At 67.3% G+C, this 57,671-nt stretch carries 48 protein-coding genes and 1 tRNA gene (2 of these 49 running past the window's edge); 40 read left to right on the forward strand and 9 right to left on the reverse strand.

The genetic code is table 11. From position 1 onward, the window contains the following. On the forward strand, positions 1-1,307 hold the 3' portion of the coding sequence (glgX, locus tag WEB29_11500; GenBank protein ID MEX2137556.1) for a glycogen debranching protein GlgX. 697 nt of this gene lie to the left of the window's left edge; the window shows 1,307 of its 2,004 coding nt (coding positions 698-2,004); the start codon falls outside the window, past its left edge; its stop codon occupies positions 1,305-1,307. Here the strand turns inward: glgX and glgB are convergent. Continuing rightward, a complete protein-coding gene (gene glgB, locus WEB29_11505; GenBank protein ID MEX2137557.1) occupies positions 1,276-3,195 on the reverse strand; it encodes a 1,4-alpha-glucan branching protein GlgB in 1,920 nt (639 codons plus the stop codon). The genes glgX and glgB overlap by 32 nt on opposite strands. A 140-nt stretch (positions 3,196-3,335) precedes the next feature. On the opposite strand from glgB, the gene WEB29_11510 reads away from it, so the two are divergent. From WEB29_11510 to WEB29_11565, 12 genes are all read left to right on the forward strand, one after another. After that, the gene (locus WEB29_11510) at positions 3,336-4,391 is read left to right on the forward strand and encodes a rod shape-determining protein (GenBank protein MEX2137558.1); all 1,056 of its coding nucleotides are present in this window, start codon (positions 3,336-3,338) and stop codon (positions 4,389-4,391) included. A 7-nt stretch (positions 4,392-4,398) separates the two neighbouring features. Beyond that, positions 4,399-5,268 carry a rod shape-determining protein MreC gene (gene mreC / locus WEB29_11515; protein ID MEX2137559.1) on the forward strand — a complete coding sequence of 290 codons (870 nt, stop codon included), beginning with the start codon at positions 4,399-4,401 and terminating at the stop codon, positions 5,266-5,268. 172 nt (positions 5,269-5,440) lie between these two features. Next, the gene (locus WEB29_11520; protein MEX2137560.1) at positions 5,441-7,147 is read left to right on the forward strand and encodes an Ig-like domain-containing protein; all 1,707 of its coding nucleotides are present in this window, start codon (positions 5,441-5,443) and stop codon (positions 7,145-7,147) included. 141 nt (positions 7,148-7,288) lie between these two features. Further along, positions 7,289-10,120, forward strand: a complete 2,832-nt coding sequence (locus WEB29_11525) for a glycosyl hydrolase family 18 protein (protein ID MEX2137561.1) — start codon at positions 7,289-7,291, stop codon at positions 10,118-10,120. An 87-nt stretch (positions 10,121-10,207) separates the two neighbouring features. Next, entirely contained in the window at positions 10,208-10,942 is a 735-nt protein-coding gene (gene rph / locus WEB29_11530; GenBank protein ID MEX2137562.1) for a ribonuclease PH, read from the forward strand. Continuing rightward, complete coding sequence (locus WEB29_11535) at positions 10,939-11,553, forward strand: non-canonical purine NTP pyrophosphatase (GenBank protein ID MEX2137563.1); 615 nt, start codon at positions 10,939-10,941, stop codon at positions 11,551-11,553. The genes rph and WEB29_11535 overlap by 4 nt, the downstream gene beginning before the upstream one ends. 1 nt (position 11,554) lies before the next feature. Further along, positions 11,555-12,370, forward strand: coding sequence for a polyprenol monophosphomannose synthase (locus tag WEB29_11540; protein ID MEX2137564.1), 816 nt, complete (start codon positions 11,555-11,557; stop codon positions 12,368-12,370). A 104-nt stretch (positions 12,371-12,474) separates the two neighbouring features. Next, positions 12,475-14,199, forward strand: a complete 1,725-nt coding sequence (locus WEB29_11545; protein MEX2137565.1) for a peptidylprolyl isomerase — start codon at positions 12,475-12,477, stop codon at positions 14,197-14,199. Positions 14,200-14,212: 13 nt separating this feature from the next. Then, positions 14,213-15,352 carry a nucleoside triphosphate pyrophosphohydrolase gene (gene mazG / locus WEB29_11550; protein ID MEX2137566.1) on the forward strand — a complete coding sequence of 380 codons (1,140 nt, stop codon included), beginning with the start codon at positions 14,213-14,215 and terminating at the stop codon, positions 15,350-15,352. Between the two features lie 53 nt (positions 15,353-15,405). Further along, a tRNA-Pro gene (locus WEB29_11555) sits at positions 15,406-15,482 on the forward strand. 27 nt (positions 15,483-15,509) lie between these two features. After that, a complete protein-coding gene (locus tag WEB29_11560) occupies positions 15,510-16,460 on the forward strand; it encodes an MraY family glycosyltransferase (GenBank protein MEX2137567.1) in 951 nt (316 codons plus the stop codon). A gap of 193 nt (positions 16,461-16,653) precedes the next feature. Then, positions 16,654-18,189: a GGDEF domain-containing protein gene (locus tag WEB29_11565; protein ID MEX2137568.1), complete on the forward strand. Its 1,536-nt coding sequence runs from the start codon at positions 16,654-16,656 to the stop codon at positions 18,187-18,189. Here the strand turns inward: WEB29_11565 and WEB29_11570 are convergent. After that, on the reverse strand, positions 18,186-19,319 hold the full coding sequence (locus WEB29_11570) for a DUF3048 domain-containing protein (GenBank protein MEX2137569.1): 1,134 nt from the start codon (positions 19,317-19,319) through the stop codon (positions 18,186-18,188). The genes WEB29_11565 and WEB29_11570 overlap by 4 nt on opposite strands. Positions 19,320-19,369: 50 nt before the next feature. On the opposite strand from WEB29_11570, the gene WEB29_11575 reads away from it, so the two are divergent. The 5 genes from WEB29_11575 to WEB29_11595 all read left to right on the forward strand — a co-directional run bounded on the left by WEB29_11575 (position 19,370) and on the right by WEB29_11595 (position 25,740). Then, positions 19,370-20,734 carry an LCP family protein gene (locus WEB29_11575; protein ID MEX2137570.1) on the forward strand — a complete coding sequence of 455 codons (1,365 nt, stop codon included), beginning with the start codon at positions 19,370-19,372 and terminating at the stop codon, positions 20,732-20,734. Between the two features lie 24 nt (positions 20,735-20,758). After that, positions 20,759-21,943, forward strand: a complete 1,185-nt coding sequence (locus WEB29_11580) for an aminotransferase class I/II-fold pyridoxal phosphate-dependent enzyme (GenBank protein ID MEX2137571.1) — start codon at positions 20,759-20,761, stop codon at positions 21,941-21,943. Positions 21,944-21,958: 15 nt separating this feature from the next. Continuing rightward, on the forward strand, positions 21,959-23,239 hold the full coding sequence (locus WEB29_11585) for a cytochrome c biogenesis protein ResB (protein ID MEX2137572.1): 1,281 nt from the start codon (positions 21,959-21,961) through the stop codon (positions 23,237-23,239). Next, positions 23,236-24,252 (forward strand): helix-turn-helix domain-containing protein, encoded by a 1,017-nt coding sequence (locus WEB29_11590; protein ID MEX2137573.1) that lies wholly within the window; start codon positions 23,236-23,238, stop codon positions 24,250-24,252. Before WEB29_11585 ends, WEB29_11590 begins: the two co-directional genes overlap by 4 nt. Before the next feature lie 123 nt (positions 24,253-24,375). Then, complete coding sequence (locus WEB29_11595) at positions 24,376-25,740, forward strand: glutamine synthetase family protein (GenBank protein ID MEX2137574.1); 1,365 nt, start codon at positions 24,376-24,378, stop codon at positions 25,738-25,740. Positions 25,741-25,746: 6 nt separating this feature from the next. Here WEB29_11595 and WEB29_11600 read toward each other — a convergent pair whose 3' ends face one another. Next, positions 25,747-27,138, reverse strand: a complete 1,392-nt coding sequence (locus WEB29_11600) for a sugar transferase (GenBank protein MEX2137575.1) — start codon at positions 27,136-27,138, stop codon at positions 25,747-25,749. A 527-nt stretch (positions 27,139-27,665) separates the two neighbouring features. On the opposite strand from WEB29_11600, the gene WEB29_11605 reads away from it, so the two are divergent. The 5 genes from WEB29_11605 to WEB29_11625 all read left to right on the forward strand — a co-directional run bounded on the left by WEB29_11605 (position 27,666) and on the right by WEB29_11625 (position 31,739). Next, positions 27,666-28,427 carry a hypothetical protein gene (locus WEB29_11605; GenBank protein ID MEX2137576.1) on the forward strand — a complete coding sequence of 254 codons (762 nt, stop codon included), beginning with the start codon at positions 27,666-27,668 and terminating at the stop codon, positions 28,425-28,427. Positions 28,428-28,549: 122 nt separating this feature from the next. Then, positions 28,550-29,569 (forward strand): UDP-glucose 4-epimerase GalE, encoded by a 1,020-nt coding sequence (gene galE / locus WEB29_11610; GenBank protein ID MEX2137577.1) that lies wholly within the window; start codon positions 28,550-28,552, stop codon positions 29,567-29,569. 21 nt (positions 29,570-29,590) lie between these two features. Beyond that, a complete protein-coding gene (locus WEB29_11615) occupies positions 29,591-30,784 on the forward strand; it encodes a hypothetical protein (protein MEX2137578.1) in 1,194 nt (397 codons plus the stop codon). After that, positions 30,781-31,245 (forward strand): PssD/Cps14F family polysaccharide biosynthesis glycosyltransferase, encoded by a 465-nt coding sequence (gene pssD, locus WEB29_11620; protein MEX2137579.1) that lies wholly within the window; start codon positions 30,781-30,783, stop codon positions 31,243-31,245. The genes WEB29_11615 and pssD overlap by 4 nt, the downstream gene beginning before the upstream one ends. Positions 31,246-31,277: 32 nt before the next feature. Then, on the forward strand, positions 31,278-31,739 hold the full coding sequence (locus WEB29_11625; protein ID MEX2137580.1) for a glycosyltransferase: 462 nt from the start codon (positions 31,278-31,280) through the stop codon (positions 31,737-31,739). On the opposite strand, the gene WEB29_11630 is transcribed toward WEB29_11625, so the two are convergent. Further along, positions 31,702-33,171, reverse strand: coding sequence for an O-antigen ligase family protein (locus tag WEB29_11630; protein MEX2137581.1), 1,470 nt, complete (start codon positions 33,169-33,171; stop codon positions 31,702-31,704). The two genes, WEB29_11625 and WEB29_11630, sit on opposite strands and share 38 nt — an antisense overlap. A gap of 123 nt (positions 33,172-33,294) precedes the next feature. On the opposite strand from WEB29_11630, the gene WEB29_11635 reads away from it, so the two are divergent. From WEB29_11635 to WEB29_11645, 3 genes are all read left to right on the forward strand, one after another. Beyond that, a complete protein-coding gene (locus WEB29_11635) occupies positions 33,295-34,410 on the forward strand; it encodes a polysaccharide pyruvyl transferase family protein (GenBank protein MEX2137582.1) in 1,116 nt (371 codons plus the stop codon). Continuing rightward, entirely contained in the window at positions 34,407-36,062 is a 1,656-nt protein-coding gene (locus WEB29_11640; protein MEX2137583.1) for an acylneuraminate cytidylyltransferase, read from the forward strand. Before WEB29_11635 ends, WEB29_11640 begins: the two co-directional genes overlap by 4 nt. 98 nt (positions 36,063-36,160) lie before the next feature. Next, a complete protein-coding gene (locus tag WEB29_11645) occupies positions 36,161-37,123 on the forward strand; it encodes an N-acetylneuraminate synthase family protein (protein MEX2137584.1) in 963 nt (320 codons plus the stop codon). Positions 37,124-37,571: 448 nt separating this feature from the next. On the opposite strand, the gene WEB29_11650 is transcribed toward WEB29_11645, so the two are convergent. After that, positions 37,572-39,104, reverse strand: a complete 1,533-nt coding sequence (locus WEB29_11650) for an oligosaccharide flippase family protein (GenBank protein MEX2137585.1) — start codon at positions 39,102-39,104, stop codon at positions 37,572-37,574. A gap of 228 nt (positions 39,105-39,332) precedes the next feature. Between WEB29_11650 and WEB29_11655 the strand changes: the two genes are divergently transcribed. Further along, positions 39,333-40,751, forward strand: a complete 1,419-nt coding sequence (locus WEB29_11655; protein MEX2137586.1) for a hypothetical protein — start codon at positions 39,333-39,335, stop codon at positions 40,749-40,751. A 294-nt stretch (positions 40,752-41,045) separates the two neighbouring features. Here WEB29_11655 and wecB read toward each other — a convergent pair whose 3' ends face one another. Genes wecB through WEB29_11670 form a run of 3 tightly spaced genes read right to left on the reverse strand, consistent with a single transcriptional unit; the run spans position 41,046 to position 44,139 of the window. Beyond that, complete coding sequence (gene wecB, locus WEB29_11660; GenBank protein ID MEX2137587.1) at positions 41,046-42,173, reverse strand: UDP-N-acetylglucosamine 2-epimerase (non-hydrolyzing); 1,128 nt, start codon at positions 42,171-42,173, stop codon at positions 41,046-41,048. After that, positions 42,170-43,378 (reverse strand): UDP-N-acetyl-D-mannosamine dehydrogenase, encoded by a 1,209-nt coding sequence (gene wecC / locus WEB29_11665; GenBank protein MEX2137588.1) that lies wholly within the window; start codon positions 43,376-43,378, stop codon positions 42,170-42,172. The genes wecB and wecC overlap by 4 nt, the downstream gene beginning before the upstream one ends. 17 nt (positions 43,379-43,395) lie before the next feature. Continuing rightward, positions 43,396-44,139 carry a WecB/TagA/CpsF family glycosyltransferase gene (locus WEB29_11670; protein ID MEX2137589.1) on the reverse strand — a complete coding sequence of 248 codons (744 nt, stop codon included), beginning with the start codon at positions 44,137-44,139 and terminating at the stop codon, positions 43,396-43,398. A gap of 43 nt (positions 44,140-44,182) precedes the next feature. On the opposite strand from WEB29_11670, the gene WEB29_11675 reads away from it, so the two are divergent. From WEB29_11675 to WEB29_11730, 12 genes are read left to right on the forward strand one after another with little or no spacing between them, the layout of a single operon-like run. Next, positions 44,183-45,289: a glycosyltransferase gene (locus WEB29_11675; GenBank protein ID MEX2137590.1), complete on the forward strand. Its 1,107-nt coding sequence runs from the start codon at positions 44,183-44,185 to the stop codon at positions 45,287-45,289. Next, positions 45,282-46,721, forward strand: coding sequence for an O-antigen ligase family protein (locus WEB29_11680; GenBank protein ID MEX2137591.1), 1,440 nt, complete (start codon positions 45,282-45,284; stop codon positions 46,719-46,721). Before WEB29_11675 ends, WEB29_11680 begins: the two co-directional genes overlap by 8 nt. Next, entirely contained in the window at positions 46,718-47,740 is a 1,023-nt protein-coding gene (gene gmd / locus WEB29_11685; protein MEX2137592.1) for a GDP-mannose 4,6-dehydratase, read from the forward strand. Before WEB29_11680 ends, gmd begins: the two co-directional genes overlap by 4 nt. Next, positions 47,740-48,702: a GDP-L-fucose synthase gene (locus WEB29_11690; GenBank protein ID MEX2137593.1), complete on the forward strand. Its 963-nt coding sequence runs from the start codon at positions 47,740-47,742 to the stop codon at positions 48,700-48,702. Before gmd ends, WEB29_11690 begins: the two co-directional genes overlap by 1 nt. Before the next feature lie 53 nt (positions 48,703-48,755). Beyond that, positions 48,756-49,931 carry a DegT/DnrJ/EryC1/StrS family aminotransferase gene (locus WEB29_11695; protein MEX2137594.1) on the forward strand — a complete coding sequence of 392 codons (1,176 nt, stop codon included), beginning with the start codon at positions 48,756-48,758 and terminating at the stop codon, positions 49,929-49,931. An 8-nt stretch (positions 49,932-49,939) separates the two neighbouring features. Next, a complete protein-coding gene (locus WEB29_11700; GenBank protein ID MEX2137595.1) occupies positions 49,940-51,421 on the forward strand; it encodes an oligosaccharide flippase family protein in 1,482 nt (493 codons plus the stop codon). Further along, the gene (locus tag WEB29_11705; GenBank protein ID MEX2137596.1) at positions 51,418-52,371 is read left to right on the forward strand and encodes a glycosyltransferase family 2 protein; all 954 of its coding nucleotides are present in this window, start codon (positions 51,418-51,420) and stop codon (positions 52,369-52,371) included. The genes WEB29_11700 and WEB29_11705 overlap by 4 nt, the downstream gene beginning before the upstream one ends. Next, positions 52,368-53,015 carry a cyclase family protein gene (locus tag WEB29_11710; GenBank protein ID MEX2137597.1) on the forward strand — a complete coding sequence of 216 codons (648 nt, stop codon included), beginning with the start codon at positions 52,368-52,370 and terminating at the stop codon, positions 53,013-53,015. The genes WEB29_11705 and WEB29_11710 overlap by 4 nt, the downstream gene beginning before the upstream one ends. After that, positions 53,012-53,689, forward strand: coding sequence for an acylneuraminate cytidylyltransferase family protein (locus tag WEB29_11715; protein MEX2137598.1), 678 nt, complete (start codon positions 53,012-53,014; stop codon positions 53,687-53,689). Before WEB29_11710 ends, WEB29_11715 begins: the two co-directional genes overlap by 4 nt. Continuing rightward, positions 53,682-54,629 carry a phosphoglycerate dehydrogenase gene (locus tag WEB29_11720; protein ID MEX2137599.1) on the forward strand — a complete coding sequence of 316 codons (948 nt, stop codon included), beginning with the start codon at positions 53,682-53,684 and terminating at the stop codon, positions 54,627-54,629. The genes WEB29_11715 and WEB29_11720 overlap by 8 nt, the downstream gene beginning before the upstream one ends. After that, positions 54,626-55,360, forward strand: coding sequence for an SDR family oxidoreductase (locus WEB29_11725; GenBank protein MEX2137600.1), 735 nt, complete (start codon positions 54,626-54,628; stop codon positions 55,358-55,360). The genes WEB29_11720 and WEB29_11725 overlap by 4 nt, the downstream gene beginning before the upstream one ends. A 13-nt stretch (positions 55,361-55,373) precedes the next feature. Then, positions 55,374-56,249: a 6-hydroxymethylpterin diphosphokinase MptE-like protein gene (locus WEB29_11730; protein ID MEX2137601.1), complete on the forward strand. Its 876-nt coding sequence runs from the start codon at positions 55,374-55,376 to the stop codon at positions 56,247-56,249. Here the strand turns inward: WEB29_11730 and WEB29_11735 are convergent. Further along, a complete protein-coding gene (locus WEB29_11735; protein ID MEX2137602.1) occupies positions 56,204-57,040 on the reverse strand; it encodes a glycosyltransferase family 2 protein in 837 nt (278 codons plus the stop codon). The two genes, WEB29_11730 and WEB29_11735, sit on opposite strands and share 46 nt — an antisense overlap. A gap of 201 nt (positions 57,041-57,241) precedes the next feature. On the opposite strand from WEB29_11735, the gene WEB29_11740 reads away from it, so the two are divergent. Next, positions 57,242-57,671, forward strand: partial view of a hypothetical protein gene (locus WEB29_11740; GenBank protein MEX2137603.1) — the 5' portion only. 1,757 nt of this gene lie beyond the right edge of the window; 430 of the gene's 2,187 nt are visible here — the first part of the coding sequence; its start codon is at positions 57,242-57,244; its stop codon lies off the right edge, out of view.

Consider the following 57,671-nt stretch of genomic DNA (forward strand, 5'->3'; position numbering starts at 1 on the left):
CCGATCCGCGACTGGCGGCCACCTCCGATCCGCGGGCGGAGCTGCGCGAGACGATCCAAACGCTCCATGCGGAGGGGATCGAGGTCCTGCTTGACGTGGTCTACAACCACACCGGTGAGGGCGACGAGCTCGGCCCGACGGTCGCCTTCCGCGGCATCGACAACGCCGCCTACTATCGCCTCGACCCGGCTGACGCGAGCAAGTATCGGAATGATTCGGGCACGGGCAACACGCTCGACGCGACGCATCCGGCCGTGGTGCGCCTGGTCCTCGACAGCCTCCACACCTTCGCCTCCGAGTACGGTGCCGATGGCTTCCGCTTCGACCTGGCGACCGTGCTGGGCCGCACGCCGGCGGGGTTCTCGGCCGACGCCCCGCTCTTCGCCGCGATTCAGGCCGACGTGCGCCTCGCCGGCCTCAAGCTGATCGCCGAGCCGTGGGACCTGGGCGTGCTCGGCTACCGGCTGGGGGAGTTTCCCGCGGGCTGGAGCGAGTGGAACGGGCAATACCGCGACGCGGTCCGGCGCTTCTGGGCCGGCATGGAGCATCTCCCGGGGGACCTGGCCCTCCGCATCGGCGGCTCGCCCGACCTCTTCCCGATGGAGGCCCGCGGGCCGGCGGCATCGGTCAACTTCGTGACCTCGCACGACGGCTTCACGCTGCGCGACCTGGTGAGCTACGCCGAGAAGCACAACGAGGCGAACGGCGAGGACAACGAGGATGGCGAGACGACGAACGACTCGCTGAACTTTGGCGTCGAGGGCGACGCGGATGACGAGGGGATCCTGGCCCTGCGCGAGCGCCAGCGGCGCGCCCTGCTGGCGACGCTGCTCTGCTCCCGCGGCGCCGCAATGCTCCTCTCCGGCGACGAGCTGGGCCGCACGCAGCGCGGCAACAACAACGCCTACAGCCAGGACAACGAGGTCAGCTGGCTCGACTGGAGGCCGGCCACCCGTGACGCGGCATTGCTTCCGTTCGTGCGGTCGCTGGTCGCAGTTCGCCAGGCGCACCCCCTCCTCCGGCATGGCGCTGCCTCCGTGGTGGGCACCATGCCGCTGACCCTGCTGATCACGTCCGACGGCCCACAGGAGGGGCCTGATGCTGCGCTCCTGCTTGCCCTGAACCCGACCGATGCACCCTCCGTCGTCCACCTGCCGGCCGAGGAGCCGGGCGGCTGGATCAGGTATCTCGACTCCGCCGATCCGGAGCCGACGCCCCCCGCGGGGCGTCCGCTGCGCCCGGAGCCTGCCACGCTCGCACTTCCCGGTCGCAGTGTCATCCTGCTGGGACGCTCGCCCAAGCCCTAAGGCTCCCCGCCGGCTGGTCCGCCGAGGGGCGCAGGAAGAGGGTGCCTCGCGGGGGGACGATGACCTGTGCCGACGCGGGCTGCCCGCCCCAGGGGTGCGCCTCGGCCCACACGCTTCCACCGTTTCCCACATTGGTGCCGCCGTAAGACTCTGAGTCGGTGTTGAGCAGCTCGTCCCACCGGCCGGAGACGGGAAGCCCCAGGAGGTACCCATGGCGAGAAGTGGCAGCGCCGTTCTGCACCACGACCGTCATCTGCTCCTGCATGCCCGGAAGTGCCCCACGACGCACCCAGGCCACGACCGAAGCATCGGCTGTCCCCTCGCCGTCGATCCATGCGAAGCCTGCGGGGTCGGCGTCCCCTGCCCAGAGCGACGGTGACGAGTGATACAGCGCGGCGAGGTCGTTGAGCAGCCTTGCATAGCCGATCCGCGCGACATCGCCTTCAGCCTCCTTCCACGGAAGCTGGCGATCGTGGTTCCATTCCCGCTCAGGGGCCAGTTCGGTGCCCATGAACAGCAGCTTCTTCCCCGGCTGACCGACCTGGTTGGCGACGAGCGACCGAAGACTCGCAAACTGCCGTTCACCCTTGCCCGGCATCTTCCCAAGCAAGGTGCCCTTGCCGTGGACGACTTCGTCGTGCGAGAGGGGCAGGACCCATCGCTCGTTGTCCAGGTAGAACCCCCGGAAGGTGATCTCGCGACGATGGAGCCGGCGCCTGTCGGGTCGCTTGTGGAAGTAGACCAGCGTGTCGTGCATCCAGCCGAGGTCCCACTTGAGGTCGAAACCGAGGCCGCCGTCGGCCACCGGGCGGCTGACGCCAGTGAAATCGGTCGACTCCTCGGCGATCGTGATCACCCCGGGAAGCCCGATGCGACACCGCGTGTTCAGCTCGCGCAGGAAGGCGATCGCCTCGAGGTTGTGGTTGCCACCCTGGACGTTCGGCGTCCACTGGGCGCGTTTGCGCGCGTAGTCGAGGTAGAGCATCGAGGCGACGGCGTCGACCCGCAGCCCGTCGACGTGGAACTCCTCCAGCCAGTAGCGAGCATTGCCGATCAGGAAGTCGCGGATCTCCGCCCGCCCGAAGTTGAAAACGAGGCTGCCCCATTCGGGGTGCTCCCGTCGCTGCGGGTCGGGATCCTCGTAGAGGTGTGTCCCGTCGAAGCGGGCGAGCCCATACGCATCACGTGCGAAGTGCGCCGGCACCCAGTCGAGGATCACGCCGATCCCAGACTGATGGAGCAGGTCGACCATGCCGCGCAGTTGATCCGGGGTCCCGTAGCGCGCGGTCGGGGCGTGGAACGCCGTCACCTGGTAGCCCCACGATGCATAGAACGGGTGCTCGGCGAGCGGGAGCAGCTCGATGTGGGTGAATCCGTGCCGAATGCAGTGCTCGGCGAGGAGCGGCCCCAGCTCCGCGTAGGTCAGGAACCTGCCTCGTGGTCCGCGTCGCCACGAGCCGAGGTGGACCTCGTAGATCCGCATTGGAGAGCGCTGGAGATCGCGCCGCGACCGCTCCTCCAGCCAGCCGTCGTCCGACCAGGCGTGCGCCGATGGCGTCGCCACGTGGCTCGCGCTTCCGGGCGGAAGGTCCATCGACTGCCCGTAGGGATCGGCCTTGTGCCTGGTTCGGCCATCGGCTCCGCGGACGACGTACCGGTAGCGATCGCCCGCCTTCACGCCGGGGACGAAGCACTCCCAGATGCCAGTGGCGGATGACAAGGTCATGGACACGGCGTCGTCGTGCCAGTTGCAGAACGCTCCGGTCACGCTGACCCGCCGCGCGTTGGGCGCCCACACCGAGAACGCCACCCCATCGGTCCCGCCGACCCTGCGGAGGTGCGAGCCGAGGACCTGCCAGGGTCGTGCGGGCTGTTGCTCGTCGGCCATCGCTCGTCACCTTAGCGAACTCATCGCCGAGGGCGACTTCGCATTGCCCGCGGCTGGCCGATCCGTCACACTTCGCCCATCGCCAGCCGCCCAGCTGGAGTCCCCACCGCGCGTCATTCACCGTCCCAGCTGGAGGCACCTTGGGCATCTTCGACGGCCTGCTCGGGCTCCTCTCGCACGACGTGGGGATCGACCTCGGCACGGCCAATACGCTCGTCACGGTGCGCCATCGCGGAATCGTGATCTCGGAGCCGAGCGTGGTCGCCATGGACACGCGCACGAAGCGGGTGCTCGCGATCGGCGCCGAGGCCAAGCGAATGGTGGGCCGCACGCCGGCCAACATCGTCGCCATCCGCCCCCTCCGCGACGGGGTGATCAGCGACTTCGACGTCACCGAGCAGATGATCCGGTACTTCATCCAGAAAGTGCACGACCGATACGCCCGCATCCCGCGGCCGCGCGTCCTGGTCGGCATCCCGTCAGGCGTGACCGAGGTCGAGAAGCGCGCCGTCCGGGATGCGACGCTGAACGCCGGCGCGCGCTGGGCGCGCCTGATCGAGGAACCGATGGCCGCGGCGATCGGGGCCGGGTTGCCGGTCAGCGAGCCGACGGGGTCGTTGATCGTGGACATCGGGGGCGGTACCACCGAGGTCGCGGTCATCAGCCTGGGTGGGATCGTGGTCAGCCGCTCGATCCGGATCGGCGGAGACGAGATGGACGTGGACATCGTCAGCTTCGCCCGCCGCGAGTACAACCTGCTGATGGGCGAGCGCACCGCCGAGGAGATCAAGATCGCGGTCGGATCGGCCTACCCGATGGACAACCCACGCACGGTCACCTTCCGCGGGCGAGACCTGCTGACCGGTTTGCCGCGCGGCGTCGAGGTGGGGAGCGACCAGATCCGCGAGGCGCTGGAGCCCTCCGTGGCGCAGATCATCGACGCCATCAAGGAGACGATCGAGGAGACGCCGCCCGAGCTGGTGGCGGACATCATGGACCAGGGGATCGTCCTCGCCGGCGGCGGCGCGCTGCTCATCGGCCTCGACAAGCGGGTCGCCGAGGCGACGCAGATGCCGGTCCACGTCGCGGACGACCCGCTGACCTGCGTCGTGCGCGGTACGGGGCGCGTCCTGGAGGAGCTCGACACGCTCGAGCGGGTGATGGTGAGCGAGCAGTTCACCCGCGCCCCGCGCTAGGCACCCCATGCTCGACGGCAGCCCGCACCGTCGGTCGCGTGCCGGCCTCTGGTTTGCGGCCGGCACCGTCGTCTCGTTGCTCCTGCTGCTCACCTCCCGCACGCCTCAGGCGCTGGCGCTGCAAGAGGTCACGGCACATGCGCTGGACCCGCTCCACGGCGCGATCGGCGGCGTGGGGGCGGGGATCTCGGGCTTCTTCACGACCATCGGGGAGATCGACCGGCTGCGATCGGAGAACGACCGCCTGCGGGGGGAGCTGGCGGGTGCCGAGGCACGGCTGGCCGAGCTGCGGGAGGCCGCGGCCGAGAACGCCGAGCTGCGGGGCCTGCTCGGCCTCACCACCTCGATGCAGATGGATCTGCTGCCGGTCCGGATCCTTGGACGGGATCCCAGCAACTTCACCTGGGAGGTCGGGATCGACGCTGGCACGAATGACGGCGTCAGGATCGGGATGCCGGTGGTTGCCGCGGCCGATGGGTCCGGAGCGTTGGCGGGCACTGTGATCGCCACCGGTTCCGACTCAGCAACCGTACGCCTGCTTGTTGACGCGCGTGCCAGCGTGGTGGCGATCGATCAGCAGTCGCGCGCCCTTGGCCTGGTGCGCGGTCAGCTCGGGGGGCAGCTGGTCATGGTCCAGGTGCGCGCCACCGACCTGGCTGCCGTCGGGGACACGATTGCCAGCGCGGGCCTGACCCTGACCGATGCGGGCGGCGCCGCGATCGGGCGCAGCCCGTACCCGCGCGGGCTGTTGATCGGAACGATCCAGGCCCTCGAGCTGGATGCCGACGGCCTCACCCAGACCGCGTTCGTGCGTCCTGCCGTCGACTTCTCGGCCGTCGGGCGCCTCCTGGTGGTGCTCCACTTCGACCAGGACTAGTCGCCGCCCAGGGGTGCCCCTGCCCGGGTTGCCCCCGCGCAACATGGCCCCATCGCCGTGGTTGCAGCGGACGAACGGGGCATGGGCGTGAGCTGCCCCGCTGGGTACGGTGGCAGCAGATAAACGTCTCCGGACACGTGTGCCCGGATCCCATGCCACCCAGGAGATCCCATTGCCGAACCGCGTCAAGGTCGCGCTCATCGCCTCGCTGACCATCATCTCGTCGCTGATGGCAGCTGCGCCCATGGGCGCCGCGGTGACGCCGCAGAAGGTCGTCATCATCGTCGGTCCCACCGGGGCACAGACCGATAACTACCGCTCCAAGGGCGACGCCATCGCCGCCGTTGCGGTGGCCGCTGGTGCGACTGCAGTCAAGGTCTACTCGCCCAACGCGACCTGGGCCAACGTCAAGGCAGCGGTCAATGGGGCGAACATCGTCGTCTATCTGGGCCACGGCAACGGCTTCCCGAACCCGTACGGCAGCACCGAGCTCACCGACCGACACAACGGCTGGGGCCTCAACCGGACGACTACCAATGGCGATGGCGACAACTGGGGCAGCACGATGGTCTACTGCGGCGAGAAGGTTCTCCGCGGGATGCTGACCTCGTCCGACGATTCTGCCCGGCTGACCTATTGCGGCGGCACCGCCAATGACGGCATCACCCCCGCGCCCAACTGGGTGATGATCTTTTCCAATGCCTGCTATGCCCCTGGGGCGAGCGAGGGTTGGGACACGCCGGCCACTGAGTCGGTAGCGTTTCAGCGCGTCCGAAATTACAGCTACCCCGGACTCTCCATCGGCGGCGGGGCCTACTTCGCGACCGACATGCAGAGCGGCGCCCCGCAGCTGGTCGACACCATCCTGCGCAACCCGGGGATGGCCTTCGGTGCAATCGCCGAGAACGCCAACGGGTACGACCTGTACCGCCAGCGGCACTTCGCCCATCCCGATCTTGCGGGCACGCGGATCTGGATCCAGAACAGCGGCGACGCGACGAGCGGCGACTACTTCCTCGCCTACGCCGGCAAGCCCGCGCTCACCCCGTCCGGCACGACCGTCGCGTACACCGAACCGGTGCCGCCCGCCGTGCCGACATTGGCCGCCCGCAACCCCGGAGTGAATGCCACCGGAGTGGCGACCACCGTCCAGCCCTATGTCCGCTTCGACCGGGTCGTGACCGGCGTCAGCACCAGCACCTTCCTCCTGAAGCGGACCGGCAGCGGGAGCCTGGCCGGCACGGTCACCAGTGCGGGTGATGGGATGCAGTACACCTTCCACCCATCCGCGCCGCTGGTCCCGTTGGCGACTTACACCGTTACCCTCAGCACGGCCATCAAGAGCAGCGAGGGGGTGGCGCTGGCGCCCACCACGTGGAACTTCAGTGTGGGGGGAACGCTCACCTTCAAGCAGGGCACCCATACCGGCTACCAGTTCAGCAGCACCGGGGTCATGACCGCGGTCAAGAGCTACACCCTGGGCAAGGACTCGAGCGCCTACACCACCAAGCGCCAGAGCATCAGCAACCAGTCCGGCACCTGGTTCTACGTGAGCAGCGGCGTGTGGGCCGGCTACTGGATGCGGCAGTCGAGTGTCCTGTACCTGACCAGCGCTCCCATCGCGACAGTGTCGATGCCGAACGCCACCTACAGCCCGACCGTGCTCCTGACCTTCCTGAAGGGCACTCACACCGGCTACCGGTTCAGCAGCGGGGTCATGACCGCGCAGAAGAGCTACACCCTCGGCTGGAACTCAAGCGCCTACACCAGCAGACGCCAGACCGTCAGCAACCAGGCCGGCACCTGGTACTACGTCAGCAGCGGGGTGTGGGCCGGCTACTGGCTGCGCGCCTCGGACGTGGTCTACCTCAAGCCCTGAGCGGCAGTCCTTCGTTCGGGCTACGACGCGCAGGCCATCGGTACCATGGTCTGGAGAGGTGCGGTTCCGTAGGGTGAGGACGTAGCGGTCGCCGGTGATCCGTCGGCCGCAGGTCCCGAGCCCGCAGCTGGTCCAATCCAAGTGATCCGACGCATCCTCGCCCTCGTCACCCTCCTCATCGTCCTTGCCGGGTCGGCATCGGCCCCTCCGATGGCACTCGCCGGCGGCCCGCCGATTCCCCCGCTGCGCGCCGACGGGCCTGTCGTCCTGCCCAATGCGCGCGTACTGCCGATGAAGCCTGACTGGGTTCAGGAGTCCTCCGTTCAGGCAGAGATGCTGGCCGAGCACGCCAACGATCGCCTCACCTTCGAGCCGGGGGCCAGGCCCCGCAGGCTCGGGGAGGCAGGCGCGACGTTTGGACTCGCCTCGGGCGGACCATCGTCGATCATCCCGCTCAGCCTGGCCGCCCCCTCGGGTGCCGAGGCCCCCCTCGCAACCACGGCGGCGTTGCCGAACGGGATGCGCAAGGAGATTCTCGGCTTCCTGCCCTACTGGATGCTCGACGCGGGATCGCTGCAATGGATGCAGTACCAGCTGGTCACCACCATCGCCTACTTTGGGGTTGCAGCGCGCGCAGATGGCACCCTGGCCACCAGCAGCGGTGGCTCGCCCACGCCCGGCTGGAGCGGCTGGAACTCGGCCGCCATGACCAACGTGATCAATGCCGCGCATGCCAAGGGCGTGCGGGTGGTCCTGACGGTCACCATGATGGCCTGGGACGGCGGAGCCGCACAGGCGGCTCTGCTCGGCAGCGCCACCGCCCGGGCGGCGCTGGTCAACTCCATCGTGACCACGGTGCGCAACCGCGCCGCGGACGGCGTGAACCTGGACTTCGAGCCGGTCTCGACGACGCTCCGCGACCAGTACACCAGCTTCGTCCGCCAGCTGAAGGCCGGCCTCGTGGCGGCGGGCGTCGGTTCGTACCTGACCGTGTGCACCATGGCAGGCGCGGCTACCTGGTCGACCGGGTACGACCTGGCCGGGCTGACCGCGGCGGGTGCAGCCAACGCGGTCTTCGTCATGGGCTATGACTACAGCTGGTCCGGATCCGCGCGTGCCGGCGGCGTCGCTCCGATGGATTCGCCCTACATCCTCGACGTGCGCGAATCGGTCGATGACTACCTGTCGATCATCCCCGGCGGCAAGATCATCTGGGGCGTTCCGTACTACGGCCGGACGTGGCTGACGACGAGCAACGCACTGAATGCCACTGTGCGGGCCGGCACGTCCGGCTCGTCCAAGGCCTACTTCTACACGGGCGCGCGCAACCTGGCCGCGAAGTACGGACGCCTCTGGGACAACGTGGGCAAGGTGCCCTGGTTCAGGTACTACGACTCCGCCAAGGCCACGTGGGTCGAGGGCTACTACGACGACGCCGTCTCTCTGGCGGCGAAGTACGACATGGTCAACCAGAAGAACCTGGCCGGGACGGGGATGTGGACCCTGCTCATGGACCAGGGCGACAACGCCCTGTGGGCGCTTCTCGCCAACAAGTTCGTCAACGACACCACGCCTCCGGCGGGCGGGATTGCCACCCTGCCGGCACTGTCCAGCACCGTCACGCTCAAGGTGACCTGGAGGGCCACTGACGTGGGGTCGGGCGTGAAGTCCTATTCGGTGCAGGTCCACGACCGCTCGACCTCGACCTGGGTCCCCTGGCTGACCGGAACCACTGCCACCACTGCCTCATACACCGGCGTGCCGGGGCATGCCTACGACTTCCGTGTTGCGGCCGTCGACTACAAGGGCAACACGCAGCCCTGGCTCCCGTCGCTGGCCGCGCCGGGGGCGACGCTCAAGATCGGTGGCTTCGCGCGTGTGGCGGTCGACACGCTGAACGTCCGTTCCGGCGCGGGGACCGGCTTCTCCACGCTGGCTCAGCTCTCGTCGGGTGCGACCGTGGCCGTGCTGGCGGGTCCGATCGCCGCAGGTGGCTACCAGTGGTACCAGGTCCAGTTCGACTACAAGGAGTGGCCATCTGCCGACTACCCGCGAACCGGGTGGGCGGCCTCTGGCAGCGGCGGCACCGCCTACCTCGTCCCCACCAAGCCTCCCAACATGATCACCATCTCTGCCACCGCAGACCCTGCGCCGACATTGGCCGCCCGCAACCCCGGAGTGAATGCCACCGGAGTGGCGACCACCGTCCAGCCCTATGTCCGCTTCGACCGGGTCGTGACCGGCGTCAGCACCAGCACCTTCCTCCTGAAGCGGACCGGCAGCGGCAGCCTGGCCGGCACCGTCACCAGTGCGGGTGATGGGATGCAGTACACCTTCCATCCGTCGCTGCCGTTGGTCGCTGGGGCCACCTATACCGTCACCCTCAGCACGGCCATCAAGAGCTCAGCGGGCGTGGCCCTGGCGCCCACCTCCTGGAACTTCACCGCGGCGTGGCCCTCCGGGGCCGTCACCTTTAGCCCGGCCGTGCTCCTGACGTTCAAGCAGGGCACCCACACCGGCTACAAGTTCAGCAGCGCCGGGGCCATGACCGCGGTCAAGAGCTATACCCTCGGCTGGAACTCGAGCGCCTACACCAGCAAGCGCCAGGGCATCAGCAACCAGTCCGGCACCTGGTTCTACGTGAGCAGCGGCGTGTGGGCCGGTCACTGGATCCGACAGTCGAGCGTGGTGTACCTCGCCAGCGCTCCGGTCGCCGCGGTGTCGATGACGAACGCCACCTTCACCCCGGCAAGGACGCTCGTCTTCAAGGAGGGCACCCATACCGGCTACCGGTTCAGCAGCACTGGCGTCATGACTGCGCAGAAGAGCTACACCCTGGGTGGCGGGTCCAGCGCCAGCACCACCAAACGCCAGAGCATCACCAACCAGTCCGGCACCTGGTTCTACGTGAGCAGCGGCGTATGGGCCGGCTACTGGCTGCGCGCCTCGGACGTGGTCTTCCTCAAGCCCTGAGCGGCCCTGGGTCTGGGCGATGCGGCGCAGCCCCGCTTCTCGACTGCGCCGCGAACGATGCCCCCCGCCCGCGTAGAATCGGCGGCGATGTCAACCATCGCCCCGGCTCGACGCACCGATGGCCGTGCAGCCAACCAGCTGCGGCCGGTCAAGATCGTCCACGACTACCTGAAGTTCGCGGAGGGATCGGTCCTGATCCGGGTCGGCGACACCCGGGTGATCTGTGCGGCGACGATCGAGGATCGCGTCCCGGGCTGGATGCGGGGCAAGGGCGGTGGCTGGATCACCGCCGAGTACTCGATGCTGCCGCGGGCCGGCACCGAACGCAGCCAGCGCGAAGCCAGCACCGGTCGGGTCGGCGGCCGGACCCACGAGATCCAGCGCCTGATCGGCCGATCCCTGCGCGCCTGCATCGACCTGCCGCGTCTCGGGGAGCGCACGATCACGCTGGACTGTGACGTGGTCCAGGCCGACGGCGGCACCCGGACCGCGAGCATCACGGGTGCGTACGTGGCGCTCGCACGGGCGCTCAACAAGTTCGGCATGGCTCACCTGCTGGTGGGCAAGGTCGCCGCAGTCAGCGTTGGCATCGTGGGCGGGCAGACGCTCCTCGACCTGAACTACGCAGAAGACTCGACCGCAGAGGTCGACATGAACATCGTGATGACCGATGACGATCGCCTGATCGAGGTGCAGGGCACGGGCGAGCAACGGTCGTTCTCGCGGGACCAGATGAACCAGATGCTCGATCTCGGGTCGGCCGGGATCCGTCAGCTGTTCGAGGTACAGCGGCTGGCGATCGAAGCTCCCGCGGCCGAGTGAGCGACCTGCTGCTGGCGACCGGCAACCCGGGCAAGCAGCGCGAGTTCTCCCGTCTACTGGAGGGCCTGCCCGGCCGCCTTGTGCTCCCGCAGCAGATTGGGCTGACCCTCGACATCCCGGAGCCGCACCCCACCTACGCCGAGAATGCCGCCGCCAAGGCATCTGCCTACGCCCGCGCGTCCGGGTTGCCCGCGCTGGCCGATGACTCAGGTATCGAAGTGGCGGCGCTCGACTGGGGCCCCGGCGCGCGATCTGCCCGCTACGGTGGCTCGGAGGTTGACGATCGAGCAACCCTGATCCTGGACCTGCTTGGCGATGCGAGCGACCGACGGGCGCGAATGGTCTGCTGGCTCGCGCTGGCAATTCCCGGCGCCGCGCCGGACGGAACGGCGCGCTCGCCGCGCATCGAGCTGTTCAGCGGGGTCATGGAGGGGGAGATCGCGCACGAACGCCGAGGCCACGGGGGTTTCGGCTACGACCCCATCTTCCAGCTTCCCAGCGGGATCACCACCGCCGAGCTGCCAGAGGGCGAGAAAGACCTCGTCTCGCACCGCGGCCGAGCAGTGGCAGCAGCGCTGCCGCGCCTCCGCTCGCTGCTCGGGGCGAGCTGACATGGCCCGCGAAGGCCGCGCCTCGCCGGGTGGCGGATTGGCGTCGGACCCCCCGCAGGCGCCCCGCGTCGGGCTCGCAGCCGGGAAGGGCGTGGTCGTCGTCCTGCCGACGTACAACGAACGCGAGAATCTGGAGCGGATTGCGGAGGCGATCCTGTCGGCATTACCAGAGGCGAATCTGCTGGTGGTCGATGACAGCTCCCCAGATGGGACCGGTACGCTGGCCGACACGATGGCGACGCGCGAACCGCGACTGCACGTCCTGCATCGCGCTGCCAAGGAGGGGTTGGGGGTCGCCTATCGGGACGGATTTCGCTGGGCATTGGCGCGAGCCGAAACCCGCGCGGTGGTCCAGATGGATGCCGACTTCAGCCACGATCCAGGCGACCTGCCAAGGCTGCTCGCGCCGCTCATGACCGGATCGGACCTCGTGCTCGGGACACGCTACATGCCCGGCGGTGGAACGGTCGGATGGCCGATCCACCGCAGGCTGATCAGCCGCGCCGGGACCACCTTCGCTCGGGTGATGCTGTTGCTTCCATACCGGGACCTGACCGGCGGCTTCAAGGCCTGGCGGCGAGAGCTGCTGGAGGCGATCCGCATGCGAGAGGCGAATACCAGCGGATATGGCTTCCAGATCGAGACGACCTGGTGGGCTCATCGGCGCCGGGCGGCCGTCACTCAGATCCCGATCATCTTTCGCGAGCGGGTGGCAGGGAGCTCGAAGATGAGCGGCGGCATCATCGGCGAGGCGCTGGGGCTCGTCCTGCGCCTCCGATTCGAGGCGATCCGCGACGCCTTACGACGGACCCCCTGAGCCCGAACCCGGGTGCTGGCGCGAGCACCACCCATCGGCTAGCATGGCGCCTCGCCCACCGTCGGAGATGTCCCTCTATCGCCCTGCGGAGAATCACGCGCTAGATGTCGTTTCGCAACCGCCCGGTGCTCGACCGGAAGCATCGCCCCCGCTGGCAGGACGAGCTGCGGACCCAGCAGCTGATCGTGGCCGGGTTTGCCGTCGCCATCGCCGTTGCGATCGGGATCTTCGCGGCCAACGCCTGGAGCGAACACTATGATGCCCACCTGCGGCCGGTCGCCGCCGTCGGGGATGTGACATACACATTCGACGACCTCACCGATCGGATGGACGCCATCGGCGTCGAGTTGCAGGCTCGCTACGAGGACCTGCAGAGCCGCATGGGGGGCGTGCGGGACTCCGTGATTCAGCAGGCCCTGCAGTCGATCCAGGATGCGATCACGGCCCTCGGCCCGACTGCAGCCGATTCGCTTGTGCTCGGCCGGGTACTAACCACCACGGCGAGTCGCTATGACATTACCGTCAGCGACGAGGCGGTGAGTGCCGAGGTGACCAAGCGTCAGACCGTGCCTGAGCGACTGAAGCTCTCGATCATCACGGTCGATGCCCTGCCCGCCGACTCGGAGCCGGGCGCCGAGCCGACCGATGCCGATTGGGCTCGCGCCGAGGCCGAGATGAACGACATCGCGGACGCGATCAAAGGCGGGGCGGACTTCGCAGAGACGGCCAAGGAGAAGAGCTATGACTCGTCTGGCCCGGCGGGAGGTTCGCTCAGCTGGATCGAGGCCGACGACCCGCTGTACGCCACCTATTTCAGCGACGCCCGAGACGCCGCCACCGGTGACCTGGTTGGCCCGATCAAGGGTGACACAGGCTATCGGCTCGTGCGCGTCGACAACAAGAAGGCAGCCGGCACCAACCAGCGCATGAAGGATCTCCTTTCCGCCGCCGGGGTGTCAGATGCGGAGTACCGCGCCTATGTCCGGGGTGACCTGCTGAAGTCCGCCTTCACCGACTACTTCAAGACGAGCGTCATGGTTCCCTACCAGCCGCAGCGCAAGGTGGCACAGATCTTTATCGCGGCCCAGGTGGGGATCCCGGAGCCGGGACAGAAGGTCAGGCACTTCCTGGCCCAGCCGCTCCCGGGCGAGGCGGACCAGTCCAAGGCGACCGATGCGCAGTGGGCCGCAGCCCTGGCGCGCGCCGAGGCGTTCCGGGTCGAGGCGATCAGACCCGATGCGAATTGGTACGTGCTCGCCAAGGAGAGCGAGGACACGAGCAGCGCCAGCCGTGGCGGCGACGTGGGATGGTACAACCCCGGCTCATCGAGCTTCGTGCCGGAGTTCAAGGCTGCGATCGCCAAGCTCGAGGTGGGGGAGGTGAGCGAGCCCGTCAAGACGCAGTTCGGCTATCACGTCATGGAGGTCACCGCAGAGCGAATTACCGCACCAGTTCAGGCCGATGACCTGGTGGCCACGCTGCGAGAGGATCCTGACCAGTTCGCCAAGCTGGCCAGGGACCAGAGCGAGGACCCCGACAGTGCCGCGAAGGGCGGAGATCTCGGCTGGGTGATTCCGTATCAATTCGAGCCGGACCTGGCGAACGCAATCTTCGAGCTCACACAGCCCGACCAGATCAGCGACCCGATCACGACGCAGGGTGGGTTTTACATATTCAAGCTGCTGGCGACCGCGGAGCTGCGCTGGGTGCCGACCACGCAGCTAGAGTCGGTGCGACAGACCGGGTTCAACCACTGGCTGAGCGAGATTCGTGATGGCGCAGGGACCTGGACGGACCCCCAGTTCATCGAAGCCCCCGGCACCGCATGAGCTCGCGCGGGGCGTGACGACGTCCCGCGGCGTCGACCGCCTCCTCGCGGCGGCAGGGCTCGACCCCGCGCTCGGCGTCCAGGTCGTGTCCGGCCGGCGCCTGGCCTCCATCGCCTTCGATCCATCCCTCCCGCTCGTCCTCCTCGCCGAACCCGTTGCGGCCGACAAGGCCACTGCGGCCGACCCGCCAGTCGTCCTGCCGGGGCGCCATGCGCGCAGGGGAGCGCGCGATGTGCTCCTCTCGCTCTACCCGCGTGATCACGCGCTGCAGCCGCTCCCGGGCGGGACGCCCTCGTCGCTCGAGAGCCTGAGCGACGAGGACCTGTGGCGCGCCGACTGGCTGGTTCCCGCTCTGAGGGCGGTCGACAACATCGCCTCGCCGCACGGCATGGCGGCCATCTCCGCCCGCCTGCGGGCGCTCGATGGCTGTCCGTGGGATCGCCGGCAGACGCACGCCAGCCTCCGCCCCTTCGTGCTGGAGGAGGCGTACGAGACGGTCGACGCAATCGAGAGCGGCTCGTCGGAGGATCTGGCCGAAGAGCTCGGTGACCTCTTCCTGCAGATCATCCTGCACGCCCAGTTGGCAGCCGAGGATGGGGCCTTCGACCTGACCGATGTCTATCGCAGGCTCGGGGCCAAGATCATTCGACGTCATCCGCACGTGTTCGGTGATGTCGAGGTCAGCGGGGCGGATGAGGTGCTTCGCAACTGGGAGACGATCAAGGCGGCCGAGCGACACGAGGCGGGCGGCCGGTCGTCGCCCTTCAGCGGAATCGCCCGGGCGCTCCCCGCCCTCGCCGCCAGCCGCGAGATCCAGGAGCGCGCGTCGTCGCTCGGCTGGGATTGGCCGGCCATCGACGGCGTCTGGGAGAAGGTCAATGAGGAGCTGACCGAGCTGCACGAGGCCGGGGCGATCGACGGCGATGCTGGACGGGACGCCCGTCTCCACGAGTTCGGCGACGTGCTGTTCGCCGCCGTCAACCTGGCGCGCTGGCTGAGGCTCGATCCGGAAGAGGCGTTGCGCACGGCGAATCGCCGCTGGATCGACCGTTACCAAAGGGTCGAGGCGTTGGCATCTGAGCGTGGCCTGGTCCTTGTCGACCTCTCGTCGGATGCCAAGGATGCACTGTGGAATGAGGTCAAGGCGGAGTGACGGGCGATCGCAAACCACGGGTGATACCCTCCAGTAGAATGGCCGCGCCGCGTCGGGGCGTAGCGCAGCCTGGTAGCGCACCTGCTTTGGGAGCAGGAGGTCGCCCGTTCGAATCGGGCCGCCCCGACCACCACGGCGCCCGTATCATCGGCGCCCGATGCTGACCCCCCTGGTGGCCCTGATCGTCGCGTTCGTGGCCGCCGCGGTGCTGACTCCGGTGGTGCGCAGCCTCGCCAGGCGGCGAGGCCTGCTGGACCACCCGAACAAGCGGAAGGTCCACGATGTCGCGCTCCCTCGGCTCGGTGGGATCGCCATCGCCGTCGGGTTCTACGCCGGCCTGGCGGGTGCATTGTTCGTTGCCTCACCGAGCACGAGCCCGGTGCGCGCCGCGGATCAGTTCGTCGCGGTGCTGCTGGGGGCGGCCCTCGTCGTCAGCATCGGGATGATCGACGACCTGTTCGGGATGCGAGCACCGGTGAAGCTGTTGGCGCAGATCGCCGCCGCGAGCGCCGTGTTCCTGCTTGGGCTTTCCATCGACCACCTCGACGGTCCATGGGGGAGGATGGAGCTCGGGATCTGGTCGCCGCTGGTGACCGTGGCGTGGTTCATCTTCGTCATGAATGCCATCAACCTGATTGACGGCCTGGATGGCCTGGCCGCAGGCGTGGGCCTCATCGGGATCGGTGCCTTCGCATTGATAGCATCGGCCGGTGACTCGCCCCTGTCAATCGGATTGATCCTGGCGGCCGGAGCGGGAGGAGTCCTCGGCTTTCTGCCCTTCAACGTATACCCGGCCAGCATCATCATGGGCGACACCGGATCCTTCCTTCTGGGTTTCATCCTTGCCGCGGCCGGTGTCGCCGTCACGCAATCGGGCTCGCCGGGCGCGGCTCCCTGGGCGCCCTTGCTGGTCGTCGGCCTGGCGCTGGGTGACACGGCGTGGGCGGTCATTCGGCGAGCGCGTGCACGCGCCTCCATCTTTGCGCCCGACAAACTGCATGTTCACCACCGATTGCTGGCTGCTGGCCTGTCGCAGCGCAGCGCCGTGCTCGTGCTGTGGACGATCTCGGCGGCCCTCGCACTGCTTGGCGTGGTGACGGCGCGCTGACGTTTCGAGGCGGTGCCAGGATCCCGGTCGCGCCCGGTACCTTGCGACCATGTGGTGCGCGGACGCCACGGAAGGTCGTTCAGGTGGGGTTAGTACCTTTGCGCGCATCTCGCGCCAGCCCCTAGACTAGCCCGACGGCGGGCAGCGGCAAGTTGCGGGCACATCAAACGGCCAGGCGCCCTGAGTGAGGAATGTGACAGCAGAACTGATCTTCATCCTCGTCAGCGGCGGGCTGGCTGGGCTCGTGGGTGTGGGGGCGCTCGTGGCGGTCCTCAGAGGATGGGGCGAGCCGACCACCACTCCGGCCTCCGCGCCGATTGCCACGGCCGCCGACTCGCGGGTGGAAACGACGCTGATGACCCCTTCCCATGAGGCGGTCGTGCGCGTGGTCTGGTGGGTGGCCATCGCGGGGGTGCTGGTCGGAATCGGCGTCTCGAATGCGTTTGCGGCGAACCGCCTGGCCATCTACGCCCTCGGCGGCGCCGCGGTGGTGATGGTGGTCGTCCTGCACGAGATGCTGCCGCGGCGCTGGCGCGGCCGGGCCACCGTCGCCCTGGAGGTGGTCGCCGCTCTCGCCCTGGCAACCGGCCTTGTGTGGCTGACCGATGGTGCCAACTCACCCTTCGTCTTCACCTTCCACCTGCTGGTGGTTGCTGCGGCTCTGACGATGGGGAGCCAGTTGGCGCTGCTCGTAACGGCCGCTGCTTCGCTGGCCTACGTTGGGCAGCTGCTGCTGGATGCCAGCCTGACCGCAAGCAGCGTTGATCTACTGCGCGTGGGGGTCAATCTCGTCTCGCTCTGGCTGCTCGCCTATCTCGCCGGCGTGTACGCCAGCTCCGAGCGTCGCGTCCGCGCGAGGGTCCTGGAGCTGTCGCAGACCGATCCGCTGACCAGCCTCTTCAACCGCGGGCATCTCTTCCCGACCCTGGAGCAGGAGGTGCAGCGCACCCGGCGCAGCGGCCGCGGCTTCTGCGTGCTGATGATCGACCTGGACGGGCTGAAGGCGATCAACGACTCGTTGGGCCACCTGCGCGGCGACGACGTGCTGCGTGCGGTCGGGCGCGTCATCAATGGATCGATCCGAACCGTCGACTCGGCCTACCGCTACGGTGGCGACGAGTTCCTGATCCTCCTGCCGGAGACCGAATTCATCGGCGCCTACGTGGTCGCCGAAAAGATCCGGGAGGGCGTTGAGGAGATCGGCGAGTCGCTGGCGACCGACCTAGCCGCGACGAGCGTCAGCATCGGCCTCGTCTCGCATCCGGAGGATGGGTCGTCGCCCGAGGAGCTGATGGTCGCCGCCGACCGCGCCATGTACCAGGCCAAAGCGCTCGGCAAGAACCAGATCAGCGGTAATCCACGCCCGCGCCGCGCTCCGAACCGGCTGCTGGCGGCCCCAGAAGAGATCAGCGAGCCGGCCCCGGCCGAGGCCCCACGGGTCGAGGCCTCATTGGCAGCGGCCCCACCGGTCGAACTCAGCCATGCCGCCCCGGCCGTCGTCGCCGCCGACCCGCCGCCGCCCGCAGCCGCCTTCACCGTCGAGCCCGCCACGACCAACGGGTCACACCACGAGGCACACGGGGACGACGAGCCGGATCCGGCGGACGTACGCCGCCACATCGCAGCAGCGCGGCGCAACATGGACCCAGACCATCAGATCCGACGTGCGATGGATGCCTTCCTGTCGAGCCCCACCTCGTCGCGCGCGGATCGGGAGCCGGGCGCCTAGGACTCCGTCACCGAGGCGGTGATCGGGATGATTTCCCACCAGACCGCGCCCGGCGGCAGGATCACCGGCTCCCCGCTGTCTGCGTAGGTCCACTCGGTCCCGTCGGCCGCCGTGGGTCGGGACCAATGCAGGGCAATTGCCTGCCCACGCGAGTAGAGCGTGCCATCGCCCTTTCCCACGAGGTGTTGAAGCCGTCGCGGGAAGCCACCGGGATCGGGGTCGCCGAACACCACCTCCTGCTCCACGCGCTGCACGATAATGTTCACAGCGGTGAGCGGCTTGTCGGTCACCTCGTCGATCACCGTCTTCCCGGCATCCTGGCGAGTCCACTCGTCCTCCGTCTCATTCAGCGTCCAGCCGAACCGCCAATAACTGTTGGTCCGCATCTCCACGGCGGTGACGGATCGCCCGGTGGGCAGCACCACGCCAGCATCGAAGGTAAACGGCGCACGCAACGGCTGAACGAGGGCCACATGCCGGTCGATCGGGCCACCCTCGTCGATCGCCGCGCGCAGCGCCTCCATATCGCCGTACAGGTTGTGCGGGGCAGGGTGGGTGCCGTAACGACTGAACCATGGCCATGACCCGGTGATGCCATTGACGTATGGCATTCCCGCCGCCGCGAACCGCGATAGCGCGCCACCGCTCGCGCCGAAGCCAACGGGCAGGATGCCGAGGTCCTGCCAGAGGTCGACCACGAAATAGCGCGCGCTGCGGATCGGTCCGGTCAGCCCGACCGTCGCGCGGCACAAGAAGATGCCGCTGAAGCGGGTGGTGTCGCCCTCGACCGGCGCCTCGATCACCATGTCCGCGTTCGACAGGTTGCGTGCCGGCCGTGCCTGGGGATGGTTCTCGATCTGGACCGAGATGGCCACCTGATCCAGCACCAGCGGGTCATCGAGCGGCAGTCCGTTCAATGGGCATGTTGCCAGTTCGGGGGTCGCCGACGGCGACGGGTTCGGCGAGGGGGACGGAGATGCCGTCGGGGAGGCGGTCTCCGACGGCGACGGAATGGGCTCGGGCGTCGACAGCAGGCCGAGACCCAGCCAGATGGCAACCCCTAGAACGACCACCGCCAACACCGCGCCAGCCGCGATCTGGCGACGGCTGAAACGGCGCAGGAACTGCATAACCAGATCCTAACCGGTCGTCGTGACCTCAGCCGTGGCACCATTGTCATGTGGACGAAGCGCCAGCTCAACGCTACGGCCCGCCGCCTTCAGGGCCGCGGGCCTCGCTCGCCGCGCTCCTGTCGTTCCTCTTCCCCGGTCTCGGGCAGTACTACAACGGGGAGGCGGGGCTGGCGTTGCTGCTGGCTGCGCCGGTCGTGATCCTGGTCGGCCTGATCGCGCTGGTCCTGGCCGTGGGCTCGTCCCAGGTCCTCGCCCGCCTCTTTGACGTCCGCTTCCTGATCGGCCTGATCGTGGTGGACGCGGTTCTGCTGGCCTGGAGACTGATCGCGGTCATACAGGCCCACGATCACTGGGAGCGCCCCACATTTCGCAGCAGCGCGACCTGGGCCACCGCGCTGCTCGTGGCCGCCACGCTTGCGATGCACGCCGTGCCCGCCTACTACGCGGTCAAGACAATCGACACCCTCGGCTCAGTTGCCCTCGGCGGGCGCGGCCAAGACGTCCAGGACTCGTTCGGGATTGGGTCGCTGGCCGAGCCGTCCGGGCAGCCGGACGTCGGCCGGGGAGAGCGCGTCAACATCCTGCTGGTGGGAGTCGACAGTGCTCCAGGGCGCACGACAGCCCTGACCGACACGATGCTTGTCGTCAGCCTTGACCCCGATGGCACCGCCTCGGCGATGATCTCGATGCCCCGCGACCTCTATGGCGCGCCGCTCCCCGACGGCACCTTTTTCAACCGCAAGCTGAATTCGCTGATGGTCTACGCCGGCGCCCACCCAGATGCCTTCCCTTTAGGAGGGGTTGGCACCCTCAAGGCCACCATCGGAAAGCTCCTTGGGGTGTCGATCAATTACTTCGCTGCGATCAACTTGCTCGGCTTCAAGGAGACCGTTGACTCCATTGGCGGCGTGGACATCACGGTGCAGCGTGCGATCAACGATCCCACCTACTTCGACGAATACGGTCAACGGATCGGCTTTTATATCAAGGCGGGGACGTACCACATGAATGGCCACACCGCGCTCGCCTTCGTCCGCTCGCGGAAGGGGGCCGGTGACGACGACTTCACCCGCTCCGATCGACAGCAGCAGCTGCTCACCGCGATCCGGGACAAGCTGACCGCCGGGAACCTGATGCTGGCGCTGCCGGGCCTCCTCGACGCCGTCAAGAACACGATCGCCACGGACGTGCCATCCGGGCGCCTCGCCGATCTCGCGCGGGCGGTCCAGGGCGCCGACATGTCGCAGCTGCAGCGCATCGTGCTCCAGCCGCCGGAGTACATGCGGGCGGATCCGTTCTCGAGTGCCGGCTACATCCTGATCCCGGATCTCGAGGCGATCCGGGCCATCGGCGAGCAGCTGTTGAGTGGGGCGACGATCGGCGCCACGCCGGAACCATCCGTCGGCCCGTAGCCGACCGCTAGACTCGGATCGGTCATGCCGGGCTTCGCCACTCGCGCCATCAAGGCCGCCAGCCGGGTCCCGGCCGCGCCCCAACCGCCGGTCAATGTGCCGATCTACCAGACCAGCACCTTCGAGGTTGCCAGCGCCCTCGAGCTGGCCGAGCTGCTGGAGTTCGCCAGGCCCGGACATTCGTACAGCCGATATTCGAACCCCACCCACGCCGCGCTGGAGGAGGCGCTGGCCGACCTGGAGGGTGCCGAGGCGTGTCTCGCCACCGCGTCGGGGATGGCCGCGGTGCACGGGGTCGTCATGTCGTTGCTGCGCACCGGGGATGAGCTGATCATCCCCCGGGCGGTGTACGGCGGCATGGTCGGGCTGTCGCGCACGGTCCTCGCGCGAGCCGGGATCAAGGCGACTGCGGTCGACACCACGGATCCAGCCAACGTCGCCGCGGCGATGGGGGATCGCACGCGACTGGTGTGGCTCGAGACGATCAGCAATCCCACCACGGCGATGGCCGACATCGCCGCCATCGGCGAGCTGGCCCGTGCACGAGGTGTGTCGGTCGCCGTCGACAACACGTTTGCCTCGCCCTACCTGTGCAACCCGCTCGCCCTGGGCGCCGATGCGGTGGTGCACTCCACCACCAAGTACGTCGGCGGTCACTCCGACCTGACCGGTGGCGCAATCCTCGGCAGCGCCGACGTGGTCGCTTCCGCCCGCGAGATCGTGATCAACGCGGGCGGCAACGCGGCGCCGCTCGAGGCGTTCCTCGCTCTGCGCGGCCTCAAGACGCTCGCCCTCCGCATGGAGCGCCACAGCGCGAACGCCCTGGCGGTGGCCGCCGCGCTGGAGGGAGCGCCGGGCGTCGAGGCTGTCCGATATCCCGGCCTGGCATCGCATCCACAGCACGCATTGGCAGGACGGACGCTGCGCGAGGGAATGGCGGGCGGCATGCTGGCCCTCGAGGTCTCGGGCGGACGTACGGCCGGCGAACGCTTCCTCGACCTGCTGCGGGTGGCCGTCCACGCCACCAGCCTGGGCAGCGTCGAAACCCTGTGCAGCCATCCCGCGTCCTCCTCCCATCGTCAGCTCGACGACGACGAGCTCGCGGAGGCAGGGTTGAGCCCGGGGATGATTCGGGTCTCCGTCGGCCTCGAGGATGCGGAGGACCTCATCGCGGATCTGGCCAACGCTGCCGCGGGCGCAGCCACGTAGCAGACGGAGGACCCGATGAGCCGATCGACCGCATTGGCCGCCAGCGGCGGCAGGCGTGCCGATCGCATCGCGCAGGTCGCCCAGCGGTTCCTGCGGTTCGTCGCCGATGCGCGGCTTGCCCTCGGGCTGCTCCTCCTCGCGGGCGCCTGGAATGCCGCGGCCGCTGCGCTCCCCTCTGGCGCGTGGCTCCTCGCCACGCCGCCCTACCTCGTGCTGCTGGGGATGATCCTGTGCGCGGGCATGGCGAGCGTCGCCGTTCGCCTTCCCGTTGCGTGGCAGGAGTGGCGAAGGCCCGCGCTACTCGCCGAGGGCTCCGACGTGCTGGTGGCGACGGTCCCGGTCGAGGCCACGCCGGATGATGCGTCCCGCGCAGCATTGGTTGCTGTCGCTCGCGGAGCCGGCTACCGGGTCATGGAGCATGGCCGAGGCGAACGCTGGTCCCTTGCCGGCACGCGCCGCGGATGGTCGCGGCTGGTCGGCCAGTTCAGCCACCTCGCCCTCGTGCTCATGCTCCTCGGGGCGGCGGGCGGGCGCGCATTCAGCACGGAGACGCAATTCAGCCTCCTGCCCGGTGCGCAGGCGTTGCTGGATGCGCCGCGATCGGGATTCACTGACGCAGTTCGCCTCGACCGTTTCGACGCGGCCTTCGGTTCGGATGGGCGCCCGCTGAAGCTCGACGCGACCGTGACATTCCTGCGCGGCGGCGAGCCTGCCGGCACGCAGCTGGTGCAGGTGAATCGTCCGGGTGAATTCGGCGGCTACCTGGTCCATGGCTGGACGTACGGCCCGGCCGTGCGCGTCCGGGTTGCCACGCTCGGCGGCCAGCCGCTGCTCGATGCGCCCGTGCCCCTGGACGCCGTGATCGGCGGCAGGCCATCGGCATTCGCAGAGTTGCCGACCGCGGGACTGACCCTGGGCCTGACGCTGGTCGACGTCGATGCGAACGAGCTCGGCGTGACCGCATCCGACGGTAGCGGCGTGGTCGACAGCATTCGGCTGCGGCCAGGCGATGAGCAGCGGCTCGGGACGGTCACGGTGCGCCTGGTCGGCTTCGACGCGTACCTCACCTTCCTGTCACGCCGGGATCCGGGGATGGGGGTCCTCTTCAGCGGTGCGGCGCTGCTGGTGGCATGCCTGGCGATCGCCCTCTGGCTGCCTCGACGGCGGATGACGCTGCGGACCGTCGACGGAGGGCTGAAGCTTCTCCTTCGCGGCGAGCGCTTCGACCGGCCGGACGGCGAGCTCGCGAAGCTCGCCGCGAGGCTGGCGGCCGCGGTCCGACCGGCAGCCGGGTGACCAGCCTCCTCGACCTGTGGCGCGCCGTCGACCCGGAGGCGCGGCTGGTGTCGGGGAGCGTGGAGCGCCTGGGGGACGCAGCGCGTGGCGTGCTTCGCACCCGGACGGCGCCACCGCACCTTCCGCCCGCGCTGGACGGCGAGCTGCTCATCGTCGACGGGTCACTCATCCTCGGCCGGTCGCTCGACGCCCTGCTGGCGACGCTGCAGGCCGCGGAGCTGCGCCCCGTGGGGCTGGTCCTGGCCGGCCTCGCCGGAACGCCGCGCCCGGAAGCTGCCGAGAGCTCGATCCCGATCCTGGCGAGCGGCAAGGCCACAGCCGAGCTCACCGATGCCATGGAGAGCTACCTGCGTGACGAGCCGGGGCACCTGCAGCGGCTGAGCACCGAGCTCCGGCTGGCGGCCGCGGAGGCAGCACTCGCCGACCCCGACCCCGCCGCACCCGCGGGTCTCGTTGCGGCACGCATGCGCCGGGGCGTGGCCGTCATCGCCGACGGCGAGCTGCGCGCGCTCCATCCACGGCAGGCAGGCAGGGCGCTGGCCGCGCGGTTCGCATCCGCACACGCCCGCCTTCTGTCCGGCGGGTCGCGAACCGAGAGCGCGCGGCGCACCCGGGACGGCCTCTGGCTGCTGGAGCGACGCGTGCGCGCCGGCGCGGCGGCGTGGCTGTTCGACGATCTGCCCTTTGCCCGCGTGGACGAGGTGGCGGCCGATGCGCTGGGGGTGACCCTGAGGGCACTCCTGCGCCGCCCGGCCGCACCGCTGCCGGCGCCACGTCCGGCCTCACGTCCGACCCGGGCCATCCCCTCCCCTGCGGATGACCGCATCGCGGCGACGCTGCTGGCGGTGGCCCGCAGCAACGGTCGGATCGCGCCGGCCGCCCGGGCCCTGGGGGTCCACCGCAACACCGTCCTCTACCGGCTGCGAGCGGCGCGCGCCGAGCAGGGCGTCGATCCCCGCCGGCCGGAGGATGCGCTGCGGATCCTGTCGGAGGCAGACCGCTGGCGAGCCTGATCAGGCTTTGTGCAGACTGCACAATGATTCGCGCCAACCCGGCCTCATCCTCGACTGCCGCAGGCAAGGCGCGGCGGCTAGGCTCGGCGAGAACACCTCCCCTCACCTCAAGGAGACTCGTGGATGGCCACCAAGCAGCTCGCCGCCGCCCTGAAGCTCGCCGAGGACCGCAACCTGGCCTTTGTCAGCCTGCAGTTCACCGACATCGTGGGTCAGGTGAAATCGGTCCAGGTGCCGATGCATCAGCTGGAAGAGGCGGTCGAGCATGGGAAGTGGTTCGACGGCAGCAGCATCGAGGGCTTTGCCCGGATCGCCGAGTCCGATATGTTCCTCGTTCCGGACCTCGACACCTTCGCGGAAATCCCATGGGAGCCCGGCTTCGACCTCGACGGCAAGCCCATTCCCACCGGGGCGGCGCGGGTCATCTGCGACGTGTTCACTCCACACGGCGAGCCGTTCCCGGGCGACCCGCGCTGGGTCTTGCGTCGGCAGCTCGATAAGGCAAGGAAGCTCGGTTACGTGCTGAACACGGGGCCGGAGCTCGAGTTCTTCCTGCTCAAGCGCAGCGACGAGGCGGTCGAGGCGCTGCCGCATGACGCGGCCGGCTACTTCGACCTCTCGAGCGACCTCGGGACCGATGTCCGCAAGGAGATGATGAACGACCTCGAGGCGTTCGGGATCAAGGTCGAGACGGCCCATCACGAGGTCGCCACCGGGCAGCACGAGATCGACTTCGAGTACGCCGATGCCCTCCGCACCGCCGACAACGCGGTGACCTTCAAGACCACACTCAAGGCGGTCGCCGCGCGCAAGGGGCTGTACGCCACCTTCATGCCGAAGCCGTTCTTTGGCATCAACGGTTCCGGGATGCACTGCCACCAGAGCCTGTGGGACATCAAGAAGGCCAAGAACGCCTTCGCCGATGCCTCCGATCCCTACGGGCTCTCACCGATCGCGCGCAGCTACATCGCCGGCACCCTCGAGCACGCGCGGGGCATGATCGCCGTGCTCGCGCCGCTGGTGAACAGCTACAAGCGCCTCGTCCCCGGCTACGAGGCTCCGGTCTACATCGGCTGGGCGCGCATCAACCGCTCTGCGCTGATCAGGATCCCGCAGATCAGCAAGGGCCAGCTCAACAGCACCCGGATCGAGCTGCGCTGTCCCGATCCGTCCTCAAACCCCTACCTGGCCTTTGCCTGCATGGTCGCCGCTGGCCTTGACGGAGTCACTCGCAAGCTCTCGCCGCCGGATCCGGTCGAGGAGAACCTGTACCACTTCGACGCGGCCAAGCTCGAGAGCCGCAAGATCCGCCAGCTGCCGGGCACGCTGCGGGAGGCGCTCGACGAGCTCTCCAAGGACGCGGTCATCGCCGACGCCCTAGGCGAGCATGTCTTCGAGCGTTTCGTCGAGGCCAAGACCGAGGAGTGGGACGAGTACCGAATGCAGGTCAGCAGCTGGGAGGTGGATCGGTACCTGGAGGCCTTCTAGGGACGATCAGCGGCCACGGGCCATCATCACGTTTGGCATGGTTCTGAGAAGGATGCTCAGGTCGAGCCACAGCGTCCATCGATCGATGTAGCTCAGGTCGAGCTCGACCCATCGGTCGAAGTTCGCCTCATGGCGCGACTCCACCTGCCACAGGCCGGTGATCCCCGGTTTCATGCTGAGCCGGCGACGGTGCCAGATGTCGTACTCCACCACCTCGGACGGGAGTGGCGGGCGCGGCCCAACGAGGCTCATCTCGCCCTTGAGCACGTTCCACAGCTGCGGCAGCTCATCAAGGCTCAACTGGCGCAGGCGGCGGCCGAGCGGGCTCATGCGCGGGTCATTCGAGGCCTTGAACGCAGCCCCATTGAGCTCGTTCAGGTGGGCCACCTCGTGCAGCCGCGCCTCGGCATCGGGGGCCATGGTACGGAACTTAAGGATCGTGAAGGGGCGACCGTGCAAGCCGACGCGGGCCTGCGGGAAGATGACCGGTGAGCCATCGCGGGCGCGGATCAGGATGGCGGTGACGACGAGCAGCGGGCTGAGGATGACGAGCCCGACCGCGGCCCCAACCACGTCGATCAGGCGCTTGATGACCAGGCCGATCTCACGATGGCCGTCATGCACGAGCGACCGCACCAAGAGGCCCTCGAACTCCTCCTCGCGGGCGTTCCTTACAGTCCCGTCGGAAGGGTCGACCGGGATTCGAACGGTCTTGCCCTCGTCCGCGGCGAGGCTGGCGATGGGTTCCAGCAGGCTTGCCGATTCGGGCGCGAGACAGGCGGCGACCTCATCGACGATATTCGTATGCAGGACCTCCTCGATCGCTTCGAGCCCGCCTAAGATCGGCCGCGTGACCACACGCTGGGTCTCGCCGGGCACCGACAGGTGGCCGATCACACGGAGGCCCAGGCCGGCGCGCGATTCAACGAGGTCGGCAAAGTCCTGCGCCAGCTTGCCCGTCCCCACCACCAGCATGTAGCGAGCGTTATGACCGCGACGGCGCAGCACGCTGAAGGCAAGGCGCAGGAGGCCCCTGCCTGCCAGGGTGACGAGCGGCTCGGCTGTGAAGAGCGCCAGCAGGAAGATGCGACTCACATCCTCCTGCTTGAAGACGAACAGAATGGATAGGGTCAGCGCGGCCACCACGAGGGTGGCACGGCCAATGTCCATCGCTTCGGTGCGGAGCCGCCATCGGGCGCGGAGCCGGTACAGCCCCTGGTACCAGAGCACGACCACCCAGATGACTCCGAACCCGATCGCCGCCAGCCGGATGTCGATGCCGAGGCGGCTCCAGATCCCGGTCCAGCTGTCGTTGCCGAACCGGATGAACGAGATGAGCAGAAGGACGAGGGCAGCCGTGATGCCGTCGCCCAGCATGAGCGCGAGCCTGAGCGCCATGAGGTGTCGTCGGATCATCTCGGTCGGACGCGCTCCCTCGGTATGTGTCCCACGGGTGCCCGCGACGGGACGTCGCGGACCACTCTACGGGAGTATGGGGCTCCCGATCAACCAGATCCTGCAGCGCCGGACCCCATCGGCGCGGGTACGGCACGGCAACTGGCGTCGCGGCATAGGGAGGCCGCTACTGCCGCCGGCAGCACGGACGTGACCATTGACTCCCGGCGCAGCTGTGACCAGCAGCACGTTTGTGCTGATGCCGAATGACGTCGACCCGCTCCAGCGCCACCGCCATTGCCAGGCTGCAGCTGGGGTAATGGGGCGGCCTGGGTCGCCCAGTCTGGCGGCTGCCATCGCCGCGGCCGTCGCCGCGCTCACGCCTGTCGCGCCGTCGACGTCGCCTCGGCCCTGTGGCGGCCTAGCGCTTACCCGGCGGCTGACCGACGCTGCTGGACGAGTGCAGTAACGTGATGCCACCCACCGCGCAGTGCGTCACATGCTGCGCCCCGTCACCGGAGGCACGCGCCATGACCACTCCGCTCCAGATCCCATCCTTTGAACCGGCCCCAGCAGCTAGCACCACCCCCAGCCGCCGCGCCCTGCTGGCTGGTGCGCTCGGTGCCCTGGGGGCGATGGCCGCCTCGGCCATCGGCCGACCCCGAACCGCGCGGGCCGCTGACCCCAATGACGTCCTGCTCGGGGGGCCCAACGCCGCCATTAGCACCACCTCGATCACCAACAGCTCGAATGGCGATACCGTGTTCTCGGCCACGAGCAGCAGCACGGGAGTTGGGGTTGCGGGAATTAGTACCGGCGGAAACGGGATTTTTGGCCAAAGCGACGCGAGCATTGCGATCGTCGGCAACGCCGGGCAGGGGATCGCGGTCTTTGGCAACAGCAACGGGGCCGAGGCTATCTCAGGCCAGACCGATGCCAGCGACCATCCGGCGATTCTGGGCCGATCAAGTGCCACCGCCAACAGCACCGGTGTGCAGGGCTTCAGCGGCGATACCCCCCCGCCCCCCAAGGCCAAGACCGGGGTGTACGGCTACGCGGCCCAGGACGGCTCCAGCAAGGGCGTCTATGGTGAGAGTCCGAATGGCTACGCCGGCTACTTCAGCGGCAAGGTCTACACCACCAAGTTCTACGAGCTGGCCGAGATCAGCGCGCCGGTCGCGCCGCTCGCCAACCGGGCGCGCCTGTTCGCGCGTGACAACGGCGCCGGCAAGACCCAGCTGTGCGTGCGCTTCAACACCGGCGCGGTGCAGGTCATCGCCACCCAGCCCTAGGCCGGGGCCGGCGGCCGGGCGTTCCGCCATCGCCGGGGTCGTTGAGGAGGTGAACCCGGCGTCCACGCCCAACGAACCCAGCTGGACTGTGGTGTCGGTGTGGGAATAGTAGGCTGGATAGTATGAACTCCACAGCGTTGCCCCAGATCCTGGTGACAGGCGGCGAGGGATACATCGGCGTGCATACCGTTCGGGCCCTGGTCCAGCGGGGGTTCGGGGTCGTGGTCCTCGACTGGCTAAACAACGACGGCGTAGAGCACCTCGGTGTCGAGTTGGTGGTTGGCGACATTGCGGATCCATCCGTGCTGGCCGGACTGTTCGCCGATCGAAAATTCGAGGCGGTCGTTCATCTCGCCGCGCTGAAGTCCGTGAGCGAATCGTTTGAGCGGCTCGGCGACTACTTCCGCGTCAACTCCGCAGGGACGCTGAACCTGACCGAGGCGGTGGTTGCCGCCGCCGGTGACCAGCCACCCGCGCCCATTGTGTACTCGTCGACCTGCGCGATCTACGGCGACCCAGACCAGGTGCCAGTCACCGAGCAGTCTGCCGCTCGTCCGGCAAACCCGTACGCAGCCAGCAAGTTCATGGGCGAGGAGATCCTGCGCTGGTACTCGGGGAAGGGATTGCGATCCATCAGCCTGCGCTACTTCAACGCCGCCGGCGCTTCGAGCGACGGATCAATCGGTGAGGGCCCGCGGAACGCGAAGAGCCTCATTCCCCGGGTCATGGACGCTGCGCTCGGCAAGACCGCGGAGGTCGAGATCTACGGCACCGATTACGCGACGCCCGATGGCACTGCGGTACGTGACTATGTGCACGTTGAGGATCTGGCCGAGGCGCACCTCCTCGCGCTCGACTATCTGCTGGCGGGTGGGGGCAGCGCGGTCGTGAACCTAGGGAGCGGTCGCGGAACGTCGGTAGCCGAAGTCATCGCCGTCGCCGAGCGGGTCAGCGGACGGCCGGTTCCGGTGCGTCATGCTCCCCGTCGACCGGGCGATGCCGCGGCCATCTGGGCGGACAATTCGCGTGCAGGCGAGCTCCTCCACTGGTCACCGGTCCGAGACCTCGACGAGATCATCATGTCGGCCTGGCATTGGCATTCCCGTCGGGCCGAGCGCCCGGTGGGCGCGAAGCGCGAGTAGGGGATGTCGACTGCTAACGGGATGCACGTAGCTTTCGTCTGCTCCAACGCCACTCACATTCACACGTTTGCCCCGGTCATCGCCAAGCTCAGCGAATCCGGAGTGCATTCCACGCTCCTCTCGCTCGAGGAGTACTACGGTGGCGATCTAGGCGCGGTGGCTGCCGCCCACGGAGTCCGGGCAGTGATGGTCCGTCGCAGGTCCGGTCCTCTCGTGCCGAATGCGTTCTACGCACGCTCTGTTTCGGCCATCTGGCGTGATGTCCTGGTGGCGCGGCGGGACGTCGCCGCGGTCCTCGACGAGATCTCACCCGCGGCGGTGGTCGTGGGCAACGACTTTGGGCTGATGGAAAAGGTGACGCTCCGGGTCGCGCGACAGCGCGGAGCCCGGCGCGTGCTGGTGCAGGATGGCCGGTTGACCGCGCGCCGTCCCCGCGAAGACGAGCCGACACGCCGACTGCTCCGGCTCGCCAAATCGGTCCTGTCGCCGGCGCTCCGCCTGCTCGGCCTTCCCGAGCTCGCGGCATCCGAGTACGGCCAGGGTGACGTCGACGTCATCTGTGTGACCAGTCGCGACTCCCAGTTGCTGCTGAGGCAGAGGGCGCGGAAAGGCACTCACGTCGTCCTGACCGGGCAGCCGCGATACGCTTCCGCGACACATGGCCGCGGCGCGTCCCCGGGGACCGAGGACAATCTGGTGACCATGTTCACGACTCCCTTCGCGGTGGATCGTCTTTCCAAAGAGTCCCAGCACCGGCAGGTGCGACTCGCCGCGGACCTCTCGGAGCGGCTCAGCGCAGCGCGCGTTACTTTCCTCGTCAAGCCGCACCCGCGAGAGGACGCTGCCGCTTACCGGTCTGCAGGTCTGACGACGGTCGACGAGATGCCCGCAGCCCTCCTGGCCAGGTCATGGGTCGCGATCGTCGGCATCTCGACGGTCATCGAGGAGGCAGCCCTAGCCGGGGTCCCGCTGATAGTCCCCGGAAGAGTCGTACATGGAAGCCGATTCGACCACCAGATGCCGCCGGCAGACATCTATCCATGGTTCGAGAGTTCGGCGGAGGCGTGCGAGCTCCTCGACGGGCTCCGCGATCCGTCAGCCTGGCAGCGCCTAGCCGAGCGGCAGCGCGCCTCAGTTCTGGGAGAACTAGTGGCGACGGTCCCTCCGGACCTTGCGGCAGCGGCGGTCGCCGCGCAGATCGTGGGTCGCCGATGACCAGGAGTCGGCGCGTGGCCCTGGTCTGCAGCAGCGGCGGCCATCTGGCGCAGTTGCTGGTGCTGCGTCCGTGGTGGGAGCAGCTCGACAGGTTCTGGGTGACGTTCGACAAGCCGGATGCGAGAGGCGCTCTCGTCGGCGAGCGGCGGTACGCGTGCTACTTCCCGACCAATCGAAACCTCTGGAACTTCGCGCGGAATTCGGTCCTGGCATTCCGCATCCTGCGTCGCGAGCGCCCTGTTCTGGTTGTCTCGACCGGGGCCGGCGTGGCCGTGCCCTTCTTCGTGCTGGGAAAGCTGCTGTTCGGAACAAGAACCATCTATGTCGAAGTGGTCGATCGCGTCGACCGGCCTACCCTGACCGCGCGTCTGGTGCAGCGCTTCTGCGATCGGCTCCTTGTCCAGTGGCCCGAGCAGCAGGCGCTCTACCGTCAGGCGCTGTTGATCGGCCGGCTCTTGTGATCTTCGTCACCCTGGGCACGCATGAGCAGCCGATGCGGAGGCTGACCTCCGCCCTGGCGGCCGTGCCATCGACCCTTCCGCAGGTAGCACGATTTGTCATCCAGCACGGATACTCACCTGCCGTCGATGGCTGGGAGAGCGAGGCGATGATGAGCCCCAGCCGCATTGCAGAACTGACCGGAGCCGCCGACATCGTGGTCACCCATGGCGGGCCGGCATCAATCGCTCTCGCGCGCGGCGCTGGCAAGATCCCCGTCGTGGTGCCCCGCGCGAGCTCGTTCGGCGAACACGTTGACAATCACCAGATCGCCTACGCAAGGCGCCTCGCCATGGCCGGCGAGATCATCTTGGCCGAGGATCCGGCAAACATCGGTCGGATCCTGGCGGACTACGACCGACTTTCTAAGGAGCTGGCGTCGCCTTCGTCGCTCGATCCCACACCCGCCATTCGGCAATTCAGTGCGATTGCAGACGCGCTTCTGTACCAGCGCTGACGAGCTCCCGCGCCGCCCCCGGCCACACGGCCAGCGCAGCCCCAACAACCGCCCAGACCGCGACTTGAACGTCCAGGAAGTACATGGGGTTGTTGAGGGCGCCCAGAACGTTGAAGCACACGAAGATCACCACGGCCGTAACGCGCGGATTCCCGAGCCCGCGCACAGCCATCGCCACTGCAAATCGCCGGCTGCGGGCCAGAGCGACGACGACACCCGCCTGAATACCCAGAAAGATTCCTAGTCCCACTACACCGAGCTCGCCCAGAACGCCGATGTAGTCGTTGTGGGGGGGCACCCGCTTCACACCTGAGGCGCGCTCGACCGCAGCTGCAGTCCCGCCGGGGCCCGTGCCCAGGAGCGGCTGCTGCACCCACTCATCAAGCAGCGTTCTCCAAACAAAGAACCTGAAACGCATGCTGGCATCCATTATCACTTCGGGATCTTCCGGCTCCGCCCCGGAGCCATTGCTGGATCCATCCGGGGGCGCGCTCGCCCCGGGATGGGGTTGATCGCCGCCAAGGCCGGCAACGATGGCGTCGACGAAGCGCCCGGCAAAATCAGGTCGAGCCAACAGGGCCCCCGCGATGATGATGGTCACCATCGCCACGCGTCGCCACCTGCCGGCGACTGCCAGTGGGACAGCCAGCCCGGCCCATGCCGTCGCTGTCACGACGCGGGTCGCAGAAGCGATGATTGCCGCGCCACCCAGCACACTGAGGAGGAGGCCGGCGCGACGGACCCGGCCGGGCACGCCCGGTCCGAGCGTGAGAAAGGCGGCCAAAAGAACGAACAGGCCTGCGAAGGCCAAGGCGATCGGGCCACTCGCTCCCAGTGCTTCGGCCCGGAATGCGCCGTTCATGAGGCGCGCACCCCCGGTCAACAGCTGGAGAATCCCCCACGCGCTCGGGATGGCGAACCCGATCATGGCCGACAGCATCAGCTGTCGGTAGCGCTCCGGAGTCGCGATCAAGCGCTTAGCAAGCGCGAAGGCGCCGAAGAAGGCCGTCCAACGGGCGACATACGGCATCCACGCAAAAGCGGACTCCCCTCGTGCCGAAGCCAGCAGGGCAGCGTACAGGACGAATCCAAGCATCGCGATCTCGAGGCGGCTCGGTCGCGCCCCCCTGATGGCAAGCACGACAGCCATGCCCGCGAACAACGTCGCCACGCCAAAGGTCAGCACCAGACGGGCATCAAGTATGCGGGAGTTGATCTCCATGACCTCCGCATGCCAACCGACGGTGGTGATGGGCAGCACACCGACCGCGACGATCACCATCAGCTGGGGTTCTGCGATGGCGAGCAGGACGAGGGCTGCCAGAACCACACCTGCGCCGGCTGGCTGCTGCAACGTGAGAAGGAGCAGGCCGGCCACGAGCAGACCGCCGGCTGCCAGCATGGGCCCGTGGAGTGGCAGCCAGCGGATCACGGGGGTTCGCAGGCGGGGAGCTCGATTTGCAGACGCGCCCGAGTCTGGTCGCCAGCTTCTCGCTGACCTGTCGGGCGGTATCCTCGTCCCAGAATCTGGCGGCCGACCATCTGAGAGGGCTTCTTGCTACTGCTGTTACATCGTGCCATCAGGAATGCAGGTGACTTCCTCATCTTCGACCGCGCGGTAAAGCTCTTTCGTGCCTTTCGCCCAACGGCGAAGCTTGTCGTGGCCAAGGCTTGGCTTCCGTTGACCGATCAGTTTCGTCTCGTCGAGCTCCAGGCGTTCGACGCCGTGGTCGTGTGCGGGGGTCCGGGTTATCAGAACGGCCTGTACCCACAAGTCTACCCACTCGCTGACCTCTCAAGACTCCACTCACCGGTCGTCCTACTGGCTCTCGGCAGCTATTCGTTCCCGGGCACGCCATCCCAATTGCGGATCTCGCGCTTTGACGGACCTACACGTGCGTTCTTGGATGAAGTACAGCAGCGGGCTCCGTACCTCGGAGCCCGTGACAGACTCACCGAGGAGCTGCTACACGTGAACGGGATTTCGGAGGTGCTCATGACCGGTGATCCAGCGTGGTATGACCTGGAGCACATGGACAAGGTTGGGCCCACCGGCTCCAACATCAGGTCGCTCGCCTTCACGCCTCCGGCCTCCGCTGTCTTCGCGGGACAGGCGCTCCGTCTCATGCGGCGGCTGGCGAAAGAGCTGCCGCGGTCGCGCGGAACGGTTGTTTTTCATCGTGGATTGCAGCGACGATACGCGGCTGAGGCAGGGCGCTTGGGGTGGTCGATTGAGGACATCTCCGGTTCTCTCGATGGCTTCCAGTTCTATGACAGTGTTGATCTTCATGTCGGCTACAGGGTCCATGCTCACCTCTATTGCCTGAGCCACGCCCTCCGCAGTTACCTGATCGCCGAGGATTCTCGGGGTATTGGCGCACTGCAAACATTGGGTCCTCTTGGAGTGGATCCCCTCACACGTCACGATCGCTCGTGGCGGCCGCTGCAACGGGTTCGGCTTGTGGCAGGGAACCTCGCCCGGCTTCCTGGTCCCGTCTCAGATCGTTTGCTCGAGGTGTTGGCACCCGCGGTGACGGCGGAAATCGGCGACGAACTGATGGCTCAGCTCGCCCTTGATCAATCGGGGTCCTGGCAAAGGCTCAGGCAGGCACGGGAGACGATGAGGCTCACACTTCCAGTCATGCGGACGATGATCGAGAGTATTCCGTGACCGAGAATCGTCCGATCTCGACTGCCTTCCGTACGCTGGTTATCATCCCCGCACGCGGCGGCTCGAAAGGGATCCCACGTAAGAACCTCCGCGCCCTGCGCGGTGAGCCGCTGATCTCGTATGTTATCCGCACGGCGCTGGCTTCGCGCTTTCGCCCAGATGTCTATGTCTCGAGCGAGGATGACGAGATCCTCTCGATCGCGGAGAAGCTGGGCGCGACCCCCCACCGCCGACCTCGCGGGCTGGCCGAGGACGAAACGACGCTAGACGCGGTGGTCTTCGAGGCTTTTCGAGAGATCACCGCCGGACGGCTGGACGCCTACGACCTGGTGGCGACTATCCAGCCTACGTCCCCCCTGCTCCGAACGGCATCGCTCGATGCCGCCATCGAAGGGCTTCTCGCTTCCGGCGACGACACTGTCATCTCGGCGATACGGGACGCGCATCTCACCTGGACCGTCAATGACGGCCGTTTCGTTCCCAACTACGAGGAGCGAAGAAACCGGCAGGACCTGCCGCCGCTCTTCCGCGAGACCGGCGGGTTTCTGATCTCCCGTGCGTCTGTGCTGACGCCGGACGCCCGGATCGGAGATCGAGTCTCGCTCCATCTGCTGACCGGCGGCGAGGCGGTCGACATTGACACCCTCGAGGATTTCAACCTCTGCGAGTGGTATCTGTCGCGGCGGCACGTACTGTTCGTTGTGAGCGGGTACCCAGAGATCGGACTCGGCCACGTCTATAACGCGATCACCATTGCCACCGACCTTGTAAAGCATGACCTGACCTTCCTGGTGGATCGGAGAAGCAAACTTGCGCTCGAGATCCTCTCGGGACATCACTACGCCGTCACCCGACAGGAGAGTGGGGACCTGGTCGAGGAGATCACCCACCTCGCACCGGACGTCGTGATCAACGACGTCCTCGATACATCCGAGGATTACGTCCGCGCTCTCAAGAAGCTCGGGATCAAGGTCATCAACTTTGAGGACCTGGGACCCGGCGCCCTGTACGCGGACCTCGTCATCAATGCCATATATCCCGAGCGGCAGATCCACCCCAACCACTATTTCGGCCATCGATACTTCTGTGCTCGCACGGAATTCACGTTGACGGCTCCCAAGCTGGTCGATGGTCCGGTTTCGCGCGTATTGCTGACCTTCGGCGGAACGGATCTCAACAATTTGACGGCCAAGGTGCTGACCGCCATCCATGGCTACTGCCAAGAACATGGGATCTCGGTCGATGTTGTCGCAGGAATGGGCTATCAACGGTTCGAGACGCTGCAACGCTTTGCCGGTGTCGGCGTCGAAAGGAATGTCGCGAACATCTCCGATTTCATGCGGCGAGCCGACATCATCTTCACCTCGGCAGGCCGCACCGTCTTCGAGATCGCCTGCATCGGCACCCCCGCCATCGTTCTTGCTCAAAACGAACGCGAACTCACGCATCTGTTCGCGTCCGAAGAGCACGGTTTCGTCCACCTTGGCCTCGGCCGCGACGTGGAGGAGGCAACGATCCTCCAGGCCTTCCGCGAGCTCGTCGAGGAGTCTGGCATGCGGGAGCACATGAGCCGCTTGATGCTGGAACATGACATACGATCCGGGAAGGACCGCGTACTGCGCCTGCTCGACCAGGTGATTGGAGGCGAATGAGACTCGGAGACCTGATTGCTGGCCATCTACGTCGGGACGACGAGCTCCCGACTCGCCCATTCGTGATTGCTGAGGCGGGGGTTAATCACGAGGGGTCAATGGAGATCGCACGCCGTTTGATCCACGAGGCGGCAGAGGGCGGGGCAGATGCGATCAAGTTCCAAACCTATCGGGCGGACACGCTGGCGTCGCGTGATTCACCCGCGTACTGGGATACGTCGGAGGAGCCTACTCATAGCCAATTCGAACTCTTCCGTCGATACGACACGTTCTGGAAGAGCGAGTTTGAGGCTCTCAAAGTGGAATGCGATTCGGCAGGCATCGAGTTCATGTCCACCCCATTCGACACCGAGTCGGCGGACTTCCTCAACGACCTCATGGACGTCTACAAGATCTCGTCCTCGGACCTGACCAACCTGCCCTTCATCAGCCTCATCTGCAGATTCGGCAAACCGGTCCTGCTGTCCACCGGCGCTTCATACCTGTGGGAGATTGAGGAGGCCGTTCAGGTGATCCGCGACGGGGGAAATCCATTCTGCTTGATGCATTGCATCCTGAACTACCCGACGGCCGACTTCGACGCCAATCTCGCGATGATCCATGACCTGCGGCGTCGTTTCCCTGAAGCTCTGCCGGGCTATTCAGACCACACCCGGCCGAACGAGGAGATGGATGTCCTGACGGTCGCTGCCCTGTCCGGCGCCCGCGTGCTTGAGAAGCATTTCACCCACGATAAGACCCTCCCCGGAAATGACCACTACCACGCCATGGACATGCGTGACCTGAAAGAGTTTCGCCGGCGCAATGACCGCATCGTGGGGCTGCTCGGCCAGCCTCACAAGCGACCCCTGCCTTCCGAAGAGCCGTCCCGTCAGAACGCGCGCCGTAGTCTCGTCGCTCGCGTGACCCTGTCGCGCGGCACTCTCATTGCCGAGGACAATCTCACGTGGAAGCGTCCGGCGTCGGGCATCAGTCCCCGGGAGATCAACCGCGTCGTCGGCCGGCGCGCCGCCATCGACATTGCCGAAGACGCCATCCTGCAATGGAGCATGCTGGACTGAACGCGCCAACACAACCCGTGCCACCGTAGAGCATCCGTGGAAGGGTGCAATGCATCTCCACTCCGCGCTTCGGGGCCGTGTGTCACTGCTGTCGGTGGCGCTAACGTCCTCGATCACACGTTTGAGCTGACGCCATCGTCGCCAATGCGTACGCGTACCTCAAGGCCGGTGGGGAGTTTGCCCTCTCAGCCGACCTTCACGCCGGCAGTCACGGCGGACATATGCATCCGGTGCATCTCGACCGTGATGTGGTGCGCGCCTCGCTCACGCGGACGGGATTCGAACTGCTTCGCGAATACGACGGGCTGGGGCCGACCGGCACCGAGAGCTACGGACACGGGCGTGCGTACACCGTCATCGGGCGCCGTAGTGTGGCTTGACCGCTCCGCGACACGGCCTGAGACGTCTTGAGAAGGCCAGCCGAACCTTCGGGGGATCCGGGCCTAACTTACCCTCTCCCGAGCATGTCCCTCTTGATCGCTGAGGACGAGCCCGCGGCCAACGCCAGGTCGGCTCCTTCATGCAGCAGGCCGACCAGCGACCGCCACGGCTGCCGGCAGAGCAGGGCGCCACCCGCCGCGTACGCCATTGCAATTGCCAGCCCGGCCAGCATCCCTGTCGGCGATGGGTGGGGAACGGCAAGAGTCGCGGCCACGGCGAGCAGAGCGCCAAGGAGCAGGAGTGAAAGACGCGGCCAGTCGAGATCGAGCGGAAACCGATGTCGGGCCAACCAGTAAGTCGCACCGGCGTAGCAGCCGTACCCGATGACCGTCGACCAAGCGGCACCCATAATGCCGAGCCTCGGGATCAGCAGCAGGTTGAATCCGACGTTGACGGCCGCCGCCGCGAGCGTGATCAGCGGCAGCGAGCCGGTCGAGCGCCCGAGCATGATCACGCCCACCAGCATCACGTAGAACCCATACAGGGTCGACCCGAGGGCCACGACCGAGATCACGTCGGCTGCTCGCGCATAGCTGACCGGCGCGATGATCGCGACGATCTCATGGCTGGTGGCACTCAGCAAGACTGCCAGGGACAGGAACAAGAGGGCCGCGACCGTGACCATGTGGCGGTGCAGCCTGGGACCCATGGCAAGCTCGCCGAGGCGATAGAGCACCGGGGTCCAGGCGGCCTGGACCGATACGGCCACCAGCGTCACGACATAACCGATCTGGTATCCGAGGCTGTAGATGCCGATCTCGGCTCGTGCGGCGATCGTGGGTAGACCGATGACCAAGCCGATGAGCCACCGGTCAGACACGTTCATCATCCACTGTGAGAGCCCATGCGGGACGAGGGGTATGCCGAACCTCAGGGAGCGTGCAACCAGCCTCATGTCGACCCGCGGCGAGCCCAAGCGGAGTAGGACGTAGGCGGCCGCGAGCACGGTGACGATACCGCCCGCCAGCTGCCCGACGAGGCCACCCGACGTCCCGGCTCGGAAGCCCAGGATGAGCACGAGCGACGCGAGCGCTGTAGCCACGACGACGCTGAGCGTGAAGGCCAGGTAGGCAACCGGCTGCTCGGTGGCGCGCAGAAAGACCGTGGGGATGTATTGGAAGGTCAGCGTCAGGGCCGATGCGACCATGAGCGCACCGAGCGGCCAGAAGTCGATCCCGACGAAGATGATATTGAACATAGGAGCCAGGACGGTCGCCACCAATGCCACCCCAACCACGCCGCTGACCAAGGTGGTCGCTGCCACGCTCGCATAGAGGTGCGAGCGACCCACACCATCGGCGTCGAAATGGAATCGCATCAAGGCCGCGTCGAGGCCGAGGCGAAAGAGAATCGCCAAGAGACCGGCGACGGGGATCAGCAACATGAGAGCCCCGAACTCAGCCTGGCTCATGAACCGCACGTAGACGGGCAGCAGCAGGAACAGCCCGAGCCGGGGAAGCAGATTGGCAACGACAAAGAGGGCGGATGCGCGGGCAATCCTGGTCGGTGCCTGCCGTGCCGACCGCGTTACCTCGGACATCGAAGCGATTCTAGGCGTTCGGTAACATGGGCTGGACACATGCCAAGGGTGCGCGTTCATCCATGACGTCCCATGCAATGTTGGGATCCCGCCATCGGATGCTGCGCTGAGGTGCTTTTGAGCTTCGTGCGGCGGCTCGTGCCGATCGCCTTGCCCCTCCTCGTGGCGGCCGGCCCGATCGCGTACCTATGGGGTCAAAACGGTAGCGTCGTGAATCCTTCTGATGTGATGACGCCCGTACTGATCACCTTGCTGCCATCGGCGGCTCTGCTCGCCGTCCTCTGGCGGGTGACGGGTGACCCCGTCCGCTCGGCAGTCTCGGTCACTGCGATGCTCGTTCCGATGCTCACCTTCGGATACCAGGTAGACGTCCTGGGCCGGGCCGTGAGCTTGAGCGATGTGGACGCGCTGAACTGGCCGCTGCTCGGGGTGAACGGTGCGGTGTTTGGGCTCATCACCGTCCTGGTCTGGCGGACGCGCCGAAGTCTCTCCGCGGCCGCCGAGGCCCTCGCCATGATCGCGGTGGTATTCATCGCGCTTTCCCTGCCCGGAATCGCGAACAGTTTTCGCGTCGCCGCATCAGCGTCGGGCCACGAGGCCGCGTCGGAATCCACCGGTGAGGCATCGCCGCCGTCCGGGTCGGAGGAGGTGGCGATGCCGGATATCTACTACCTGGTGCTGGATGGCTATGGGCGTGCCGACGTGCTCGACGAGGTATTCGGCTACAACAACCAGCCCTTCCTCAACTCGCTCGAAGACCGCGGCTTCTACGTTGCGCCGAAGTCGCTCAGCAACTACTCGAATACTCAGCTGTCGATCGCGTCGTCCCTAAACATGCACTATCTCGATGACCTGCCGACGAATCTCAGCCCACGTGCCGCACGCCTCCTGACCGCGCTGCTCGAAGCGCCCGAGGTCGTCTTGCGGCTGCATCGACTGGGCTACAAGTACGTCAACTTCAATACCATCTGGTGGGGGACCGATAACGCGCCATTGGCCGATGTCACGTACGGCGAAGATGTCCTGAGCGAATTCGAGGTCGTCTTCCTACGGACGACCGCGCCAGGCCGATTGCTCCCCCAACCGACGTGGCAGAAGGAGCACCTCCGAACGTTGTCGCATCTGCCCGACGTGGCACGCATGCCCGAGCCAACCTTCGCATTCGCCCACATCCTGTTTCCGCATCCTCCATTCGTCTTCGCCGCCAACGGGAGACAGCTGCGGAGGGACGACACACTTGGCGCGTCGTGGGACGATCAGGAAGGGTACATCGAGCAGATGCGCTTCCTGAACACGTGGGTCCTCGGCACGATCGACAGCGTCCTCAACGCCTCTGACGAGACGCCGATCTTCATTCTGCAGGGTGACCACGGGCCGTTCTCAACCAAGGGGACCGGCGACACCGCGCTGATTCACTGGGAGCGCATGTCGATCCTGAACGCCCTGCTCGTGCCGCCGGTCGTCCGCGCCCAGCTCTACCCCTCGATCACGCCCGTCAACACCTTCCGGCTCGTGCTGCGTGGGCTGTTCGCTGAAGCGTTGCGCCGCCTGCCCGACCGCTCAATGTACAGTCCAGCGGTTCTCGAGGCCAGGATCGACGTCACGGAGGAGGTCAAGACAAGGCAGCCCGCGGGCGCCTCTCCCTAATAGCATGGCTGGCCGCCGAGGCGCGACCACTGTGTGCATCGTTCCCCCAGCTGCCCGGGTACCCACGTATCGGGCCAGATCGCGAACTCAAGTGGACGCTGGAACGAATTCGGTCCCTCGACGCATGAAGCCTTCGCCACCTGCATTGCCGAGCTGCGCGACCTAGATCCCGCCGGGAGCCATCACCCCGACCTTGGGCAAAAGACGCGTGGCTGGCAGGAAATCGAACGGCAGCTCCGTGGCAGCCGCGACGTGCCTGGCCGCAAGCCGAATTGGCCGGGTCGCCGCTAACGGTCAGCGGCTGCGTTCCTCGAGATCGCGCACCAGGATGTCCGCAATGCGCCTGGCCGCCAGGCCGTCACCGTAGACCTGCCTCCCAGCGCGGCTCATCGTCGACCGCGCACGGTCGTCGTCGAGGAGGCGCCGCACCTCGCGACGAATCGCAGTTCGACTGGTGCCGACCATGTTCACCGCGCCGGCCTCCAGCCCCTCCGGTCGCTCGGTCACCGATCGCGTGACGAGAACCGGGACACCCAGCGTTGGGCCTTCCTCCTGGATCCCCCCGGAATCGGTGACAGCCAGGACGGATCCCTGCAGCAGCACCAGGAACTCGTCGTATTCCAGGGGGCCCACCACCGTGGCCCGCGGCTCGACCCCCAGGATCTCCTCGACCGGGCCCCACGCGCGTGGATTCGGGTGAGTAGCGAAGATCAGGGACAGATCCTTTCGCTGTCGCAGGACGTCGCGAAGGCCAAGGGCGATCTCGCGGATCGGCCCACCCCACGATTCCCGACGGTGAGCGGTGGCCAGAATGTAGATGCCGGGGGGCTTTTCGATGCGCTCGGACATCGACGCGGTCCGCGTCACGATATGGTTCACCGCGTCGACCACGGTATTGCCGGTCACATGGATTGCGCCGGCAACGTGCTCTGCCCGCAGCTCCTTCGCAGCGTGCGCGGTGGGTGCGAAGTTCCACTGGGCGAGGACGCTCAGGACTCGCCGATGCATTTCTTCCGGGAACGGCCGCGTGAGGTCATGCGAGCGGAGACCTGCCTCGACGTGCGCGACCGGTATCCCGGCATTGAAGGCGGCCAGCGCCCCGGCCAGCGCACTGGTCGTGTCGCCCTGGACCAGGACGACCCGTGGCTGGAGCTCTGCCAGGAGCGAGCCGATCCGCTTCACACCCGTGCTCAGCAGGTGGTTGAGGTCGGCAGCGTCCCGCATGAGGTGGAGGTCGTGGTCCAGTGCGACGTCGAAGAGGCGCAGCACACCCTCGACCAGATCACGATGCTGCCCCGTCCCGATCACCACCGTGCCCACGCCCCGCCGTCGCAGCTCCCGGACGACGGGGGCGAGCTTGATCGCCTCTGGGCGGGTCCCGATGATGACCGCGGCCTGGGGCCTCGTGCGGTTGCCGGTCACGACGCGGATCGGGCAGCGGTCGCCCCGCAGAAATCGAGCACCACCTTGCCCCCGAAATCGAGTCCGGCAAATTCAGCGTGATTGACCAGCAGGGCGATGACGTCGGCGCCGGAGACTGCGGTATCGACGTCGTGGAGCTGCAACGCCGGGTGCGACTTGACGTGCGGCTCGCAGGCGAGGAGGTCGACCCCGACCGAGCCGAGCGACAACGCCACTCGCAGCGCAGGAGACTCGCGCAGGTCGTCGACGTTCGCCTTGTAGGCAAGTCCCATGCAGGCCACGCGAGCCGGCCGGCCCAGGCGATCGGACTGATCGGCCACGGCCGAGCGGATCTGGTCGATCACCCAATCGGTCTTGCGATCGTTGACCTCCCGTCCCGTGCGCAGCAGTCGCGCCGTCTCCGGATCCTGTGACACGATGAACCACGGATCGACGGCGAGGCAGTGGCCGCCGACTCCCGGTCCGGGCTGCAGGATGGAGACGCGTGGGTGACGATTCGCGAGGCGGATGACCTCCCAGGGATCGAGCCCGAGGTGGTCGCACAGCATCGAGACCTCGTTGGCAAATGCGATGTTCACGTCCCGGAAGCTGTTCTCCACCAGCTTCACCATCTCGGCCGTGCAGCTGTCCGTCGTGAACAGCGCGCCGCTGACGAAGGTTCGGTAGAAGGCCTCGGCTGCAGCGGATGACGCCGGATCGATGCCGCCGATGATTCGGTCGTTCGATGCGAGCTCGTCCAGGATCCTGCCCGGAAGGACGCGCTCCGGACAGTACGCAAGTCGGATCTGATCGGTGTCGATGCCGGAGGCTGCCAGCACGTCTCGGACGAGCTCGGTGGTGCCCACCGGGCAGGTCGATTCGATGACCACCAGGTTGCCATCGGCCACCACCTCGGCGATGGAACGCGCGGCGATCATGACATGGCTGGTGTCGGGTGTCGGAATGGCAGAGCCGCGCCTCAACGGGGTCGGAACGCAGATCAGAAAGACGTCTGCCGGTCCTGGCTCGGCAGCGGCGGTGAGCTGACCGGACGCCACGACCGAAGCGACCAGGTCGGGAAGCCGGGGCTCCTCGATGTGGACCTGCCCGGCGCTGATGGTCTCGACAACCACGGGATTGGTGTCGACGCCGAGCACTCGGTGACCGGCGGCGGCGATCGCGGCTGCGGTCGGCAGGCCGATGTAGCCCAGCCCCAGGACACACACGGATGCAGGGTTCGGCACTAGCGCCTCCCGGATACCAGAAGCACGAGGAATTTCAGAAACGCCGGCAGCGCCCGCAGCCGCACCGGCTCGCGGAGGAGACGATAGCTCCATTCGAGGCCGGCTTCCCGCAGCCAGCGCGGCGCCCTGGCCTTTTGACCCGCGAAGATGTCGAAGCTGCCGCCGAGGCCCATGTACAGCGCAGGATGGGCGGCGTACAGCCGCTGCATCAGCTGCTCCTGTCGCGGAGACCCCATGGCCACCAGAACGAAGTCGGGCCGGCGGCTCTGCAGCTCATCAACCAGCTGCTCCTGCTCCTGCGCCGACAGGTAGCCGCTTCGTGACCACAGGTTGATGGCGGGGTGGCGCTCCCTGAGGCGCTCGGCAACACGGGCCACGACCTCATCGGTCGCGCCGATGAGGTAGAAGGACCGCCGGCTCGCGTACTGGCCGATGGTAGCCAGCCACAGGTCTGCCCCCGCCATGCGACTCGCTCGGATCCCCTGGCGTCGCAGGGCAAGGACTGCGCCGATGCCGTCCGGATAGCCCAGCTGCGTCGCCGCGAGGTCGACAATCGCCGGATCTGCGCGGGCAATCTTCTCGGCATTGATGGCGACTAGGATGCCGCGCCCCGTATCCAGCAAGTCAAGCAGGGCGTCCTGCCCGGCGGGCGCGAAGGTGATGACCCCATTGAGCGAGGCATGCGGGAAGGTGGCGAGGGCGGCGTCGTGGAGTGGGCTGGAGCGCTGCTCCGCTGAAGACATGCAAGTAGAGTAGGCCCGCTCATCCTCCTGAGGGCTCGGCCGCTTGCGCATCCTGATCGTCACCAACCTCTATCCCGACGCTCGCCTGCCGGCGTTCGGAACCTTCGTGGCGGAGCACGCGGAAGCCCTTCGACGGGCAGGTGCAGTGGTCGAGGTCGTCGCCACGACAGGCATCCCGGCGCAGCAGGCTGTCCTGCGCAAGTACATCTCGCTTTCTTTCCGCACGCTGCTGGCCGCGCTCATGGCACGTGTGCGGCGGCGGAGGCCTCGCGTCGTCGAGGCGCACGTTGCCTATCCGACGGCGCTCTTGGCATGGATGGCCGCACGAATCACCGGGGCGCGCCTGGTCGTGTACAGCCACGGATCAGACGTCACCGGTGATGGTGCCGACGGCGTGCCGAGGCTGGTGGCGAGATCGCTGTTCCACCATCGGCTCGCGCGCCGAGTCTTTCGGGCTGCGGATCTGCTGGTTGCCAACAGCACCTTCATCCATGACCAGCTGATCTCCCGCTTTCGGGTCGATCCTCAGCGAGTGGTCGTCGTCTCTCCCGGCATCAACTACCGCCTCTTCTCGGCGAGCGGTTCGGGGAGATCACGGAACGGAATCCTGTACGTCGGCAGGCTCGCCCGGGGCAAGGGGGTCCATGAGCTTCTCGACGCGGTCCGCCGGCTCGCGCCGGGGACGGCACTTCGATTCGTGGGCGATGGGCCCGAGCGAGCCGCGCTCGAGGCGGCGGCGGATGCCGCTGGCGTCCGCGCCGAGTTCTGCGGCGCCTTGCCACCCGGCCAGGTGGCAGCGCTCATGAGCGAGGCGGCCGTCGTCGCCATGCCATCGGTCTATCCCGAAGCGCTCGGTCTTGTTGCGCTGGAAGCGATGGCCGCCGGCGCGCTGGTGGTCGCATCGTCGTCAGGGGGCATCGGCGAGTCGGTGATCGATGGCGAGACCGGCTGGTCGGTGCCGCCGGGTGACGTCGACGCCCTCGCATTGGCCCTGCAGGAGGCAGTGGCCACTGCGGCAGACGCGGATCCTGCGGCACGGTCGGCGCTCCTGCGAGCTGCGGATCAAAAGGCACGGTCCCACGACGTCGACGTGATTGCCCTCCACCTCCTGGACCTGTATGGGTCGCTGAGCGCTTCGCGCCGTGCCTGACGTCGACGGAGGTCGCCTGGTCCTGGGCGCATGGGCAGCCGCGCTGCTGGCGGCGACCTTCATCGGCGCGCGGGTCATCTCGCGACTGGCCGACTGGGCGCCGGCCGGACCGATCGCGCTCATCGCGGGGGCGCCGCTCGTTCCGCGGATCCCCTTGATCGCCAGCCTGACGGCGGATGACCTGCTGCCACTCCTGGGCCTTGGCCTGCTGGCCTTGCGAACGCCGTTCCCGGGGCTCACTTCCGACCGGTGGGCGCGAGCGGCATTGCTGGCCGTCGCGCTCGCGACGATCGCTCGCATCGCCTCGGCAGTGGCGAACGGAGGGGGGCTCGAGGGGACCCTTCTGATCCTGGCGCAGGCCGTGGCCCGGCCGGTGGTGCTGCTGGGGATCGTTGCCTACACCGCGGCGACCGTTCCGGAGGATCGGCGCCACCGAGCGATCGTGGTTGCCATCGCCGCGGTAGGTAGCTATGAAGCGGTCTACGGGCTGGTCGCCTTCACGCTGGGACTCCCCGGCGGTGCCGGCCTTCAAGGAGCGCGCGCGTACACGAGCGTCCACAACGTATGCCCCGGGCTCATCAGCGGCACGCTGGGTCTGTCCGCCAACCACATGGGCGCGATGTTCGTCCTCTCCGCGCCATTGACCGTGGCGCTGGCAGTCAAGGCGCGCGGCCGGGCGCGATGGCTGTGGTTGCTCTCGGGCTCCGCCCAGATGGCCGCCCTGCTGCTGACGTTCACACGATCGTCGACCCTGCTGGGGGTCGCGCTGGTCGCGGCGTTCCTGATCTACGAACGCAGGTTCGTCCTCCTCGCAGCCCTGGCCGCGGCGACCGCCGTGCTCGTGGTCTCCGCGACGTCCATCGGATGCATTCCCAGGAGCAGCGAGCCGGGCACTCCTCCGGGCTCAGTCTTCGGGGATCGCTTCAGCGACGGCAATGACCGCCTGGCGCTCTGGTACGCCGCTGGTCGGATCATGGTCGATCATCCGATCTTCGGCGTCGGCCTGGGCCTGATGCTCGACACGGTAAAAGACAATCCGGAACGGTACAGCGATACGCCCTTCGGCCCGGCCACCAGCTCCGCTCACAACACGATCCTGCTGGCCGGTGCGGAGACCGGGGTTCTCGGGGCCTTTGCCGTAGCCTCGCTCAACATCCTGCTGGCCGCAATTGCCATTCGTTGCGCCTGGCGCGGGCGGGCACGCGGCGACCCGCTGCTCGTCGCGGTCGGGATGGTGATGATCGGTTACTTGGTGCAGGGGATGGTCAACAACCTCTTCTCGATACCCGCCACCAGCTCCCTGCTGGCGCTGCTGGTGGGAGGCTTCGCCCTGCCGCGTGTGGAGGCTGGGCCACCCCCCGGCGGCCCGCCCCGAGCGTCCCCGTATACTCCGACCGCACTGGAATCGACAAGCTCGGGTGAGGATCGTTGAAGCGAGCGCTGATCACCGGCATCACCGGCCAGGACGGGTCGTACCTCGCCGAGCTGCTGCTGGAGAAGGGATACGAGGTTCACGGCCTGATCCGGCGATCCAGCTCATTCTCGACCGGCCGGATCGACCACCTGTACAGCGACATTCACAAGCTCGCGCGCCCGCTCTACCTCCATTACGGTGACCTCTCCGATGCGTCGTCGCTCATCAACACCCTCAACAAGGTCAAGCCCGAGGAGGTCTACAACCTCGGCGCGCAGAGCCACGTCAAGGTGAGCTTCGAAATGCCCGAGTTCACCGCTGACACGGCGGGCATGGGCAACCTGCGCCTGCTCGAGGCCATCCGCCATGCCGACTGGCCGGTCCGCTTCTACCAGGCGGGCAGCTCGGAGATGTTCGGGCTGGTGCGCGAGCGTCCGCAGACCGAGGCGACGCCGTTCTATCCGCGCAGCCCCTACGCGGTGTCGAAGGTCTTCTCGCACTGGATGACGGTTCAGTACCGCGAGGCGTACGGCCTCTTCGCCAGCAATGGGATCCTCTTCAATCACGAGTCCCCCCGGCGTGGCCCGACATTCGTCACCCGTAAGATCACGCGAGCCGTGGCCGAGATCGTCGCTGGCCGGCAGACCACGGTGTATCTGGGCAACCTCGACGCACGGCGGGACTGGGGCTACGCACCCGAGTACGTCGAGTCGATGTGGCGAATCCTGCAGCACGATCAGGCCGATGACTTCGTCATTGCGACCGGCCAGATGCATTCCGTTCGGGAGTTCCTCGACGCAGCGTTTGGGCTGGTCGGACTCAACCCCGATGACCACGTGGTGATCGATCCTCGCTACTTCCGCCCAACGGAGGTCGACGAGCTATGCGGCGATGCCAGCAAGGCAGCTCGCCTTCTCGACTGGCGGCCGACCACATCGTTCGATCAGCTGGTGCGGATCATGGTTGAAGGGGATCTGCGAGAAGCCGGCATCGAGCCGAGCACCGTGCTGGTGCCGTCGACCGCGGGAGCGAGCTGATGGCCTGGTCACGCGGACGCGTGACGGTGACGGGTGGCGGAGGCTTCCTTGGGCAGGCGGTCATCAATCGCCTGCGCTCGGTGGGCGCTGACGAGATCTTCGTCCCGCGCAGCCGCGACTACGACCTGCGAACCCATGACGGCGTGAGCCGAGCCCTTGCGGACGGCAAGCCCGAGCTGGTGATTCACCTGGCGGCTGCCGTTGGCGGGATCGCCGCCAACCGCGAGAACCCCGGCCGTTTCTTCTACGAGAACGCGATCATGGGCATCCAGGTCATTGAGCAGGCACGCCTGGTGGGCGTCGCGAAAGTGGTCACCATCGGCACCGTCTGCTCCTATCCCAAGCTCGCCCCGGTTCCGTTCCGGGAGGACGACTTCTGGGACGGCTACCCGGAGGAGATCAACGGGCCATATGGCCTCGCCAAGAAGATGCTCCTCGTCCAGGGTCAGGCCTACCGTGAGCAGTACGGCATGGACATCATCTACCTGATCCCCGTCAACCTGTATGGGCCTGGAGACGATTTCAACCCGGCGACCTCGCACGTCATCCCGGCGCTGATCAAGAAGTGCGTCGACGCGCGCGAGGCCGGCACCTCCGAGATCGAGGTGTGGGGGAGCGGCTCCGCATCGCGCGAGTTCCTGTACGTGGACGACGCCGCGGAGGGGATCGTGCTGGCCGCCGAGCGGTACGACGGGCCGGAGCCGGTGAACCTGGGAGTCGGCCGTGAGCTGAGGATCAAGGACCTCGTCGAGCTGATCGCCGAGCAGACGCATTTCACCGGCAGCATCCGCTGGAATCCATCGCGCCCCGATGGACAGCCGCGACGCGCGCTCGACACGTCGCGAGCCCGCCAGGAATTCGGCTTTGCGGCCCGCACCCCCTTCGAGGTGGGCCTGCAGCGAACGGTCGACTGGTATGAGGCCCAGCGTGTGAGCGAATCGGTCGCGGCTGCCCGACCTTGACGAACGAGTCTGGATCCTTGACCGCACCAGGTGGCGCAATCCCGCGTCGGCGGGTGGGCGTCGGAACCTCCTCCATCACACAGGACGATGAGCACCGCGTGCTGGAGGTCCTGCGGTCGGGGAGGCTCTCCCCGGGCCCCGTCACGACGGAGTTCGAGCAACGCTTTGCGCAGCTGCACGGCCGCCGTCATGCGGCGATGTGCAACAGCGGGACCGGCGCGCTCCAATTGGCGCTCCAGGCACTGAAGCTGCGCTACGGGTGGCCCGACGGAGCCGAAGTCATCGTCCCCGCCATGACGTTCGTCGCCACCGTCAACACGGTCCTCTACAACAACCTGCGGCCGGTGCTGGTCGACATCGACCCATTGACGCTCAACATGGACCCCGCCTCGTGCGCTGCTGCAGTCTCCGACCAGACGGTTGCAATCATCCCGGTCCACCTGTTCGGGCAGCCGGCCGACATGACGTCCCTGATGGCCATCGCCGACGAGCGTGGGCTGCGAGTCGTGGAGGACAGCTGCGAGACGGTCGGCGTCAGCCACAACGGCCGACCGGTCGGCTCGTTTGGCGATTTCGCCTGCTTCTCGACCTACATGGCGCACCTGGTGACGACCGGGGTCGGTGGCCTGGCCCTGTCTGACGACGACGACAACATCACGCGATTCCGAAGCCTCATGAATCACGGACGGAACCCGCGGTACCTGAGAATCGACGATGACCAGGGCCTCGACGACGACGAGCTGTTGCGCGTGGTGTGGAGTCGCTATGACTTCGTGTGGCTGGGCCAGAGCTTCCGAGCCACCGAGATGGAGGCCGCGCTTGGCATCGGGCAGCTCGAACGGCTTCCGGCGGCCCTCGCCCGCCGCCGGGACGTGGCGGAGCAGCTCACGGCGGCCCTCGCGCATCCCGAGCTCCGATTGCCGAGCATCGCGCCCGGCAACGAGCACGCTTTCATGATGTTCCCGATCGTCTGCCTCCGCGAGGGCCTCCGTGATCGCCTGGTGCTGGCGCTCGAGCGAGGCGGCGTCGAGACCCGCTTCCTGCTCCCGATCCTCGGTCAGCCCTGCTACGAGGGCGTGCTCGAGCATGCGCCGGGGACCTTCCCGGTGACGGAGCACGCGCTGGCGAACGGCTTCTACACCGGCTGCCACCCGAGCATGACGGCCGACGACGTCGACCACGTTGCCACCATCGTGGAGGGTGCCCTGCGCGAGGGACAGCACAGCTGAGGCCCGCCTTGCAAAAGGTCCTCGATCTCATCCGGCGCCCGGCCAGCAGCAGGGCCCGCGTCGCTCGCGGGTCCATCGCCTACGCGGTCGCCGCCGTGACGCAGCGCGCCGTTGGACTCCTGATGCTGCCGATCTACGTCCGGGTCGTCGGGTCGGCCGAGTACGGGCAGCTGGCTGTGGCCACCACCATCTCGGCGGCGGCCGCGACGATTCTGTCATTCGGCCTCGAGACGGCCATCTTTCGCAGCTATATCCACCTTGGTACCGACCCCGCCCGGCGGGACCGATTCGTGAACACCGTCGGCGTCTTCCTGTTGGCGGTGCCGACGCTCGCGATCATCGCGATCGGTCTGCTCATCCTGCGGCCGGTGTCGTCATTCTTTGCGATCGGGCCCGAGGCGATCGGGCTGGCTCTGGCGAGCGTTGCGGTCACCGTCCCGGCCACGATCCTGACGATGGCGCTGCTGCGTGCCCAGGAGCGGCTGACCGACTACCTGCGAGTCAGCGTGGTCACGGTCGTGGCGCACACCGGATTCATGATCCTCTTCGTCATCGTGCTCCGCGGCGGCCTGAACGGCTGGCTGCTTGCGGTCCTGCTCGGTGCGGCCGTGCAGCTCGCGATCGGACTGGTGGTCCTGGGCCACCGATGGACGCGATCGTTCGACGTGGCCCTCCTGAGGGGCGCTCTCGTGTTCGGATTGCCCCTCATCCCACATGCCATCTCTCATTGGGCGCTGGCCCTGTCGGACCGGGCCATCCTGGGCGCATACGTGGCGCCCAGCCAGATCGGCATCTACAACCTGGCGTATCAGCTGGCCCTGCCGCTGGGAATGCTCACCGTGGCCATGAACCAGGGGATCATGCCGATCTACGCCGAGGCGACCCACGACGAGGTGCGTCGGCAGGAGCTGGGTGGGCTCGCCTCCCGCCAGGTGGTGGTGACGTGTCTCCTCGGCATGGCGATTGCGCTGCTCGGTCCACCGACTATTCGCCTGGTGATGCCGGCTGAGTTTGGTTCGGCCGCCGGACTCCTGCCGTGGATCGCCGCGGGCTATACCTTCTTCGGGCTCTACCTGCTGCCCATGGACGCCGTTTCGGTGATGGCCGGCCAGACACGCTGGGTGTGGATCAGCACCTTCGCGGCGGGAAGCGTGAATATCGCCCTCAACCTCGCCACCATCCCAACATTTGGAACGGCGGCTGCGGCGGTGAACACCGCGGTCGCCTATGGAGTCCTGCTGGTGCTGTTGCTGGTGTACCAGTACCGGGTCGCTCGAGCGCCGATCCGGCTGGCCTGGAGTCGGCTCGGCCTTGCCCTGGCGGTGATGGGCCTCGGCCTGCTGTGCGCTATCCTGCTGCTTCCCGACGAGGGTTCGGCGCTCTTCAGCTTCATCGGTCGTTCGGTTGTGCTGATTGCGGTCGCCGCCATCCTGTGGGCGACCTTCGTCAGGGGACTCCGCCGTCCGAGCATGCCTCGAGGGCCGACTTGAACTCGCTGTCCATCGTCATCCGCTCGTTCAACGAGGCGGAGCACATCGGGAGCCTTCTGGCCGGCATCGGCCATCAGACGCTCCAGCCGTCGCAGATCGTGCTGGTCGACTCCGGCTCGACCGATCGAACCGTCGAGATCGCCGAGCGGTTCGGTGTCGAGGTCGTGACGATTGATCCCGAGGCCTTCTCATTCGGCCGGTCGCTGAACCTCGGCTGCGCCGCAGCCACCGGGGATGTGATCGTGATCGCCAGCGCCCACGTGCGGCCGGTCTTCGACACCTGGCTGGAGATGCTCACCGCTCCACTCGGAGACGACCGAGTCGCCCTCGCCTACGGTCGGCAGCAGGGCGACCACCGCACGCGCTATTCAGAAGCGCAGATCCTGTCTCGCTGGTTCCCCGATCAGTCCGACATGCAGCAGGACCATCCGTTCTGCAACAACGCGAACGCCGCGATCCGACGGGAGTCATGGCGGTCACAGCCCTACGACGAGCAACTGACCGGTCTCGAGGATCTCGAGTGGGCTCGTCACGCCGTGGAGAAGGGCCAGTGCATCGCCTACGTGGCTGAGGCGCCGGTCATCCACGTCCACCAGGAGACATGGTCACAGGTCGCAAATCGCTACCGCCGCGAGGCATCGGCACACCGGCGCATCTTCCACGACCACCGAATCGGCGTCCTTGAGGCTATCCGGCTGTTCGCGGCCAACGTCGCCAGCGACTACTACCATGCGATTCGGGATGGGGTGCTCTTCTCGAACCTGGCGTCGATCCCGGCCTTCCGGGCCGCGCAGTTCTGGGGCACGTATCACGGGTTCGCGCAACAGGGGGTCGTCTCGGCCGCTGTCAGGCGCCGCTTCTACTACCCCCGAGGCTTCAAAGCCACCAAGGGGGACCCGGCCGCCGATGTCGGCTCGCCGATCGTCTACGAGGAGCGTCCCGACTCGTGACGGGTCGCCTGATCGACATCAGCGTGCCGCTCGAGACTGCGCTGCCGACCTGGCCGGGCAGCCGGGGGCATCGCACCTTTCGGACGATGGCCATCGAATCAGGCGACGCGGCGAACGTGACCCAGCTCGAGATGGACGTCCACACCGGCACGCACGTCGAGAACTCACTGCACTTCCTGGCCGACGGCTCGCCGTTGGCGGCGGTGGCCCTCGAGCGGCTGGTGGGTCCGGCGCTGGTGGCGGAGATCGCGGGACCGGCCGTGACGCCGGCGACGCTCGAGGAAGCCGCGATTCCGCCCCACACCTCGCGGCTCCTGCTGAAGACCACGAACTCGGCGCTGTGGCATGCCCTTGATCCGGCCTTTGATCCGAGCTACGTCGCCCTGACCGAGGAGGCAGCCCATTGGCTGGTCGACCACGATGTCGAGGTGGTCGGCATCGATTACCTCTCGGTCCAGCGATTCGAGGACTCGCCGGAGACGCACCGGATCCTGATGCGCGCGGGGATCACCATCATCGAGGGCCTCGACCTGACGAATGCATCGGCGGGGATCTATGACATGGTCTGCCTGCCGCTGCACCTTTCGCAGGCCGAGGCTGCCCCGGCGCGTGTGATCCTGATCGATCGCAAGCCGGCCACATGAGTCCGCGCATCGTTGCCCTGGTTCCAATGCGCCACGACAGTGAGCGGGTCCCTGGCAAGAACTACCGCCCGCTGGGCGGCCGTCCCCTGTTCCATCACATCGTCAGCACGCTCCTTGCGTGCCCTGACATCGATCAGATCGTGATTGACACCGACAGCGAGCTGATCCGGGCGGATGCCGCCGTCTCCTTCCCCGACGTGCGCGTGGTCGAGCGACCGGAGCACCTGCGAGCCGGCACGGTGCCGATGAACGATGTCCTGCTGCATGACACCGGCCTGGTGCAGGCCGACCTGTACCTGCAGACGCACAGCACCAACCCGCTGCTGCGCGCGACCACGATCTCGGCCGCCATCGGGCAATTCGTCGACGACGGACCCGATCACGACTCGCTCTTCGGAGTCACTCGGCTGCAGACGCGACTGTGGAGTGCTGACGGGCAGCCGCTGAACCACGATCCGGCCGCCCTGGTGCGGACCCAGGATCTGGAGCCCGTCTTCGAGGAGAACTCGTGCATCTACCTGTTCACCCGGGAACTGCTGGTGGAGCGGGGGACCCGCATCGGGGCGCGGCCGATGCTGTACGAGATCCCGCGCGACGAAGCGTGGGATATCGACGAGGAGATCGACTTCGAGGTGGTGAGCGCGCTCTTCGCAGGACGTTCCGCCGATGAGTGACCTCGCCGTCCTGGTCACCTGCCCACCGATGCAGCGTACGGTGGCGGACTGGAAGGGTCGCTTCGATGCGCTGGGGATCGAGGTTGGGATGCCGGCCGTGGTCCAGCAGCTGACTCCAGCGGACCTGCTCACGCTCCTTCCGCGCTTCGATGGGATGATCGCCGGAGACGACCCCCTGACGGCGGAAGTGCTGGAGAACGCCCCCCGACTGCGGGTCGTGTCGAAGTGGGGGATCGGGCTGGACAGCATCGATCTCCGTGCGGCCGAACAGCTCGGCATCCGGGTCACCAACACGCCGGACAGCTTCGGCGACGAGGTTGCCGACGTGGCCATCGGCTACATGGTCATGCTCGCTCGACAGCTGCACCGCATCGACCGATCGGTGCGCGAAGGGAGGTGGGAGAAGCCACAGGGCATCTCGCTCGCGGGGCGGACCCTCGGCATCGTGGGGCTCGGTTCGATCGGGCGCGCCGTTGCGGTCCGCGGAATCGCCATGGGGATGAACGTGATCGGTCACGAGATCTTCGAGCCCAATGCCAGGCGCGCAGCCGAGCTCGGCGTCCAGGTGCTCGATCTCGAGACCCTGATCGCCGATTCCGACCTGGTGTCGCTGCATTGCCCCCTGACCGATCAGAATCGACACATGATCGACGCTGCACGGCTCTCGCGGATGCGACCCGGCGCCTATCTGCTCAATACCGCACGCGGACCCCTCATCGACGAGGCAGCCCTGATCGACGCGCTTGAGTCGGGGCACCTGGCGGGTGCGGCGCTCGACGTCTTCGAGGAGGAGCCGCTGCCAACCTCGAGCCCGCTCGCCAGCATGGAGAACGTGGTCCTCGGCTCTCACAACGCCTCGAACACCCGCGAGGCGGTGACCCGTGTCAATGAGCTGGCGATCGAGAACGTGCTGAAGGGGATTGCGGAGGTGACGCGATGACGAACGACGCAAGCCCGAAGGTGGTGGTGATCACCGGCGTGGCGGGAGGCATCGGCGCGGCCGCGGCACGCGCCTTCAGCCAGGCGGGGTGGGCCGTGGCCGGCCTCGACCTTGCCGACTCCGGACCACCCGAGGTCGATCCGTACGCGTCGATCGATCTCGCCGGCCCCGAGGTGGAGGCAGAGATGCAGGCCTTCTTCGACGCCCTGCCCCGCATCGACGCCCTCGTCAATAACGCAGCCCTCCAGATCGTCAAGCCGCTGCGAGACACGACAACTGCAGAGTGGGACCAGGTATTGGCGGTGAACCTGCGTGCCGCCTTCCTGGCCATCCGGCTCGCACATGGCCAGCTCAAGCGCAGCAAGGGCGTCGTGGTCAACATCGCTTCCGTGCACGCGGTCGCCACCTCGGCCGGCATGGCCGCCTATGCCGCGTCGAAGGGTGGGCTGCTGGCCCTCACGCGGGCGGCGGCCGTCGAGCTCGCGCCCGAGGGGATCCGGGTCAACGCACTCCTGCCCGGCGCGGTCGACACCCCGATGTTGCGCGCCGGAGCCGCACGATTCGAGGACGGCATCGACCATATCGGCCTGCGGACGCCCCTGGGTCGGGTGGCGAACGCGGACGAGGTCGCGCGCTCAATCGTGTTCCTGGCCGGACCCGATGCGGCCTATGTGACCGGTGCGACCCTCACCGTGGACGGAGGGGTCCTTGCGGCCCTGAGCAGCGAATGAGCGCGAGCAGCGAATGAGCGCGATCAGCGAGCCGGTCAAGCGCCTCCTGCGGACGACACTCGGAGCCGAGCGCGGCGATCGGATCATCGGCACGCTGGTGGACGCAAAGTCGCGCGTCGAGTACGCGCTGAGCCCGAGCGGACGCCGATCGTCCGCGCAGCTGGCGCGCATGCGGGATCGGCACGCCGGCGAGCGGTGCGTGATCGTCGGGAACGGGCCGAGCCTCAGAGAGATGGACCTGGCGCCGCTGCGGTCGGAGGAGACCTTCGGGTTGAACCGGGGCTACCTCCTGTTCCAGAAGCTGGGCTTTGCACCCACCTATCTCGTCGCCATCAACGCGAACGTGGTCGACCAGTTCGCGAGTGAGATCCTCGCCGAAAGCAGCACGACGTTCGTCAGCTGGCATACTCGACGCTTCCTGCCCAGAGGTCATCGGGCAATTCTGATGAGGCCCGTGCGTGGGCCTCTCTTCTCGACAGATCCCGCTCGAGGGATCTGGGGCGGCGCGACGGTGACGTTTGCGGCACTGCAGCTCGCCTACCACATGGGGTTCTCAGAGGTGGTCCTGATCGGCGTCGACCATTCCTTCAGCACCCCGGGCCCGGCACACCAGCTCGTCACCTCTTCGGGGGACGACCCGAACCATTTCGACCCGAGCTACTTCGGAAAGGGGGTGCGGTGGGAGCTGCCCAATCTGCCCTTGTCGGAGGTCGCGTACCGGCTGGCGCGGAAGGCCTTCGAGGCCGATGGGCGGCGGATCCTGGATGCGACGGTGGGCGGAAAGCTGACTGTCTTTCCCAAGGTCGAGCTGGAGGCGGCGCTACGCCCCCGCGCCGATCCTCATCAGGGCAGCTCGCTTGAACCCGCCGCCGTGCGGCCATCATCGTAGACACGCCGAGGTCGTATCCGATTCACGACCGCGCGGAGCCATGCGGGCATCAGGTGGAAGGTCCACGAAAAGACGGGCTGCAGCCGGACCAGGATAGCCCCCGGCCCTCGGGCATACCGTCGCCTGACCCGATGCGTCTCCCCCGCGGCAATATCGCGGTCGCGGGTGGTCTTCGCGTCGGCGTGAATCGTGGCCTCGGCCAGCGTGCGATTGAGCATGACCGGTGGAGCGATACGCGTCAGTCGCAGGAAGAGGTCCAGATCCATCGAGTAATGTAGCGACTCGTCCAGCAGGCCGACCGCCTCGACGGCGGACCTTCGAAAGAAGGCGCTCGTCAGCGGGATCTGCTGGTGAGAGTAGTGCAGCGTTCGACGGTTGTAGGCGGACCCGATCGTTCCCAGCGGAGTGCCGTCGGCGTCGATTCGCTGCGTCAGACCGTAGATCAACAATGCCTCGGAATGCTCGACGAAGGCTTCGCCGATGGCGTGGAGGGCTCCGGGCAGATAGACGTCATCGGAATTCTGCCAGGCGATGATGTCGCCGCTGGCCATTCGCCACCCGGCGTTGATCGCGGCGGACTGTCCATGGTCGGGGCCGCTCGTCCAGAACGTCAGCCTGTCCGCATATTTCCGGATGATCTCGACGCTGCCATCCGTCGAGCCACCGTCCATGACGATGTACTCGAGGTTCGGATAGCCCTGCTCCAGGACCGATCGTATCGTTCGCTCGATGAACCGTCCCTGGTTGAATGACGGCGTCACGATGGTCATCGAGGGCAATTCGGCGGTCATCTCCGCGGGATTCTAGCCGAGGCGCGTCGATGCGGTCCCCGTCCAGCGAGGGCTCCTTCGCGCATTCGGCGTTGTCACGGTACCCTTAGGCGGATGCGGGGCATCCCTGCCCGCGTATGTTCAGCTGTCCACGCTCACCATCGCAGCCAGCCGTGCCGGCTGCGATCTGGGTAGACTCGACTCCATGGAGACCCCCGCGGCATGAAGGCAATTCCCCAACTCCTCGGCTACCCGCGCATCGGCCCGCAACGCGAGTTGAAATGGGCCCTGGAGCGCCGCTGGGCTGGGCGGGCGTCGCCGGCCGACTTCGATACGGAGATCGCTCAACTGCGAGCGGCCCACGTGCAGGAACAGAAGGAGCTGGTCGGTTCCGCCTCCGACGACTTCTTCCTGTATGACGAGGTGCTGGAGACGGCGTTGATGCTGGGGATCGTGCCCGACGACCTGCGAGGGCAGCTGGCCTCGGAGCCGTTCGAGGTGCTGACCGCTCTCGCTCGAGGCACTCCGGAGCGTGAGGCGTGGGAGATGACCAAGTGGTTCGATACGAACTACCACTACCTCCCACCGATCGCCGAGGGCGAAGCGTCCGCGTTCAGGCCGCTCCCCTGGCGCGAACCGATCAGCGACCCCG

It is taken from the genome of Chloroflexota bacterium (assembly GCA_040902225.1).
Taxonomy (GTDB): domain Bacteria; phylum Chloroflexota; class Limnocylindria; order QHBO01; family QHBO01; genus CF-167.

What these genes read in the sequence shown, in the direction of transcription:
- WEB29_11720 (MEX2137599.1), top strand. Translation starts at nt 53,682, where the DNA reads ATGAGTGACCTCGCCGTCCTGGTCACCTGCCCACCGATGCAGCGTACG.
- pssD (MEX2137579.1), top strand. Translation starts at nt 30,781, where the DNA reads ATGACCAGGAGTCGGCGCGTGGCCCTGGTCTGCAGCAGCGGCGGCCAT.
- WEB29_11615 (MEX2137578.1), top strand. Translation starts at nt 29,591, where the DNA reads ATGCACGTAGCTTTCGTCTGCTCCAACGCCACTCACATTCACACGTTT.
- WEB29_11580 (MEX2137571.1), top strand. Translation starts at nt 20,759, where the DNA reads ATGCCGGGCTTCGCCACTCGCGCCATCAAGGCCGCCAGCCGGGTCCCG.
- WEB29_11605 (MEX2137576.1), top strand. Translation starts at nt 27,666, where the DNA reads ATGACCACTCCGCTCCAGATCCCATCCTTTGAACCGGCCCCAGCAGCT.
- galE (MEX2137577.1), top strand. Translation starts at nt 28,550, where the DNA reads ATGAACTCCACAGCGTTGCCCCAGATCCTGGTGACAGGCGGCGAGGGA.
- WEB29_11585 (MEX2137572.1), top strand. Translation starts at nt 21,959, where the DNA reads ATGAGCCGATCGACCGCATTGGCCGCCAGCGGCGGCAGGCGTGCCGAT.
- WEB29_11560 (MEX2137567.1), top strand. Translation starts at nt 15,510, where the DNA reads ATGCTGACCCCCCTGGTGGCCCTGATCGTCGCGTTCGTGGCCGCCGCG.
- WEB29_11690 (MEX2137593.1), top strand. Translation starts at nt 47,740, where the DNA reads ATGGCCTGGTCACGCGGACGCGTGACGGTGACGGGTGGCGGAGGCTTC.
- rph (MEX2137562.1), top strand. Translation starts at nt 10,208, where the DNA reads ATGTCAACCATCGCCCCGGCTCGACGCACCGATGGCCGTGCAGCCAAC.
- WEB29_11650 (MEX2137585.1), bottom strand. Translation starts at nt 39,104, where the DNA reads ATGTCCGAGGTAACGCGGTCGGCACGGCAGGCACCGACCAGGATTGCC.
- WEB29_11570 (MEX2137569.1), bottom strand. Translation starts at nt 19,319, where the DNA reads ATGCAGTTCCTGCGCCGTTTCAGCCGTCGCCAGATCGCGGCTGGCGCG.
- WEB29_11655 (MEX2137586.1), top strand. Translation starts at nt 39,333, where the DNA reads ATGACGCCCGTACTGATCACCTTGCTGCCATCGGCGGCTCTGCTCGCC.
- WEB29_11540 (MEX2137564.1), top strand. Translation starts at nt 11,555, where the DNA reads ATGGCCCGCGAAGGCCGCGCCTCGCCGGGTGGCGGATTGGCGTCGGAC.
- WEB29_11645 (MEX2137584.1), top strand. Translation starts at nt 36,161, where the DNA reads ATGGAGATCGCACGCCGTTTGATCCACGAGGCGGCAGAGGGCGGGGCA.
- mreC (MEX2137559.1), top strand. Translation starts at nt 4,399, where the DNA reads ATGCTCGACGGCAGCCCGCACCGTCGGTCGCGTGCCGGCCTCTGGTTT.
- WEB29_11735 (MEX2137602.1), bottom strand. Translation starts at nt 57,040, where the DNA reads ATGACCGCCGAATTGCCCTCGATGACCATCGTGACGCCGTCATTCAAC.
- WEB29_11670 (MEX2137589.1), bottom strand. Translation starts at nt 44,139, where the DNA reads ATGTCTTCAGCGGAGCAGCGCTCCAGCCCACTCCACGACGCCGCCCTC.
- WEB29_11730 (MEX2137601.1), top strand. Translation starts at nt 55,374, where the DNA reads ATGAGCGCGATCAGCGAGCCGGTCAAGCGCCTCCTGCGGACGACACTC.
- WEB29_11595 (MEX2137574.1), top strand. Translation starts at nt 24,376, where the DNA reads ATGGCCACCAAGCAGCTCGCCGCCGCCCTGAAGCTCGCCGAGGACCGC.
- WEB29_11545 (MEX2137565.1), top strand. Translation starts at nt 12,475, where the DNA reads ATGTCGTTTCGCAACCGCCCGGTGCTCGACCGGAAGCATCGCCCCCGC.
- WEB29_11625 (MEX2137580.1), top strand. Translation starts at nt 31,278, where the DNA reads ATGCGGAGGCTGACCTCCGCCCTGGCGGCCGTGCCATCGACCCTTCCG.
- glgB (MEX2137557.1), bottom strand. Translation starts at nt 3,195, where the DNA reads ATGGCCGACGAGCAACAGCCCGCACGACCCTGGCAGGTCCTCGGCTCG.
- WEB29_11725 (MEX2137600.1), top strand. Translation starts at nt 54,626, where the DNA reads ATGACGAACGACGCAAGCCCGAAGGTGGTGGTGATCACCGGCGTGGCG.
- WEB29_11715 (MEX2137598.1), top strand. Translation starts at nt 53,012, where the DNA reads ATGAGTCCGCGCATCGTTGCCCTGGTTCCAATGCGCCACGACAGTGAG.
- WEB29_11600 (MEX2137575.1), bottom strand. Translation starts at nt 27,138, where the DNA reads ATGGCGCTCAGGCTCGCGCTCATGCTGGGCGACGGCATCACGGCTGCC.